The sequence below is a fragment of the Companilactobacillus kimchiensis genome (assembly GCF_001438805.1).
Taxonomy (GTDB): Bacteria; Bacillota; Bacilli; order Lactobacillales; family Lactobacillaceae; genus Companilactobacillus; species Companilactobacillus kimchiensis.
This window is the reverse complement of sequence record NZ_JQCF01000011.1, coordinates 1-57,671: the sequence shown is the minus strand read 5'-3', so window position 1 is coordinate 57,671 and position 57,671 is coordinate 1. Positions and strand designations below refer to the sequence as shown.

At 35.7% G+C, this 57,671-nt stretch carries 56 protein-coding genes, 1 other RNA gene, 1 riboswitch and 1 other annotated feature (1 of these 59 running past the window's edge); of the genes, 47 read left to right on the top strand and 10 right to left on the bottom strand.

Translation table 11 applies throughout. The features are described from left to right. Nucleotides 1–508, top strand: the 3' portion of a protein-coding gene (locus tag IV57_RS07090) for a hypothetical protein (protein ID WP_057880815.1). It extends 17 nt beyond the left edge of the window; only the last 508 of its 525 coding nucleotides appear in the window; the start codon falls outside the window, past its left edge; its stop codon occupies nt 506–508. A 61-nt stretch (nt 509–569) separates the two neighbouring features. On the opposite strand, the gene IV57_RS07085 is transcribed toward IV57_RS07090, so the two are convergent. From IV57_RS07085 to IV57_RS07065, 5 genes are all read right to left on the bottom strand, one after another. Then, nucleotides 570–2,645 (bottom strand): KUP/HAK/KT family potassium transporter, encoded by a 2,076-nt coding sequence (locus IV57_RS07085; protein WP_057880840.1) that lies wholly within the window; start codon nt 2,643–2,645, stop codon nt 570–572. 133 nt (nt 2,646–2,778) lie between these two features. After that, nucleotides 2,779–5,202 carry a Xaa-Pro dipeptidyl-peptidase gene (locus IV57_RS07080; RefSeq protein WP_057880814.1) on the bottom strand — a complete coding sequence of 808 codons (2,424 nt, stop codon included), beginning with the start codon at nt 5,200–5,202 and terminating at the stop codon, nt 2,779–2,781. A 926-nt stretch (nt 5,203–6,128) separates the two neighbouring features. Next, entirely contained in the window at nt 6,129–7,472 is a 1,344-nt protein-coding gene (locus IV57_RS07075; protein WP_057880813.1) for a C1 family peptidase, read from the bottom strand. 13 nt (nt 7,473–7,485) lie between these two features. Continuing rightward, nucleotides 7,486–8,175 (bottom strand): ribose-5-phosphate isomerase RpiA, encoded by a 690-nt coding sequence (rpiA, locus tag IV57_RS07070; RefSeq protein ID WP_057880812.1) that lies wholly within the window; start codon nt 8,173–8,175, stop codon nt 7,486–7,488. Continuing rightward, on the bottom strand, nt 8,176–8,478 hold the full coding sequence (locus IV57_RS07065) for a GNAT family N-acetyltransferase (RefSeq protein WP_057880811.1): 303 nt from the start codon (nt 8,476–8,478) through the stop codon (nt 8,176–8,178). A gap of 131 nt (nt 8,479–8,609) precedes the next feature. On the opposite strand from IV57_RS07065, the gene IV57_RS07060 reads away from it, so the two are divergent. The 34 genes from IV57_RS07060 (at nt 8,610) to IV57_RS06900 (ending at nt 33,210) form a co-directional block, all read left to right on the top strand. Further along, nucleotides 8,610–9,152: a dCTP deaminase/dUTPase family protein gene (locus IV57_RS07060; RefSeq protein WP_057880810.1), complete on the top strand. Its 543-nt coding sequence runs from the start codon at nt 8,610–8,612 to the stop codon at nt 9,150–9,152. An 18-nt stretch (nt 9,153–9,170) separates the two neighbouring features. Continuing rightward, the gene (gene radA / locus IV57_RS07055) at nt 9,171–10,544 is read left to right on the top strand and encodes a DNA repair protein RadA (RefSeq protein WP_057880809.1); all 1,374 of its coding nucleotides are present in this window, start codon (nt 9,171–9,173) and stop codon (nt 10,542–10,544) included. 13 nt (nt 10,545–10,557) lie between these two features. Next, nucleotides 10,558–11,850, top strand: coding sequence for a PIN/TRAM domain-containing protein (locus IV57_RS07050; protein WP_057880808.1), 1,293 nt, complete (start codon nt 10,558–10,560; stop codon nt 11,848–11,850). Further along, nucleotides 11,831–13,327 (top strand): glutamate--tRNA ligase, encoded by a 1,497-nt coding sequence (gltX, locus tag IV57_RS07045; RefSeq protein WP_057880807.1) that lies wholly within the window; start codon nt 11,831–11,833, stop codon nt 13,325–13,327. The genes IV57_RS07050 and gltX overlap by 20 nt, the downstream gene beginning before the upstream one ends. 240 nt (nt 13,328–13,567) lie before the next feature. After that, nucleotides 13,568–14,971 (top strand): cysteine--tRNA ligase, encoded by a 1,404-nt coding sequence (gene cysS, locus IV57_RS07040; RefSeq protein ID WP_057880806.1) that lies wholly within the window; start codon nt 13,568–13,570, stop codon nt 14,969–14,971. Beyond that, nucleotides 14,964–15,377 carry a Mini-ribonuclease 3 gene (locus tag IV57_RS07035; RefSeq protein WP_057880805.1) on the top strand — a complete coding sequence of 138 codons (414 nt, stop codon included), beginning with the start codon at nt 14,964–14,966 and terminating at the stop codon, nt 15,375–15,377. Before cysS ends, IV57_RS07035 begins: the two co-directional genes overlap by 8 nt. Further along, nucleotides 15,358–16,140 (top strand): 23S rRNA (guanosine(2251)-2'-O)-methyltransferase RlmB, encoded by a 783-nt coding sequence (gene rlmB / locus IV57_RS07030; RefSeq protein ID WP_057880804.1) that lies wholly within the window; start codon nt 15,358–15,360, stop codon nt 16,138–16,140. The genes IV57_RS07035 and rlmB overlap by 20 nt, the downstream gene beginning before the upstream one ends. Nucleotides 16,141–16,280: 140 nt before the next feature. Continuing rightward, nucleotides 16,281–16,844, top strand: a complete 564-nt coding sequence (locus tag IV57_RS07025; protein ID WP_162261216.1) for a sigma-70 family RNA polymerase sigma factor — start codon at nt 16,281–16,283, stop codon at nt 16,842–16,844. An 80-nt stretch (nt 16,845–16,924) separates the two neighbouring features. Further along, nucleotides 16,925–17,074 (top strand): 50S ribosomal protein L33, encoded by a 150-nt coding sequence (gene rpmG / locus IV57_RS07020; protein ID WP_057880839.1) that lies wholly within the window; start codon nt 16,925–16,927, stop codon nt 17,072–17,074. A gap of 13 nt (nt 17,075–17,087) precedes the next feature. Next, a complete protein-coding gene (secE, locus tag IV57_RS07015) occupies nt 17,088–17,273 on the top strand; it encodes a preprotein translocase subunit SecE (protein WP_057880802.1) in 186 nt (61 codons plus the stop codon). A gap of 95 nt (nt 17,274–17,368) precedes the next feature. Then, entirely contained in the window at nt 17,369–17,914 is a 546-nt protein-coding gene (nusG, locus tag IV57_RS07010) for a transcription termination/antitermination protein NusG (protein ID WP_057880801.1), read from the top strand. 125 nt (nt 17,915–18,039) lie between these two features. Beyond that, nucleotides 18,040–18,462 carry a 50S ribosomal protein L11 gene (gene rplK, locus IV57_RS07005; RefSeq protein ID WP_057880800.1) on the top strand — a complete coding sequence of 141 codons (423 nt, stop codon included), beginning with the start codon at nt 18,040–18,042 and terminating at the stop codon, nt 18,460–18,462. 101 nt (nt 18,463–18,563) lie between these two features. Further along, on the top strand, nt 18,564–19,244 hold the full coding sequence (gene rplA, locus IV57_RS07000; RefSeq protein ID WP_057880799.1) for a 50S ribosomal protein L1: 681 nt from the start codon (nt 18,564–18,566) through the stop codon (nt 19,242–19,244). Nucleotides 19,245–19,276: 32 nt separating this feature from the next. Beyond that, nucleotides 19,277–19,396 (top strand) — a sequence feature (ribosomal protein L10 leader region). A gap of 46 nt (nt 19,397–19,442) precedes the next feature. After that, nucleotides 19,443–19,949, top strand: coding sequence for a 50S ribosomal protein L10 (gene rplJ, locus IV57_RS06995; protein ID WP_057880798.1), 507 nt, complete (start codon nt 19,443–19,445; stop codon nt 19,947–19,949). A gap of 38 nt (nt 19,950–19,987) precedes the next feature. Beyond that, complete coding sequence (rplL, locus tag IV57_RS06990) at nt 19,988–20,356, top strand: 50S ribosomal protein L7/L12 (RefSeq protein WP_057880797.1); 369 nt, start codon at nt 19,988–19,990, stop codon at nt 20,354–20,356. Between the two features lie 75 nt (nt 20,357–20,431). Then, the gene (locus IV57_RS06985) at nt 20,432–21,034 is read left to right on the top strand and encodes a class I SAM-dependent methyltransferase (RefSeq protein ID WP_057880796.1); all 603 of its coding nucleotides are present in this window, start codon (nt 20,432–20,434) and stop codon (nt 21,032–21,034) included. Between the two features lie 42 nt (nt 21,035–21,076). Continuing rightward, on the top strand, nt 21,077–21,391 hold the full coding sequence (locus IV57_RS06980; RefSeq protein ID WP_057880795.1) for a hypothetical protein: 315 nt from the start codon (nt 21,077–21,079) through the stop codon (nt 21,389–21,391). A gap of 1 nt (nt 21,392) precedes the next feature. Continuing rightward, a complete protein-coding gene (locus tag IV57_RS06975) occupies nt 21,393–21,869 on the top strand; it encodes a nucleoside deaminase (RefSeq protein ID WP_057880794.1) in 477 nt (158 codons plus the stop codon). Between the two features lie 43 nt (nt 21,870–21,912). Beyond that, nucleotides 21,913–21,995, top strand: an RNA gene (ffs, locus tag IV57_RS12980) — signal recognition particle sRNA small type. Between the two features lie 84 nt (nt 21,996–22,079). Next, entirely contained in the window at nt 22,080–23,804 is a 1,725-nt protein-coding gene (gene dnaX, locus IV57_RS06970) for a DNA polymerase III subunit gamma/tau (RefSeq protein ID WP_057880793.1), read from the top strand. A 33-nt stretch (nt 23,805–23,837) separates the two neighbouring features. Continuing rightward, nucleotides 23,838–24,146 carry a YbaB/EbfC family nucleoid-associated protein gene (locus IV57_RS06965; protein ID WP_236704335.1) on the top strand — a complete coding sequence of 103 codons (309 nt, stop codon included), beginning with the start codon at nt 23,838–23,840 and terminating at the stop codon, nt 24,144–24,146. Next, entirely contained in the window at nt 24,146–24,745 is a 600-nt protein-coding gene (gene recR / locus IV57_RS06960) for a recombination mediator RecR (protein ID WP_057880791.1), read from the top strand. The genes IV57_RS06965 and recR overlap by 1 nt, the downstream gene beginning before the upstream one ends. 1 nt (nt 24,746) lies before the next feature. After that, complete coding sequence (locus IV57_RS06955; RefSeq protein ID WP_057880790.1) at nt 24,747–25,034, top strand: YaaL family protein; 288 nt, start codon at nt 24,747–24,749, stop codon at nt 25,032–25,034. A 282-nt stretch (nt 25,035–25,316) separates the two neighbouring features. Beyond that, nucleotides 25,317–25,967 (top strand): dTMP kinase, encoded by a 651-nt coding sequence (tmk, locus tag IV57_RS06950; protein WP_057880789.1) that lies wholly within the window; start codon nt 25,317–25,319, stop codon nt 25,965–25,967. A 2-nt stretch (nt 25,968–25,969) separates the two neighbouring features. Then, on the top strand, nt 25,970–26,296 hold the full coding sequence (locus IV57_RS06945; RefSeq protein ID WP_057880788.1) for a cyclic-di-AMP receptor: 327 nt from the start codon (nt 25,970–25,972) through the stop codon (nt 26,294–26,296). 2 nt (nt 26,297–26,298) lie between these two features. Beyond that, nucleotides 26,299–27,252: a DNA polymerase III subunit delta' gene (locus tag IV57_RS06940; RefSeq protein ID WP_057880787.1), complete on the top strand. Its 954-nt coding sequence runs from the start codon at nt 26,299–26,301 to the stop codon at nt 27,250–27,252. An 11-nt stretch (nt 27,253–27,263) separates the two neighbouring features. Next, nucleotides 27,264–27,623, top strand: coding sequence for an initiation control protein YabA (locus IV57_RS06935; RefSeq protein ID WP_057880786.1), 360 nt, complete (start codon nt 27,264–27,266; stop codon nt 27,621–27,623). An 18-nt stretch (nt 27,624–27,641) separates the two neighbouring features. Further along, nucleotides 27,642–28,517: a 16S rRNA (cytidine(1402)-2'-O)-methyltransferase gene (rsmI, locus tag IV57_RS06930; protein WP_057880785.1), complete on the top strand. Its 876-nt coding sequence runs from the start codon at nt 27,642–27,644 to the stop codon at nt 28,515–28,517. Beyond that, the gene (locus IV57_RS06925) at nt 28,517–29,260 is read left to right on the top strand and encodes an acyl-[acyl-carrier-protein] thioesterase (RefSeq protein WP_057880784.1); all 744 of its coding nucleotides are present in this window, start codon (nt 28,517–28,519) and stop codon (nt 29,258–29,260) included. The genes rsmI and IV57_RS06925 overlap by 1 nt, the downstream gene beginning before the upstream one ends. Nucleotides 29,261–29,320: 60 nt before the next feature. Beyond that, nucleotides 29,321–29,416: riboswitch (THF riboswitch) on the top strand. A gap of 56 nt (nt 29,417–29,472) precedes the next feature. Next, nucleotides 29,473–30,000, top strand: coding sequence for a folate family ECF transporter S component (locus IV57_RS06920; protein WP_057880783.1), 528 nt, complete (start codon nt 29,473–29,475; stop codon nt 29,998–30,000). A 63-nt stretch (nt 30,001–30,063) separates the two neighbouring features. Next, a complete protein-coding gene (tsaB, locus tag IV57_RS06915; RefSeq protein ID WP_057880782.1) occupies nt 30,064–30,786 on the top strand; it encodes a tRNA (adenosine(37)-N6)-threonylcarbamoyltransferase complex dimerization subunit type 1 TsaB in 723 nt (240 codons plus the stop codon). Then, nucleotides 30,761–31,300 carry a ribosomal protein S18-alanine N-acetyltransferase gene (gene rimI, locus IV57_RS06910; protein WP_057880781.1) on the top strand — a complete coding sequence of 180 codons (540 nt, stop codon included), beginning with the start codon at nt 30,761–30,763 and terminating at the stop codon, nt 31,298–31,300. The genes tsaB and rimI overlap by 26 nt, the downstream gene beginning before the upstream one ends. A gap of 10 nt (nt 31,301–31,310) precedes the next feature. After that, entirely contained in the window at nt 31,311–32,333 is a 1,023-nt protein-coding gene (gene tsaD / locus IV57_RS06905; RefSeq protein ID WP_057880780.1) for a tRNA (adenosine(37)-N6)-threonylcarbamoyltransferase complex transferase subunit TsaD, read from the top strand. A gap of 166 nt (nt 32,334–32,499) precedes the next feature. Beyond that, nucleotides 32,500–33,210 carry a hypothetical protein gene (locus IV57_RS06900; protein WP_057880779.1) on the top strand — a complete coding sequence of 237 codons (711 nt, stop codon included), beginning with the start codon at nt 32,500–32,502 and terminating at the stop codon, nt 33,208–33,210. 22 nt (nt 33,211–33,232) lie between these two features. On the opposite strand, the gene IV57_RS06895 is transcribed toward IV57_RS06900, so the two are convergent. Both IV57_RS06895 and IV57_RS06890 read right to left on the bottom strand, forming a co-directional pair. Further along, a complete protein-coding gene (locus tag IV57_RS06895) occupies nt 33,233–34,084 on the bottom strand; it encodes a DUF368 domain-containing protein (RefSeq protein ID WP_057880778.1) in 852 nt (283 codons plus the stop codon). 89 nt (nt 34,085–34,173) lie between these two features. Then, on the bottom strand, nt 34,174–36,087 hold the full coding sequence (locus tag IV57_RS06890; RefSeq protein WP_057880777.1) for an ABC-F family ATP-binding cassette domain-containing protein: 1,914 nt from the start codon (nt 36,085–36,087) through the stop codon (nt 34,174–34,176). Between the two features lie 137 nt (nt 36,088–36,224). Between IV57_RS06890 and IV57_RS06885 the strand changes: the two genes are divergently transcribed. From IV57_RS06885 to IV57_RS06875, 3 genes are all read left to right on the top strand, one after another. Further along, nucleotides 36,225–36,875, top strand: a complete 651-nt coding sequence (locus IV57_RS06885; protein WP_057880776.1) for a redox-sensing transcriptional repressor Rex — start codon at nt 36,225–36,227, stop codon at nt 36,873–36,875. Nucleotides 36,876–36,893: 18 nt separating this feature from the next. After that, on the top strand, nt 36,894–37,862 hold the full coding sequence (manA, locus tag IV57_RS06880) for a mannose-6-phosphate isomerase, class I (RefSeq protein WP_057880775.1): 969 nt from the start codon (nt 36,894–36,896) through the stop codon (nt 37,860–37,862). 583 nt (nt 37,863–38,445) lie between these two features. Next, nucleotides 38,446–39,726 carry a cation:dicarboxylate symporter family transporter gene (locus tag IV57_RS06875; RefSeq protein ID WP_057880774.1) on the top strand — a complete coding sequence of 427 codons (1,281 nt, stop codon included), beginning with the start codon at nt 38,446–38,448 and terminating at the stop codon, nt 39,724–39,726. A gap of 85 nt (nt 39,727–39,811) precedes the next feature. Here the strand turns inward: IV57_RS06875 and IV57_RS06870 are convergent, their stop codons facing one another. Continuing rightward, nucleotides 39,812–40,438 carry a CPBP family intramembrane glutamic endopeptidase gene (locus IV57_RS06870; RefSeq protein WP_236704333.1) on the bottom strand — a complete coding sequence of 209 codons (627 nt, stop codon included), beginning with the start codon at nt 40,436–40,438 and terminating at the stop codon, nt 39,812–39,814. 142 nt (nt 40,439–40,580) lie between these two features. Between IV57_RS06870 and groES the strand changes: the two genes are divergently transcribed. The 3 genes from groES to IV57_RS06855 all read left to right on the top strand — a co-directional run bounded on the left by groES (nt 40,581) and on the right by IV57_RS06855 (nt 43,528). Next, complete coding sequence (gene groES / locus IV57_RS06865) at nt 40,581–40,865, top strand: co-chaperone GroES (protein ID WP_057880773.1); 285 nt, start codon at nt 40,581–40,583, stop codon at nt 40,863–40,865. A gap of 54 nt (nt 40,866–40,919) precedes the next feature. Beyond that, on the top strand, nt 40,920–42,551 hold the full coding sequence (gene groL, locus IV57_RS06860) for a chaperonin GroEL (RefSeq protein WP_057880772.1): 1,632 nt from the start codon (nt 40,920–40,922) through the stop codon (nt 42,549–42,551). A 413-nt stretch (nt 42,552–42,964) separates the two neighbouring features. Next, nucleotides 42,965–43,528 carry a hypothetical protein gene (locus IV57_RS06855; RefSeq protein ID WP_057880771.1) on the top strand — a complete coding sequence of 188 codons (564 nt, stop codon included), beginning with the start codon at nt 42,965–42,967 and terminating at the stop codon, nt 43,526–43,528. 185 nt (nt 43,529–43,713) lie between these two features. Here IV57_RS06855 and IV57_RS06850 read toward each other — a convergent pair whose 3' ends face one another. Next, nucleotides 43,714–46,227, bottom strand: coding sequence for a DUF11 domain-containing protein (locus IV57_RS06850; RefSeq protein ID WP_057880770.1), 2,514 nt, complete (start codon nt 46,225–46,227; stop codon nt 43,714–43,716). 261 nt (nt 46,228–46,488) lie between these two features. Further along, a complete protein-coding gene (locus IV57_RS06845) occupies nt 46,489–49,083 on the bottom strand; it encodes a hypothetical protein (protein ID WP_057880769.1) in 2,595 nt (864 codons plus the stop codon). 147 nt (nt 49,084–49,230) lie between these two features. Between IV57_RS06845 and IV57_RS06840 the strand changes: the two genes are divergently transcribed. The 6 genes from IV57_RS06840 to pglX form a co-directional block, all read left to right on the top strand. Beyond that, the gene (locus IV57_RS06840; protein ID WP_057880768.1) at nt 49,231–50,046 is read left to right on the top strand and encodes a MerR family transcriptional regulator; all 816 of its coding nucleotides are present in this window, start codon (nt 49,231–49,233) and stop codon (nt 50,044–50,046) included. A gap of 70 nt (nt 50,047–50,116) precedes the next feature. Next, entirely contained in the window at nt 50,117–50,812 is a 696-nt protein-coding gene (locus tag IV57_RS06835; RefSeq protein ID WP_057880767.1) for a DUF554 domain-containing protein, read from the top strand. Between the two features lie 118 nt (nt 50,813–50,930). After that, the gene (locus IV57_RS06830; RefSeq protein WP_057880766.1) at nt 50,931–51,527 is read left to right on the top strand and encodes a DUF1819 family protein; all 597 of its coding nucleotides are present in this window, start codon (nt 50,931–50,933) and stop codon (nt 51,525–51,527) included. A gap of 3 nt (nt 51,528–51,530) precedes the next feature. After that, entirely contained in the window at nt 51,531–52,106 is a 576-nt protein-coding gene (locus tag IV57_RS06825) for a DUF1788 domain-containing protein (protein WP_057880765.1), read from the top strand. A 12-nt stretch (nt 52,107–52,118) separates the two neighbouring features. Further along, nucleotides 52,119–55,739 carry a BREX system P-loop protein BrxC gene (gene brxC, locus IV57_RS06820; protein WP_057880764.1) on the top strand — a complete coding sequence of 1,207 codons (3,621 nt, stop codon included), beginning with the start codon at nt 52,119–52,121 and terminating at the stop codon, nt 55,737–55,739. A 16-nt stretch (nt 55,740–55,755) separates the two neighbouring features. Then, on the top strand, nt 55,756–57,671 hold a 1,916-nt coding region (pglX, locus tag IV57_RS06815; RefSeq protein WP_157051930.1), incomplete at its 3' end, for a BREX-1 system adenine-specific DNA-methyltransferase PglX.

Sequence of the window (57,671 nt, the reverse complement as noted above, 5' to 3'; positions counted from 1 at the left end):
AAGAAAGCTTAATTGGAAACCATTATTTAATAGTTTGATCTTTGGAGCAGCAATTGGTACTTTTATTTTTATTCTAACTGGGCAAAAGCTAGATGCCGGTATCGTTTTTGGAATCGTAGCCTTTTTCATTCAAAGCAGTATTATTTATCCGCGTAGTTTACCGACTCTGTATGGTTTTTGGAGAATTACTGAGAAAGACGTCTATTATTATGACTACAGTACGTGGAGAAAACGGATTGTAGGTATCTTTCTACCTTTGATTAAGAAGCAAGATGTCGTTTCTTTTGATAATATTGAATCATATTCGTTGGTAGTTAATAAGAATAATTCATCCAATAAAGTGACACCACATTATATTGTTCTGAGATTGGATAATGGTCATAATGTAGCTTTGGATTTATCTTGGAACTTAAAAAAATCTGGTGCACCTGAAAAAGATGTTGAGTGGGTGGTAGATTTTATTAATGATAAATTGAATCAAAAAACAGTTGAGATATTTCAGGTTTGAAAATTATGCAAACTAAAAGGGACACTCCATTTAATTGGAATGTCCCTTATTTTATTTAATATTATTCGTCGTCATCGTCATCAATTTCGCCATCAACTTCAATATCTTTTAAAGCTGAACGATCTTTTCTAACTAGGCGCAAACGATTAAGTGATACTTTACCAAGAACTAATGGTACTCGTTCTTCCACAACATCACTGTATGAAAGACCGAACCAAGTAGCTGGTGAAATGAATTTTTGAAGAACCAAGCGCATGTGAATGACACTCTTCTTGACGCTACTGATCTTCGTATCAGGTGAGAGGACCTCTTTGATAATAACAAAGGAGAAGTCCCCAACATCACGATCAGGAATTGTGGTGTATTTCTGTGGCTGTGGTCTGATCTCGCCATTAGACATCATGTCGTTAACAACTTGACGGAGATAGACATTAACCTTCTGATCGACTCTGAAACCTAGGTAGAGCTGAACACTGACCATATAATCAGTATCAAAGGTTTCAACACTATAAGCAGCTGTATATGGTTCATCAGTAACATTAACTGTTACGAACCAATAAACTTGGGCACGCTTAGGACGTTTATCAAGAATTGAATAAAGGATATTCTTCTTGATTCGATAGCCGTCATGAATCTTAGTTAAGTAAACCAAGTTAGTTGTATATAGTGGGTAACTAGGATCTTTTCTCAAATCATTTAATTGATGTTTGAAAGCTAATAGAGAAACAAAGTGACTCCGATAAGTATTGTCGTCCTTAAGACGTTCCCCATATCTCCAGATAAACATAACTGCAATCAATAAAGCAGCAATTGTCATTGTGATGTAAGCACCATGAATGAATTTACTACTGTTGGTTACAAAGAAAATACTTTCAATGATAAAGAAGAAACTAATGATAATTGTCGTAAAGAAACGATTAGCACGTTTCATCAATAACCATTGATGGAGCAAGATAGTTGTCATCAACATCGTGATCGTAATTTCTAGACCATAGGCGTTTGACATGTTTTCAGATGTTTTGAAGAACAAAACAATGAACAAACAAACGACCCAGATGATTGAATTAACAGTTGGGATGTAAAGCTGTCCCTTAAAGTTAGTTGGATAATAAGTTTTTAATCTTGGGAAAATTCTTAATTTAGTAGCTTCAGATACCAAAGTATATGAACCAGAAATCAAGGCTTGAGAAGCGATGATAGCAGCCATAGCTGAAAGGAAGATTCCAAAGAGTCTAAAATCAGCGGGGATAGATTGATAGAACGGATTCATAGCTGAACCCATGTTTTGAAGCGAAGCGTTATCTTTAACGCCAATTATCCAAGCAGCTTGACCTAGATAACTTAGTAATAAACAAATTTTAACGAAAGGCCAACTGGTATAAATATTAGGTCGACCAACATGTCCCATGTCAGAATAAAGGGCTTCAGCACCAGTAGTAGCAAGGAAGATACTGCCTAGGATGAAGACACCACGAATATTCATGGGACTTCTTAATAGAGCAATTGCATAGTAAGGATTCAAGGCTCTGATAATAGTCCAGTCAGAAGAAAGATTGATGATTCCAATCAAACCAAGAAAAGCAAACCAGACCAACATGATGGGACCAAAGGCTCGTCCAATCAGTTGTGTCCCAAATCTTTGAATGAAGAATAAAGTTGACAAGATAATCAAAGTAACGATGATTACTTGATTCTGTGTATTGATCAGGATGGTATTGTTGATTGCAATACCCTTTAAACCTTCAATCGCAGCTGTAACGGTAACAGCTGGCGTCATCATACCATCAGCAAGGAAGGTTGCCCCACCAATCATTGCTGGGATGATCAACCACTTAGCACGCTTTCTAACCAAAGTGTAAAGGGCAAAAATACCACCTTCACCACGGTTATCAGCTCTCAAAGCGATTAACACGTATTTAATTGTTGTTACTAAGGTCAGTGTCCAAAATATTAATGAAACACTACCTAGAATAAAATCGGTGGACATTTTTCCAAGTCCACCATTCCCAACCATCAAAGAGTGCATAACATATAGGGGAGAGGTACCAATATCCCCGTATACGATTCCTAAAGCAATAAGGAATCCTGCGACACTTTTCTTGGAATGGGGGTTATTCTTCAACGAGTTTAGTTGCATCTTTTCCATATAAATAATCTCCAAAAATAAACAGTTCAACGGCAATTGTAACATTAGATTTGATAGTATGAAACCACTTAATTTTAGTCGCGTTAGTTTCGATATATATCAAAGCATTTAGCCGATTTGGGTTTTAATTCAAGTGGACAGGGACAAGTAATGATGAATTATCCAATTGAACTGTATATTTGATATTTTGATTACCGCGAACCGTCATGCCAAAGTCTGTTGCGTAAACAATCAGACCTAGTTGATGGCCCTGAAGTAATTTATAAAATGTTGGTTGTAGTTCAACATTAATATTATAAAAGACATTGGGTTTTAGTTCATCAACTTTATAGTTGTTTTCGCGGTTTTGTAAATTAAGATGTCCTTTAGTGATCATTTTGAAAGGAGTAGCTGGACCAGAAGTGAATTCACGTAAATTATCTTCACGCCAGTCATAAGTCTCCGCTAAATTATTTTTGCCCAAAATAGAAGGTGAAACATTCAGACGTTTGGCAGTTCCATAATCAATTAGTTGGAAACTTAAGAGGCCAATGTCTTCATTAGAGGAAACACTTAGATTGATTTTAGTTTTACCGTCAATAATTAAATCTTTATCTAAAATATCAGTTTTGAAGGTAAGGTGGTTTTTGCTTAGCTTATCGTCAGAAGCAATTAGATCATGTTCCCAAGCATCGTTATGATCACGATAGAGTGCAAAGGTGTCATCAGCTAACTTGTCGGCGAATGATTTGGTAAGGGTGGGAGTTGTTTCAGTAACTAATTTATCAGCTGATAAATTATATTTAATTTGCTTATTTTCGTCGCTAGACCAGTCTTTATAGGCCGTCCAATTCTCGGGTTTAGTATTATCCTGAATAATGACATTAGGAATTATTTCCTTAGCCTGATTTTCAATGCCAAGTAATTCATGGGTTAACCAGAGGTTAATAATATCGTTATAGTCAATAGATCTGAAAGCGTTGATATAAATATGTTGTCCTTGATGGAGAATAATCTTTTGCGTAACGCCGTTATGTTTAATGCCATTCCAGAGACGCTCAACGTTTCTAGGTTTAACGTTCCAGTCGTTCAAACCATGGACCATGAAGACGTCAGCAGTGATATTCTTGAAGTCTTTATGGTAGTTACGAGCGTCCCAGAAGGTATTGTAATCACCAGTGTTACGATCTTCACCCTGATAAATAGATTTAATCTGTTCATTCCAATCATCTTTTACTTTATTAAAATCGCCTGGTTGCAAACGGCGACTAAAGGTCTCTTCAGCTAAAACATCAGCATCTTCACCTGGGAAACCACCAGGGGCAATTACTAGGCCACCATCACGATAATAGTCATACCAGTTGGAGATAGCAGCTTCACTGATGACAGTTTTTAGTCCCGTAACACCGGTAGTTGCTGCGGCAGTGGCCATAGTACCTAAATATGATCGCCCAGTCATAGCAACTTTTTGATTAGTCCACCAGGCTTTAATTTGAATATTATCGGTACGATTAGTAAAGGCGGGGACTTGACCGGTTAGCCATTTGATGATTGAAACGGTTGAAGTGGTTTCTTCTGAGTCACCAGTGGTTCTTAAACCGTCGGAATCTTTGGTACCAATACCAGCCATGTAGATGACGGCAAATCCACGAGCTAAGAAGTAATCATTAAGGGTGTATGAACTTTCTCTGGAGAAAGTTTCTTCAGCTTGTTTGGTTTGTCCATTAATTGTACGGGGTCTGGGTAGTGGAGTTTCAGAATCGTGATATTCAATGTCGGAATATTTTAAATTATTTGGTTGTTTATGTGCCAAAGGTACATTGACATTATGAGTTAATTTTTCACCAGTTTCGTCATTAGTTCCTTGATTATAAGGACTGGCTGTATAAAGAACTGGGACTTTTAAGCCTTGTTCAGTTTCTCTGGGACGTAAGATTTCCGCCTTGAGTAGGTCACGCTTACCGTCATGGTCACTATCTTGGGGTGATTCGACATAAACGACCTCACGGATCAATTGATGTGGATCAAAGACAGGTAAGGTTTTACCATTAAATAATAAAGGTTTAGTTACTTTGCCATAGAATTGTGTGAAATATCCCTTAGTTGCCAAGGAGTCGACAAAAGTTTGCCCAATCTTATTGTGAGTAGCTAGGAGCCAGTACCAAGCAGATTTCAATTCATCAGTTGAAAAAATAGCTGCCTGATGATCAGCGACGAATAATTGAATCTTTTTCATGGCTGCCAATGGGTTATCAAATGAAAAGTCGACATCAGGATTGAATTTGAGGAGTTGTAAAGCAACATTGTAGAATGCTTCAACGGTAACATTGGTGGCGGAGTCCAAATATTCATCCAAATTCATGTCACTAGTTGCCATATAAGTCTGCAATTTTTCTTCAAGAACAGATGATGTTTGAGCTTCTAGAAAGCTCTTGCTTAGAAAACTTTTCCAAAGCTTGATCGTATCAGTTTCGGATTCATTATCCCTATCCAGAAACTTGATTTCCTTTAATTCGGTTAATTGATCTTTAAAATCTGTGGGACGAATTGCAAATTGATTATTTTTCATTATGACAACTCCTTTTAGATATTAAATTCCTTATATAATGCACTCTATATTAAATCAGTAGAAACTTCAAACTTCAGTTGAAACTGTAAGGATTTTTTATGAATACTAGCTGTATTATCAGTGATAATAACCTAATTATTTTAAAATGACTAATTAATTGATGTTATTGATAATTTTCCTTAGAGTGTAAGTTAACAGAATCATTATTATGATGCCGCTCTCCACAAGGAAGAAAAAGATGGCTGGAACATATCGGGCACAACTTGGAGCCTATCATCAATGCGATAGGCATTGACAATAGTCTTCAAGCTTGGCCTTTTACTAATCCGGCAAGGTTCGCTGAATAAGTAAAATGTCGCTATTGAACCATTTTTTCTTCCTTGCTCCGAGCTAGTTGGTTGATTTCTATACTATGTAATTGAAAAACGCTTTTATATTACTGACTTTAAATAGATTTTTGTCACTAGTGTATCTTTCTAGGAATTAGCAATAGCCTGTATTGACTATTAACTAATATAGGTTTTTCGAATTAAAAATATATATTTTCATTAACAGAAACAAACAATCAAAGAGTTAATTAGTCTGGAATAAAAATCGGCAATAGGGTCAGCCGTGAAATTCTACTAGGTCAGCCTCCGTCCTTTGCTGGCCTAGTAGAAGGCTCGATTTCAAACCAACTCCGAACTTGAGTTGGTTCGAAACGATGCCCACCGCGTTCGACCCTATTGCCGATTTTTATGGAAGACGGGAAGCTAAGTTAACTTATGATCTAATCGAACTTTAGAAATAGTTTTTAGTTTTACTAAAACTTATATCAACGATAAAAGAGAGCCCATATTAGCTGACATTACATCAGTTAATATGGGCCCTCTTTGTGAAAAACGGGAAGTTAAATACATTCTCGTTCTATTAATGTAGAAATTAGATTAAGCTAAAGCACCCATTGGATCCCATGGTGCTAGAACTTTAGGCTCTTTAGATTCTGTTTCAAAGGTATTCTTTAAATCATCTGATAAGTATTTCTTGTTGATAACTAGTTGATAAACGTATTCATCAAACCATGAGTCACTCATCACGAAGTAACCCTTGTTACCGACTTTTTCACCCCATGAATTTTCAACTTTCCACTTGAGTGGATTGCCGTTTTCATCAAGATCAACACCAGTAATAACCATGGCATGGGTCATCATACTTTCGATGTAATCAAGACGTTCTGCTTTAGTCATCTTGAGATCAGTGTTCAAAAGCCCTTCAAGATCATAGATATTTGTGTCCATGATACCGATCTTACGATCAGAGCTTTGACCAACATCACTACCGAACCAAACTGTTTCGCCAGCTTGGAGTTGTTTAACAGCTAACTTTTTGAAGTCATTGATTTCAAGGTTCAAGTGACGAACTTGGCGACCGCCGATAACGTTACCTAACATTTCAACAGTATAGACGTGGTTGTAAGGTTTATCAGCAGTGGGTGCGTTGATTGTTGAAATATAACTGTCTAAATCCCAGCCAACATATTTCTTGAAGAACTCTTGAGGTGTGATGCCTGTTTCTTTGTGATAGTTCTTGTCGTCATCACGATATGACCAGTCAAACTTAGTAGGTGGAACGCCGACTGTATAAACTAGAATCTTGTAAATTTCACTTAATAATTCATTCTTTTTACGGTTAATATCTTCTTCAGATTTGTTGTCATTAACAAGGTTACGTAAAATGATGGCATCTTTACGTAATTTCTTGTTAAGAACCGTGTTTAATTCAGAAGAGTTTGTTCGACTGAATGTATCAGGCATTACAGCCTTAGGAACGACACCATATTTTTGAACAAGTGCCATGACCATATCCCATTGACCACCATCTTGTTGAGGGGTTGTCATTAAGAAGTCGACTTTACGGTCGCCAACTGGAAGGGCAGCAGTGTTGATAACGTTTTGGAAGAAGTAGTTAGATTTTTCTAATTTGTCCCAGAACAACATGTAACCTTGTGATAATTCAAAACCCTTGATCTTGAAGTTATCTTGAAGAGGGTGTCTCATAGTGTTCAAGGCAGCGAATACCCAGCAAAGGCCAGATTGTTTTTGGTCAGCAACTTTACCAGTATCAAGTTCAACTGAGAAAGTTGGGTCCATGGCTACTTTAGAAGCAATAGTTTCACTTGATTTGTATAAACCGTTGTTAGCAACCGCGTTTTTTATTGCTGAAGAACCGGGTGTCTTTTCAAAAGCAGTTTGAAATTTAGTTAAATCTGTTGATGTAATTTCTTTAGTCATACAATATTCTCCTCTATCTGATATTATCGATTACTTTTGGTCCATCATCATAACCGACGATAATAGTATTAACTATATCAAGAAATAGTCCGTGTGCAACTATTCCCACTTGGTGATCTAACCATTCAGCCAACAAATGTGGGTGTGTGATTGAACCCATTTTTAAATCAATAACATAATTTTTATTGTGAGTTAAAACACGTTTGCCATTTTCATCTAAACGAAATTCAGGATGTAATTCTTCTCTTTGTAGGTCAGAGAAAGTTTTTTCACAACCGAAAGGAATAACTTCTAGTGGCAATGGGAAACTACCTAAAGTATCAGCCAACTTTGATTGGTCAACAATCCAGATATTCTTAGTTGAGTTAGTCGCAACCATTTTTTCAAGTAAGTGAGCAGCACCGCCACCCTTGATACCTTGATAATTTCTATCAATTTGGTCAGCACCATCAATGGTTAAGTCGATATGATCGACATCATTGAGGTCCTTAGTAGGGATGCCTAGAGATTTAGCTTGCTTCTCAGAACGTGAAGAAGTGGTAACAGCAACGATGTTTTTAATTTCACCAGCTTGATATCTGCGACCAAGTTCTTCAATCATAAAGTAAACAGTTGAGCCAGTACCAAGACCAACGACTGTATCACTCTTAATAAAATCAACGGATTTAACACCAACGGCCTTTTTCAATTCATTTTGATCCAACTAATTTTCCCCCTTTAGTAACTTTTGGTAATTTTCAGTTAATAAAAATCTGATTTCTGGTTTTCTTTCAAAAGCAGCTTTAGCATATTCACAAACAGGTACGATCTTCAAACTTTTTAAGTCTGCATAATCTAAGGCTGCATTGAGCAATTTTCCGGCGAGACCTTGTCCACGATAACTATCATTAACATAGGTATGATCAAGTGAAATAACCCCATCTTTGACTGTCGAATAGGTAATTTCACCAATCATGTCATCATTATCTTCGAGATAGAAACGACCATCTTCATGTTTCATTTCCATATAACTACCTCCTGCTTGATTAATTTAGTTTAATTTTACTCTATTATAAGAAGAAAGTCAGTGTTATGAATAGTCTTATAGCGGTTAAAATGCTATTATTTTAGATATCTAATGCGTAAGGAGTTTTCAATTTGACAAAAAAACGTGGATTTGAAATTGTAAAAAAATATGAGGATCAGGGTATTAATTTACCAATTCGTCAAACTAAAAATGCTGCCGGTTATGATATTGAAAGTGCTGCTGATTTCGTAGTACCTTCAATTTGGAAATTCGGTGTATTAAATGTTTTTAAATTTTTACTTAATAAAGGCAAAATGGATGATGAAAAAATCACTGAGGTTCAAAAAGCAATCAAACCGGTCTTAGTCCCAACGGGGATCAAGGCTTTTATGCAGGAGGATGAAGTGTTACTTATTGCTAGTCGTTCCAGCAATCCATTAAAACGTGGTTTATCGATTCCTAATGGAATTGGTGTTGTCGATGCTGATTATTACAATAATGAAGCCAACGAGGGTGAATTATTCGTACAATTGATTAACTTTTTTCCAGTGGATTATAAAGTCAAGAAGGGCGAACGTTTGGCCCAAGGTATCTTTATTAATTATCTGACTACAGATGATGATGAAGGTGGTTTAACACAACGTCATGGAGGATTTGGTTCTTCAGGAATATAATAGAAAGGAACTATTTTATTGGCTAAAGCTAAAACAAAATTTGTTTGTCAGAATTGTGGTTATGTTTCACCTAAATACTTAGGACGTTGTCCTAACTGTGGCGTTTGGAATCAAATGGTTGAGGAAGTTGAACGGTCTGAAACTGCCAAAGCAAGTGCTACACCAAGTCGTCGAGTTAGTGACTTAACATCGAAGCCAGTTAAAATTGGTGATGTTTCTTTTGAAAAGGAACCTAGAGTTAAGACACAAATGGGTGAATTGAATCGGGTACTTGGTGGAGGAATCGTTCCAGGATCATTGATTTTAATCGGAGGCGATCCCGGAATCGGTAAATCAACCTTGTTAACGCAAGTTTCTGGTCAATTGGCCAATACTGGCGGTAAGGTTTTATACGTTTCAGGTGAAGAGAGTGCTTCTCAAATCAAGATGCGAGCTGATCGTTTAGGTATTACTGGGGATGATTTATATCTTTATCCTCAAACGGATATGAGCTATATTCGTCAGACTATCGATGACATGCATCCAGATTATTTGATCATTGATTCTGTCCAGACGATGGATGAACCCGAGATAACTTCAGCGGTTGGTAGTATTTCTCAGATTAGAGAAGTCACAGCCGAATTGATGAATATTGCCAAGCAACAAAATATCACCATTTTTGTGGTGGGACATGTTACCAAAGGTGGTGCCATTGCTGGACCTAAAATATTGGAACACATGGTGGATACTGTTCTATACTTTGAGGGGGACACGAACCACAGTTACCGTATTTTGCGTTCAGTTAAGAACCGATTTGGTTCGACTAATGAAATTGGTATTTTTGAAATGCAAACTAAAGGTTTGATCGAAGTTGCCAATCCATCAGAAATCTTCTTGGAAGAACGACTTGTTGATGCCAATGGTTCTGCAGTTGTTGTTTCAATGGAAGGTACAAGACCAATTTTGGTTGAAATCCAATCATTGATTACACCAACGGTTTTTGGTAATGCTAAACGAACGGCCACTGGTTTGGATCATAATCGTGTTTCAGTTATCATGGCAGTTTTAGAAAAACGTGGTAATTTAATGCTTCAGAACCAAGATGCTTATTTGAAATCAACTGGTGGAGTTAAATTGGACGAACCAGCAATCGATTTGGCCCTAGCAATGTCAATTGTTTCCAGCTATAAAAATATGGGAATTTCGGGTACAGATTGTTTTGTTGGCGAGGTTGGTTTGACTGGTGAAGTTCGTCGGGTCAACCGAATCGACCAGCGGGTCAATGAAGCTGAAAAGTTAGGCTTTAAACGTATTTTTATTCCTAAGAATAATCTTGGTGATTGGTCGAAAAAGAATAAAATACAAATAATTGGCGTTAGCACCGTAGCGGATGCAATGCACAAGATTTTTTAATGAGGAGGTTTTTATGCGAAAAATTGTAGTGAATATAATTTTTGCATTATTAGGTATTGCTGTTGGTATTACAGTATTACCTAGTTTGTGGGAAGTATCAGGTTTAGCAGGAATTGCTTTTGTCAATAACGGCTATTTTGACGGACTTATTGGATGTATTATATTTTATTTTGTGTCGTTCTTGTTTGTTAAACCAATTTTGGATTTGAATCAACAAATCGAAAGATATCTAAATTCAAGATCACCAGGTTGGATCATTTATGGATCTGGATTTTTGATTGGTGGGTTAGTTTTAGCTAATATCATCTCAATTCCGTTCTATTTAATGCACAATATGTTTTCAAATGTGATCCCAGTAATTTTGATGATTGTCTTTGGTTGGATCGGATTTAGAATGGGAACTAGTCGTCGTAACGATTGGAGCAACTTCTCCATTTCGAAACGTAATACAAATAGTAATAACAACACTAGTAACAATAGTAAGGTGGCTGATAAGAGTGAAACAATAGCTCCTGAGGGTGAAGTAACTCGTCGTTCAGCTAAAAAGGATTACTATCCTTATAAAATCCTGGATACTTCAGTTGTGATCGATGGTCGAATCCATCAAATAGCACAGACCGGATTTTTGGAAGGTAAGTTGATGATTCCGGATTTTGTGGTTCATGAATTACAACTTATTTCCGATTCAAGTGATAATCAAAAACGTGAACGTGGTCGTCGTGGTTTGGATATTTTGAATGAAATCAAGATGGATCAAACTATCAATTATGAAACGACAACACGTGATTATGATAATATTCCAGAAGTTGATATGAAATTACTTAAATTGGCTAAAGAAATCGGTGGTGCTGTCATCACAAATGATTATAATTTAAGTAAGGTCAGTGAATTTCAGGGTGTTCAAGTACTTAACATTAATGAACTAGCCAAAGTTTTGAAACCCATGGTTTTGCCAGGAGAAACAATGACTGTTAAAGTTATAAAAGAGGGTACTGAAAGAGAACAAGGTGTTGCATATCTAGAAGACGGTACAATGGTAGTTGTTGAAGAAGGTAAATACTTTATCAATAAACAAGTTGATGTCGTTGTAACTAGTGCATTGCAAACTGACGCTGGTAAAATGATTTTTGCAAAGCCTAAACATTCAATGCATGGTATCCAGGAAAAGAGTAGTGCCAAGGAGAGTCCTAACAGCCATCCTAATAGTAGTAGCAACAATACTAATAGTAATGGTAATAAGAATTCGACTAAAAACAACTCGAGAAATAAAAGGGGAGAACAAAGAAATGGCAAAAAAGTCAGATAATAAAATTCGTGTAAGATATGCTCCAAGTCCAACAGGTCACTTACATATTGGGAATGCTAGAACCGCTATCTTTAACTACTTGTTCGCACGTAGTCATAAAGGAACTTTCATTATCCGTATCGAAGATACAGATACAAAGCGTAACGTTGAAGGTGGAACAAAGAGTCAACTAGAAAACCTTAAATGGCTTGGAATTGACTGGGATGAAGGTCCTGATGTCGGTGGTGACTATGGTCCTTATCGTCAATCAGAAAGAAAAGATATTTATCAAAAGTATATTGATGAATTACTTGAAAAGGGCTTAGCTTACAAATCATATCTGACTGAAGAACAACTAACAAAAATGCGTGAAGACCAAGAAGCACATGGTCAAATGCCTCATTACGAATACGAATTTGAAGGCATGTCTGATGATCAAAAGGCTGCTAAGATCAAAGAAGCAGAAGATGCTGGTTTACAACCTGTTGTTAGATTCCACGTACCAGTTGGTAAGAACTACGAATGGGATGATATCGTAAAAGGTAATGTTTCAATCGGTTCAGATACTATCGGTGGCGATTGGGTTATCCAAAAACGTGACGGTATGCCTACATACAATTTTGCCGTTGTTGTTGATGACCATTTGATGGAAATTTCTCATGTTCTTCGTGGTGATGATCACGTTGCTAATACACCAAAACAATTGATGATTTATGAAGCCCTTGGCTGGGAAGCACCTAAGTTTGGTCACATGACACTTATCATCAATACTGAAACTGGTAAGAAGTTAAGTAAACGTGATGAATCAGTTCTCCAATTCATCGAACAATATCGTGAACTAGGTTACCTACCAGAAGCTATGTTTAACTTCATTACTTTATTAGGTTGGTCACCAGTTGGTGAGGATGAATTATTCACACGTAAGCAATTTATCAAGATCTTTGATGAAAACCGTTTGAGTAGATCACCTGCTAAATTTGATCAAAAGAAACTTGAATGGGTCAACAACCAATATGTTAAGGGTGCTGATGTCAGTGAGATTACTGACTTAGTTATCGCTAACTTAGTTGAAGCTAAACATATTTCAGCCGATCCAACTACTGATGAAATTCAATGGGTCAGACATCTAACTGAACTTTACATGCCACAAATGTCATACACACAAGAAATTGTTGAATTATCAGATGTCTTCTTTAATCAACCAGAACATCTAACAGATGATGAACAACAAGAACTTGCTAATGATGACGCTAAGAAGGCCATTGAAGATTTGAAAGGAAAACTAGAAAACTTGAGCCGTTTCACAGCTACTCAAATTATGAATGCCATTCAATCAGTTAGAGCCGATACTGGTGTTAAAGGTAGACAACTATACATGCCAGCAAGAATTGCTACTACAAGAACAATGCATGGTCCAGCAATTGCTGAAACTATCGAATTGTTTGGTAAGAAACAAGCACTTGCTAACATTGATAAAACATTAGCTGAAATGAAATAAAGAGAGTGGAGCAAGGGTGGTCAGCTTCCGAGGATTAGCACTACAAACTCAGTTGAATGCGAAGCAGGCGACAGAGTTTGTTGAGTTAACCGGAAGAAGTTACCCTTGTGTAACTCGTTTCAAAAAGAGAGTGGAGCAAGATATTCCACGCTTTCGTTTAAATAAAATAAAAAAATAAAAGAGAGGTTGAAGGAAAACTTAGTTTTGCCTCAACTTCTCTTTTTTATATAGGTGAAGATTATGTTGAAAATTTTCAATACCATGACCCGCGAAAAAGAAGAATTTAAACCATTAACACCTAATGAAGTAAAAATGTATGTCTGTGGTCCAACAGTCTATAACTACATTCATATTGGGAATGCTCGTTCGATCGTAGCTTTTGATACTGTTCGTCGTTATTTGGAGTTTTTAGGTTATAAAGTTAACTTTGTCTCAAACTTTACTGATGTTGATGACAAGATGATCAAAGAAGCTAACAAGGAAGGTATCACAGTTCCCGAAGTAGCTGATCGTTTTATCAAAGCTTTTTATGAAGATATTGCGGCAATCAATGTCAAGAAGGCCACGAAAAATCCCCGAGCAACTGAGAATATCCCAGAAATCATCGCTTTTGTGCAAGATCTGATTGATAAAGATTATGCTTATGAATCACAAGGTGATGTTTTCTACCGTGCCAGGAAATTCCAACATTATGGTGAATTGTCTGGTCAAGATATTGATCAATTGGTTGAAGGTGCCAGTGAACATATTGGTGATGCTGAATTTGACAAAAAACAAGATCCAATCGATTTTGTTCTCTGGAAGAAGGCTAAACCAAATGAAATCAGTTGGGACTCTCCATGGGGTGCAGGTCGTCCGGGTTGGCATATTGAATGTTCTGTAATGTCGACGAAGTACTTAGGCGATACTTTTGATATTCATGGTGGTGGCCAAGATTTGGAATTTCCTCATCATGAGAATGAAATCGCTCAAAGTGAAGCTAAGACAGGCAAGAAGTTTGTTAACTATTGGATGCACAATGGTTTTGTAACGGTTGAAGATAATGAAAAAATGAGTAAGTCACTTGGTAACTTTGTCACAGTTCATGATTTAGTTAAGACAACTGATCCTCAAGTTTTGAGATTCTTCTTATCATCAACGCACTATCGTCGTCCCCTTGAATATTCTCAATCTAATTTGCAAAAAGCCGCTGATAATTTGTATAAAATTAAAACAGCTTATAATAATTTGAAGTTTAGATTAAAAGATGCAACTGATGATAAAATTGATATTCAAACTCAAGTTGCAAAAGTTGAAGAAGACTTTAAGACAGCCATGAATGATGACTTTAATGTCCAAAATGGTTTGACAGAGATTTTCAATTTGGTCAGTTTAGCAAATAGCTACAGCGCTCAAGCTACGGTTGCTAAAAATGATGTAAATGTTATTCTAAAAGCTATGGTCGATTTGACAAGTATTTTAGGAATCGAATTGGATAATCAAAAAGATTTATCAGATGAGATTCAAAAGATGGTTGATAAGCGTGATGAAGCTCGAGCAAACAAAGACTTTGCTACCAGCGATAAATTACGTGATCATTTAAAAGAAATGGGTGTGATCTTAGAAGACACACCACAAGGAACACGGTGGCATATTAATGACTGATGTTAAGCAATTCAATGGAGTAACTTTGGCATATTTAGGGGATGCAGTTTATGAAATTTATATTCGTGAACATCTCCTCGGTAAAAATATCACTAAAGTAAATGAACTACAGCGCCAGGCGAAACACTACGTTTCAGCTAAGGCTCAGGCCTCTTTGATAACTTTGATGCTCGATAAGGATGTTTTGTCCGATGAAGAGATCAGGATTTATAAGAATGGTCGTAATGCAAAAAAATATACTAAAGCTAAGAATACGAGTGTCGTCACTTATCATATGTCAACTGGGTTTGAAGCACTTTTTGGTTATTTAGATATTACGGAAAATAAAGACCGGGTAAAAGAATTAGCACAATGGTGCATAAATGAAGTGGAGATAGGTGAAGCAGATGACAGACAATTCGAATAGAAATGATAATAATGAAGAAGAACCAAGAGAACTAGTTTACGGACTACATTCAGTTGTGGAATTATTAAAATCCCCAACTGCTGGTCAACGAGTTAATAAAGTTTTGGTTCAAAAAGGACTTTCTAGTGAACATATCGGTGAAGTTATCTCATTAGCTAAAAGAGATCGTTTGATTGTTCAAGAAGTACCTAAGAGCAAATTGGATGATATTAGTAACAATGGTAATCATCAAGGAATGGCCGCTTATATTGCTCCTTACGAATACGCAGAATTAGACGATATTTTTAAGTCAGCTGAGAAGAAAGGGACTGATCCTTTCATTTTGATCTTAGATAAAATCGAAGATCCTCATAACTTAGGTTCAATCATGCGGACAGCCGATGCCGTTGGTGTTGATGGAATCATCGTGCCTAAGCATCGTTCAACCGGTTTAACTTCCGTTGTTGCCAAGACTTCAACTGGTGCGATTGAACATGTGCCCGTTGTTCGTGTAACTAACTTAGTTAATACAATCAACGACTTGAAGAAACGTAATGTTTGGGTCTTTGGAACTGCTATGGAAGGTGACAACTACCGGACTTGGAATGCTAAAGGTGCAATTGCTCTTATCATTGGTAACGAAGGTAAAGGTATTTCACCACTTGTTTTGAAGCAAGCTGATCAAACCTTGAATATTCCAATGATTGGACATGTCCAAAGTTTAAACGCTTCTGTTGCAACTGGTGTTTTGTTATATCAAGCTTTTGCTTCACGTAATGCCTAAATAAGTGAATGTATATAATCTAAATGATTATATTTCATTCGCTTTTTTTGTAAACAAATGTTCCCTTATAATTGGTCTGGACAGATGTTATCTTATAGATATAAAATTATTGTCCGTAAAAGATCTAGATGACTATTGATATGGAGAAACTATGGATCAACTGTGTTAAAGAAAATAAAGATTCAATAGCTTTAGTTAATTTAGTTAGAAGATATCAGCCGATGATCAATAATATGCGTTCGCAATATTATATTAATGGTTATGACATTAATGATTGGTATCAAGATGCTCTCTTAGTCTGCTATCAAACTTGTAATGTGTTTGATGGAAATAGTGGATCCAAATTCGGAAGTTTTTTTAAACTTAAATTTAAAAATTATATTATAGATAATATCAGGCATGAAAATGCTCAAAAAAGAAAAGCTAATATTGGTGCACAATCGTTAGATTTAATGCCCATTGAAGAACAGCGAGATATTGGAGCAGTTGAGAATTGTGGCCGATTGGTGATTCAATATCAAATTCAAGAAATAGTGTCCGACTTTAGCGATATTGAACTAGTCTCATTTCAATTTTTATTGGGGAAGATATCTAAAAAAGATGCCTGTAAAAAAGCCAAATGTGACTTGCAAAGAATTGAATTAGCAATTAATCGAGCAAAAACAAAACTTAAAAGTAGAAGGGCGCTTTTTGATTTGTCATGATAATGCAATGGACAAATAAAACTCTAACGTATACAATTGATAAGATTAAGATAGATATAAATTGGATTTTGGAGAATATAATGGGATTAAGAAAAGTAGCATTAGCTTGTGAAGTGTGTGGTTCAAGAAACTATACCATCACAGAAAACCCTAACCGAACAGAACGTCTAGAAGTTAAGAAGTTCTGTAAACATTGTGGTAAACATACATTACATAAAGAAACAAGATAAGCTGGAGGAACAAATGAAACTATTTAAATTTTTTGGTAGTGTCAATAAAGAAATGAAATTAGTTGTTTGGCCTACATTTAAAGAAAACAGACGTGATACATGGATCGTTATCGCTACATCATTGATGTACGCAATCTTCTTCTCACTTGTTGACTGGGGATTGGTTACTTTATTACAGACATTTGTAATGAGTAAATAGATTGTAAGAGCAAAGAAAATTTGCTATTATGAAATTAACGAGAAAAACTTCGACCTTGGTTCGGAGTTTTTTTATTTTGAATTTTGGAGGAAATTATGGCTGAAGCTGGCGCAAAACAATGGTATGTTCTACATACCTATTCAGGATATGAAAACAAAGTTAAGGAAAATCTAGAATCACGTGCCCAATCAATGGGTATGGAGGATTATATTTTCCGTGCAGTTGTTCCTGAAGAAGAAGAAACAGAAGTAAAAAACGGTAAACAAAAAACCGAGATGAAAAAAACTTTCCCTGGTTATGTATTGGTAGAAATGGTTATGTCTGATGAATCATGGTTCATCGTTCGTAATACACCTGGTGTTACCGGATTTGTCGGCAGTCATGGTTCTGGTAGTAAGCCAGCACCTCTATTACCTGAAGAAATTGATCACATTCTTAATGATCTTGGTATTAACTTGAAACAAAAGGGTACAGATTACGAGATTGGTGAAACTGTTAAGATCACTGATGGTGCCTTTGCAGATACAACTGGTAAGATCACTGAAATCGATGAAGAACACAGAAAACTTAAGGTTGATGTTGATATGTTCGGTCGTATGACTTCAGCTGAAGTTGATTTTGAAGCAGTTGAAAAACAATAATAATACTTATTGATAATATTAGTAGGCCGTGCTACTATATAACGGTATGTTTTCGAGACATACATGTGGGAGAGAAAATTTAAATTCTCATCATGACCACATCACGGAACAAGGAGGTATGCACCGTGGCTAAACAAGTTGCTAACGTAGTAAAATTACAAATCCCTGCTGGACAGGCTACTCCAGCTCCCCCAGTTGGTCCTGCTTTAGGACAAGCTGGTATTAACATTGTTGCCTTTACAAAGGACTTCAATGCACGTACTCAAGATCAAAAGGGTATGATTATCCCGGTTGTTATCTCAGTATATGAAGATCGTTCATTCGATTTCGTTACTAAGACACCACCAGCTGCTGTTCTATTGAAGAAAGCTGCTGGCGTTGAAAAGGGCTCTGGCGAACCTAACACTAATAAGGTTGCCACTGTTACTGAAGACCAAGTTCGCGAAATTGCTGAAACCAAGATGAAAGACCTAAACGCTGCTAGTGTTGAAGCTGCAATGCGTATGGTTGCTGGTACTGCAAGAAGTATGGGCTTTGAAGTAAAGTAAAAGACTAGATTGAGCAGTTACAGGGATGTGAAAGCATTCTTAACAAGTGGGAGGGGAAAAATTAATTCCCCGAAAGACCACAAAGCAAGGAGGAACTTAGCATGGCTAAGCATGGAAAAAAATATACAGAAGCACTAAAACAAGTAGATAAAGACAAACGTTACACTGCAGAAGAAGCTGTTGAACTATTGAAGAAGGTTGACTTCGCTAAATTTGACGCAACTGTTGAAGTTGCTGTTAACTTGGACGTCGATCCTAAGCAAGCTGATCAACAAATTCGTGGTGCTATCGTACTACCTAATGGTACTGGTAAAACACAAAAGGTTATTGTGTTTGCTGAAGGACAACAAGCTAAAGATGCAGAAGCAGCTGGCGCTGATGTTGTTGGTTCAGACGACCTTGTTGAAAAAATTCAAGATGGCTGGTTAGACTTTGATGTTGCTGTTGCAACACCAGTTATGATGGCTAAAGTAGGTCGTTTAGGTCGTGTTCTTGGACCTAAAGGTTTGATGCCTAACCCTAAGACAGGTACTGTTACAATGGATGTTACTAAGGCTGTTAATGATATTAAAGCCGGACAAGTTACATACCGTGTTGACTCAAATGGTCTTATCCACGCACCAATCGGTAAGATTTCATTTGATACAAACAAGATCACAGAAAACTTTGATACATTCTTCGGTGCTATCTTGAAAGCACGCCCTGCATCACTTAAGGGTAACTATGTAACAAGTGTTAACATGACATCTACATTTGGACCTGGTCTAAGAATTAACGCTTAATGTGTTGACTATTAACCAAAATAATGATAGATTAATATAGTTGATTTCTACCGTAGACTCAGGTGATGAAAGTCTTAATATCCTGCCGAGGCCAGAAGATTATTTCACTTAATCTCTGTGTCCTTAGGACACAGAGATTTTATTTTTCCGCCGTATTTGTAGATAATTAACTAAAAAATTGTGGAGGTGAAATTACTAATGAAGCAAGATGTATTAGCTGAAAAACAAGCACAAGTTGACGCTATTGCTAAACAACTTGTAGGTGCTAAGTCAGTAATCGTTGTTGATTACCTTGGTCTTACTGTTGAACAAGCAACTGAAATGCGTGCCGAATTACGTGAACAAGGCGCTACAATGCAAGTTATCAAGAACACAATCTTGAGACGTGCTGCTGAAAAAGCTGGTGTTGAAGGACTCGAAGAATTCTTCGTAGGACCTACAGCTGTTGCTTACTCAGAAACAGATCCAGTTGGACCTGCTAAAGTAGCTGCTAAGTTTGCCAAAGATGTTGAAGCCGTTGAAATCAAGGGTGGAATCATCGAAGGTAAAGCAGCAACTCTTGAAGAAATTCAAGAACTTGCAACACTACCAGACAGAGATGGCTTGCTATCTATGTTGGCATCTGTATTACAAGCTCCAGTTCGCGACTTTGCTATGGTTGTTAAGGCCGTTGCAGAATCTAAAGACGACGAACCTGCCGCTTAATTAAATTAAAATTAAACACTCATTTGGAGGAAACTATCATGGCTTTAGATACACAAAAGATTATTGATGATTTAAAAGATGCTTCAATCCTAGAACTTAACGACCTTGTTAAGGCTATCGAAGAAGAATTTGACGTTAAGGCTGCTGCTCCAGTTGCTGCCGGTGCCGCTGCTGGTGCTGATGCTGCTGCTGAAAAGGATGCATTTGATGTTGAACTTACAGAAGCTGGACAAGAAAAGGTTAAGGTTATCAAGGAAGTTCGTGGTATCACTGGACTTGGCTTGAAAGACTCAAAAGACCTAGTTGATGGCGCTCCTAAGGTTATCAAGGAAGGCGTTGCTAAAGCTGACGCTGACGAAATGAAGACTAAGTTAGAAGCTGTTGGTGCAACAGTTACATTGAAGTAATTTCTTACTTTTATGTTAAAATTAATCCTCGTAAGAGGATTTTTTTTTGCCCTCAAATAGAGAAAGGGGAAATTTATGGCTAATCAATATTTTGAAAATACTCCCGATTTAGAACATGAATTAAAAAAGTTTGATTTCACTTTGAGAAATCACAATTTGAATTTTATTTCTGATAGTGGGGTATTCTCCAGACAGACAATTGATTTTGGATCAAGAGTTTTGATTGAAGCAATCGATTTTGCTAATATTCCAGCTGGAAACATCTTGGATGTTGGTTGTGGCTATGGACCAATTGGTTTGGCTTTGGCTAAAGAACAAACTGATCGTCAAGTTACAATGGTCGATGTTAATTTACGGGCATTGGATTTAGCAAAACAAAATGCAGAGGATAACAACGTGACTAACGTCGATATTTTTGAATCAGACGTTTATAAGAGCGTTGAAGACAAGTATGCCTTGATTGTTTCAAATCCACCAGTTCGTGCAGGTAAGGACGTTGTTACTGCAATTTTGGCGGAATCAAAGGATCATTTGACAGAAAATGGTGAGCTTTGGATCGTATTGCAAAAGAAACAAGGTGCCCCATCAGCTAAAAAGCTAATGGATAAAACTTTTGGCAATGTTGAAATTGTGACTCGTGATAAGGGATATTATATTTTAAAAAGTAAATTAATTTAAATTTGTTACCAATATGTTATATTCATATTGGAGGCGTTTTCTATGAAGAAAAAATTATTTATCAGTATAATCTTATCCGTTATTTCAGCAGGACTATTTTTAGCGGTATATTCAGTAATCAAATTGATGAAGAAGAGTGCGGTTAAAAAGGATCGTGAAAAACTAGAATCTTATGTTGAAAAATATCTTCACGGTAATGACAAATTAATGGAGTTTGTCGGTACTTTGTCCGATGCCCAAGTTAAAGAATTGATTGATGTCCTCGGGTCATTACAAAAAGAACAGAATGAACTAAAATTAAAGGCACCGATTTTTCCAAAATACTTAGAGAAGAAAGTAACCAATTTAATTAGTTAAAATGATATTTACAGAAGATAAAATAAATGAATATATGGAACTGGCCTTGGATGAAGCTAAAAAAGCTGAAACAAGAAGAGAAGTTCCTATTGGTTGCATCATCGTTGATAATATCACTGGTGAAGTAATTGCCGAAGGTTCAAACGAACGTGAAGAAACTCAGAATGCCATCAAGCACGCTGAAATTATTGCAATTGAGGCAGCTTGTGCCAAGGTTGGTAGTTGGCGTCTGGAACACACCAGTTTATTTGTGACTTTAGAACCATGTCCAATGTGTGCTGGAGCTATTATTAACAGTCGAATTGAAGAAGTTATTTTTGGTGCTAGTGATCCTAAAGCTGGCTCAGTTGGTTCGATCAATAATTTGTTGGCTGAAACCCGCTATAATCACCAACCTACCGTCTTGAGCAATGTGAAAGCAGATGAGTCAGCGGCACTACTTCGAAATTTCTTTCGAGAAATTCGGCGTAAAAAGTAGCAAAATCTGTCGATTTATAGTAATATAGTTATTGCCGCAAGGCCTTAGGGCAATGGTGCTCTTGTGAATCGTGTCAGATTCGGAAGAAAGCAGCACTAAGTGAGGTGCATCATGTGCCTTTTGTTATGTATATTAGCCTCCTAATCTGTTAAGATTAGGAGTTTTTTTGTGGTAAAATTTACATATTAGATTTTTTTTGAAGGAGAGAAAATGGCATATCAAGCACTTTATCGAGTTTGGCGTCCCCAAACTTTTTCTGATGTAATCGGCCAAGAAGTTATCACGCAGACCTTGCGAAATGCAGTTGCTAGTAATATGACTAGTCACGCGTATTTGTTCAGCGGACCACGTGGTACTGGGAAAACATCTTGTGCCAAAATTTTAGCCAAAGCGGTTAACTGCCTGAATCCACATGATGGTGAACCTTGTAATGAATGTGAAATCTGTGTGGCAGCGAATGAAAATCGTTTGAATGATGTGATTGAAATTGATGCAGCTTCCAACAATGGTGTTGAAGAAATCCGTGATATTCGTGATAAAGTAAAATATGCGCCCACCGAAGCTAAGTTCAAAGTATATATCATTGATGAAGTTCATATGCTTTCTCAAGGTGCTTTTAATGCTCTATTGAAGACGCTGGAGGAACCACCTGCAAATGTTATGTTTATTTTGGCCACGACTGAACCCCAGAAGATTCCAGCTACAATTATTTCGAGAACCCAGAGCTTTAATTTTAGAAGAATTTCTCGTCAAGATATTTTAAAAAGAATGCAATTTATCTTGGATGATAAAAAAATTAAATATGATAATGAAGCCTTAGAAATCATTGCTGCCTCGGCTGAAGGTGGAATGCGTGATGCTTTGAGTATCTTGGATCAAGCATTGTCATATGGTGATGATGAATTAAATCTCAAGAATGCCCAAGAAGTTACAGGTGCCTTGAGCAATGAACAAATTGTTTCATATATGACGGCGATTTCCGACAACAAACCCGCTGAGGCTTTGACGAGTTTATATCAAATTTTAGCAAGTGGTCGTTCGGCATTACGTTTTACAGAAATGATCATTCGAGTTTGCCGTAATTTAATTTTATATAATTCTAATTCGGATTTATCAAAACAAATGGATAACTCTGTTATGACCAAAGAATTGCTTGATATTGCTGATAACTTTGATAATGCACGCTTGTTTTACATTGTTGATCAGGTCAGTGCAACTCAAAAGAACCTCAAGAATTCGAACCAAACTGATATTTATATGGAAATATTAACCGTTAAAATTAGTGAGCCAAAAGTCGCACAACAAACAATTGTGGCCCCAACTGAATCAGACAATGATAAGGGTGTTGATAATGTAGAGTTTGATAAACTTCGTGATGAGATTTCACATCTACAAAATGAAGTAAAAGATTTATCCACCGGAGTCAGAATTGCCACTCCAACGGCTAAACCTAAGAGCCATCGTCGGGCTGCTAACACTAATGCTCGTTTGAATAAAACAGCAATCTATAAGGTGCTTAGTAATGCTACCAAAGATGACTTGGCAGCTGCCCGGGATATTTGGCCCGATTTAATGAGTATGCTTTCAATCACACAACGTGCTATGATGAAGGTCGCTGAACCTGTAGCTGCTTCGATAGATGGAATAGTTGTCGCATTTGATTATGCGATGTGGTTTGAACAAGTTCAAGATGATACTGATTTCTTAAAAGAACTCAGTGATAATACTAGTAGATTAATGAAGAAAGATTGTCAGATTGTTTTAGTACCGAAAGCTGATTGGCCTAAGATACGAAAAGAATATATTAATAATAATATTGATTTAAGCAACAAAGACAATGTAGAATCTAAGAAAGAAACTAAAAAAACTAATCCCACCGTTGATGAAGCGTTAAAATTATTTGGTGACGATATAGTTGATGTAAAAGACGACTAGGAGGAATTATTTATGAGTAAAGGTATGCCAAATATGGGCGGAATGGGCGGTAACATGGCTAACATGATGCGCCAAGCTCAAAAGATGCAAAAAGAAGTACAATCAGCAACAGAAGAATTAAACAAGACAGAATATACTGGTAGTTCAGTTGATGACTTTGTAACAGTTAAGGTTACTGGTGAAAAGAAGATTGCTGATCTTACAATTAGCGAAAAGATCATTGATCCAGATGATCCTGATACATTACAAGATATGTTGATCGATGCATTGAACAATGCTTTCGAAGCTGTTGATAAAGACAAACAAACTAGACTAGGTAAATACACAAACGGGTTGATGTAATGAAATATCCAGAACCAATTTCCAAATTAATTGATAGTTATATGATGTTACCAGGTATCGGTCGCAAGACTGCTACCAGAATGGCCTTTTACACACTGGGAATGGATAAAGACCAAGTGCAAGAATTTGCCGACAATTTAATTTCTGCAAAGACTGATCTTAAGTCATGTAAAATTTGTGGGAACATTACAACGGAGGACATCTGTCCAATTTGTAGTGATAAAAATCGTGATCAGTCAATCATTCTAGTAGTTGAACAAGCCAAAGATATTATGTCACTTGATGATATGAACGGTTATAATGGCTTGTATCATGTATTAGGCGGAGTTCTATCACCAGTTGATGGAGTCGGACCAGAAGATTTAAATATTAAGTTGTTGTTGAATCGTTTGAAAGAGAATCAAAACGTTAAAGAATTGATCCTAGCCACAAACGCTACTCCAGAAGGGGAAGCAACTGCTCAATATTTAGCCAAATTAGTTAAGCCAGCAGGAATAAAAGTAACTAGATTAGCACATGGTTTAGCCGTCGGATCTGATATTGAATATGCAGATGAAATGACACTAAAGAGTGCCGTTCTAGGACGCAGGGAGATTTAACATGTTTGGTAGAAAAAAAGCAAACGTTCAGCAAATGGAAGATGATCGGTTATTGGATAATATTCACCAACTTCAACAAAGAATTGGTAATACCCAAAGAATGATCAATAATTCCGTGGACGTTGACGATACAACTAGAACTAACCTGAAATTAAATCAGTTGAAATATCAATTTTTATATTTAGAAGCCAGAAGAAGAAAAGCCACTGCTAAAGCAACAACAAATATTATCTTTGGTGACGAAGATACCTTTTTGAAACAACCAAGCAGAGCTGAGAAACACTGGTAGAGAGCAAGAGAGCGGAGAACAGCGCTTAGCTCCTGAGCATTTGTAGGGCTTCACGAATTGCCCGCTGAACTTTTAAATAACAAAATAGTAAAATCTCTGTATTCATTGGTAAAACAACGATGAATACAGAGATTTTTTTATTAAGTCAAACAAGCAAGGCGGAATATATATAATAACCAAAATAGTGACTTATCCACAGTTAACATCATTTTTAAGAGCATAAGTTTCATTTCTTTCCAATTTCAAGTAAAATAGTAGTAATCATCTAGGAGAGATTATTATATGTCAGGAATATTTATATCATTTGAAGGACCAGATGGAGCAGGGAAAACAACTGCTCTCAACAAATTAATGCCACTGTTACAAAAAAGAACGGACAAGGAAATTGTTCTTTCTCGAGAACCAGGTGGTAGTCCCATTTCTGAAAAAATCAGAAAAATCATTTTGGATATTGATGATGAAGAAATGGATCCAAGAACAGAAGCTTTGTTATATGCAGCCTCCAGACGCCAACATTTGATTGATGTGATTTTGCCAACTTTGCAAGCTGATAAAATTATGTTGAGTGATCGTTTCGTTGACAGTTCAATTGCCTATCAAGGTGGTGGACGTGAAATTGGAACTAAATCTGTGGCCGAGATAAATGACTTTGCTATTGATGGTCATTTACCTGATTTGACGATTTACTTTGATGTTTCACCAGAAGTGGGACTAGCAAGAATTCGCCAAGATCATGAAGGTGCTATGGATCGACTGGAAAAGGAAGCTATTAGTTTTCATAATCGTGTTTACGATTCATATTCTGAATTGGTTAAAAATAATCCTCAACGAATCAAAACTATCAATGCTGAACAAGCACCGGATCAAGTTGTTAGCGATGCTTTAGCAGTTATCATTAGTCGATTTCCTAATATATTTAATAAAGGAGAATAATTATGAAACTCATTGTAGCCATAGTTCAAGATAAAGATAGTCAACAATTGCAAACACACCTTGTTAAAGATGGATTCAGAGCTACTAAATTACCATCAACTGGTGGTTTTTTAAAGGCTGGTAACTGTACCTTTTTAATTGGGGTTGAAGAAGAAAAAATTGATGATGCCCTAACATTGATCAAAAAGACTTGTCACACGAGATCACAATACGTTACACCAACATTTTTGATGCCAGAAGCTGCTTCAAGTATGACTGATCCAGTTGAAGTTCAAGTTGGCGGAGCAACTTGTTTCATTCTACCTGTGGATAAATTTGTGAGATTTTAGGAATGGAAAGTTTACTAGAAGAGCAACCGCAAGTCGTTCATGAGTTTCAAAAAATTATTACCTCAAATATGTTGTCACATGCATATCTAATCGACAGTGCCTCATCAAAAATTAGACAGCAGATGGCTATTTGGCTTGCTCAAAGTCAATTTTGTGACAATTTAAAAGATGGTGCCCCCGATCAGACTTGTCAGAAATGTCAGACAATTTTCTTGGGAGATAATCCGGATGTTTTGGAAGTTAAAACTGAAAAACAGAGTATTGGTGTTGATGATATTAAGTTCTTTAAAAAAGAAGCTAATATGGCCGCCACTCAAGGAAAAAGAAGAATTTTGATTATTGATGCAGCTGAGAAGATGACTAATGCAGCCAGTAATAATCTTTTAAAAACAATCGAAGAGCCAGAGGGTAATCTGATGATTATTTTGCTGGCAGATTCAGCGAAACAACTTTTACCGACAATTCAATCGCGTGTTCAGATATTTCACCTTTCTAATAGAAGCAATGCAGATGAAATTAATAGCCTGGTTGAATTAGGTTTTAAGAAGGAACAAGCTGAGCGTGCTTTGAGAGTAACTGATATTAAATATTTAGAGGCTATTTCAGGTGATAAATACCAGATGTTGATAACCGCTATTACTAATTGGTTGAAAGAAGTTAATAAACAAAAAATAAATTGTTTTATCGACGTACAGACCGATATCATGCCATTGATTGAGAATAAAGATCAACAGCATTTGTTATTCGACATGTTGAATCAAATTTTTAGTGATATATTATCAATTAGGTACAATTTATCAAAATCAACATTAACATCTGTGGATATCTTAGAAAATAAGAGTATCAAAAAGGTTGTCGGAATGTCAGATGACTTATTCACAGCTGAACAAATGTGGAAAAGTAATGTATCTTTCCAAGCTATTTTAGAAGATTTGTCATTAAAATTTGTGGATTAGTAGGTGAAATCATGGCAGAGAAAGATTTATATGATGAATTTGAGACAATCACAAATCAGTTAAATGATATAAGTAAGAAGGTTTCTTTGCTTCAAGAGGAATTATCAAAAACTTTGGAAGAAAAAGAAGAGTTGAAGATGGAAAACCATAATCTTCGTAAGCATTTGGAAAAAGAAGGCTACGAAGATAAGGATTTTAAGGGGAATACATTATCTGACTCACGTTTAAATCTTGAGAATTTATATCTTAAAGGATTTCATGTTTGCCAACAATTCTATGGTACACACCGCAAGAATCAAGAAGAATGTATCTTCTGTATGAATGTTTTATATGGAAGCAACGGCAAGGGTAAGAATAATCAAGTTAATTAGATAAGGGGAGCTATTTGAATGAAGGAACAAAGGAGTTTTGTTGACAATTCGAAGGGCTGCCTTTTTTTAGTACCAACACCAATTGGTAATTTAGAAGACATGACTTTTCGAGCTGTTAACACTTTAAAGGAAGCAGATTTAGTTGCGGCTGAGGATACTCGTAATACTAAAAACTTATTAAATCATTTTGAAATACCAACTAATTTAATAAGCTTTCATGAACATAATACTGAACAACGTATTCCAGAATTAATAGAAAAAATGAATGCAGGTCTAAAAATTGCGCAAGTCAGTGATGCGGGTGCGCCTTCGATCAGTGATCCTGGTAAAGAGTTGGTTAAAGCAGCTATTAAAGCGGATATTCCAGTTGTACCGCTTCCTGGGGCTACGGCTTCAGTGACGGCTTTGATTGCTTCAGGAATTGCTCCACAGCCATTTTATTTCTTCGGTTTTTTACCACGTAAGGGTAAAGAAAGAACTGAGGCTTTGCATAATTTGTCTCAAAGAGCTGAGACAACGATCGTGTACGAATCCCCATATCGGGTCAAAAAGACGATCCAAGATTTGATCGACAACTTTGGTGAAGATCGTCAAATCACCTTGGCCAGAGAATTAACTAAGATCCATGAAGCTTTTTTACGTGGTAGTTTGGAACAAGTCGCTCAATTCTATGAAGAAAATGATCCCAAAGGTGAGTATGTCTTGATCATTGCAGGGAAGCCAGAAGAAGAGGTTACCCAAGTTGAATCAGATGCTGATTTAGTAACAGCGGTGGATAACTTGATCAAAGCTGGTCAAAAACCTAACAAAGCAATCAAAGAGATCGCCACTCAAAATGGATTAAAGAAACAGGATGTTTACAACCTTTATCACGGAATTGGAGAAGAAGAATAGTGTCAGAAAAAAGAACTTTTTCTATTGAAATGGAAGTACCATATTATTTTGTGAATTTTACAGGCGATATTCGTTTGTCCGCGCTTGTTGATATGATGTTATTAACTTCTGAGAAACAACTACATGAAGCTGCTGCCGATAGTAGTGAAATGGTTAAGAATAATGGTTTAGGCTGGGTCGTAGTTCAATATCACATGGATATCAAACAAATGCCTAAGCTTGGTCAAAAGCTGACAATCACTACTCAAGCAACCAGCTATAACAAGTATTTCTTCTACCGTGATTTCTGGGTCGACGATGAAGATGGTAACCGAATGGTGGATGCTACCAGTGCCTTTGTCTTAATCGATATTAAGGAACGTAAGATCGTTGGGGCGGCTGATCGATTGGATGATAAATTTGGGGCCGAGGAAACTAGCAAATTGGTTCGTTTCCCACGAGTTAAGGTACCCGCTGATTTTGATTTCCAACAAGCTCAACATATCGGTTACTACAATATTGATGTTAATAAACATGTTAATAATTCATATTATTTTGATTGGATGGTTGATACCTTAGATATGGACTTTATTGCCAATCATCAAATTTCCAGTATGGATATCAAATATGACAAAGAATTAAATACTGATAGTCAACCATTAGCGTTTGCTAAACTTGATAATACGAATAATAAATCTATTCATTGGATAAAGAACGGTGACGTCATGAACGTTATTGCTCAATTCAGCTGGAAAGATAAATAATTTACAAACAAACTACTTGCTCAGTGAAAAAATAGTGATATTATAGACGAGTACTTAAATTTTGGGGTAGGATACAAGGCGTTAAGTGCTGACGGAACGGAATGTGGACGTCGGACAAAGAGCTTTTCTCGCGGTCTTGTATTCGCATTCGCCACTTTATATACGTCTCTTTTGCCTATATTCGGTGGCAGCTCCTTTGGGAGATGTCGATTATGAACAGTAGTAGAAGTAAAGTAATTAGCGTACAAGAAGTTACTTGGATGGCATTGCTGATTGCAATGCAAATGGTTTTATCAAAATTATCATTTGGTAGTAATACCTTACAAGTAGGATTCAGCTTCATCGCTATAGGATTATTGGGTTATTATTTTGGACCATTTAAGGCTGCAATTGCAAATGTCATTGCTGATGTGATCAGCAATGTCGTTATGCCATCAGCTGGTGGATTCTTCATTGGATTTACCTTCTCTGCTTTAATAGCTGGAGTAATCTATGGTTTCATGTTATATAATCACAAAGTTACGATCTGGAGAAGTTTCCTAACGGTTCTTTTGATCACAGTTGTTGTTAACACCGGGTTGAACACCTTGTGGATTCATATGATGACCAACGTTCCTTATCCAGCTTTGTTGATTCCAAGACTTGCAAAAGAGGCATTTAGTTTAGTTTATCAAACAGGTCTTTTATATATCGTCCTACATTGGATCGATAATTCGAAGTTTAGTAAAATCGGCCGATAGGTCGGTTTTTTTTTGTACAAAATTCTGTGTTAAAATAGGTTTTATTAAGAATGAGGGATAACTATGAAAATATTAGCGTTTGATACATCTAATAAACCGCTATCTGTTGCTGTTGTAGTTGACGGCAAGGTTTTAGCACATACCGAGTCGACTGAAAAGAAAACTCACAGTATTTCAATTTTGCCAGATATTAAAGAAGCTTTAAAAAAATCTGACTTAACAATTGCTGACATTGATTTAATTGCTGTTGCTAAGGGCCCCGGCTCATACACTGGGGTTAGAATTGCCGTTACTGTTGCCAAGACTTTGGCTGATACCCTTTCTAAGAATTTGGTGGGAGTTTCTAGTTTGCAACTTTTGGCTGCTGATGGGGATCAAGAGCATATTTTAATTCCATTAATGGATGCTAGAAATGACAATGCTTTTGCCGGAGTATACAAGGCAGTTGGCAATAAATTGGAAAATGTTATTGAAGATCAACATACTTCAATGGAAAAATTATTTGAATTATTAAAAAATTATGATGAGAATAGTTTGGAGTTTATCAACGCTACACCAAGACTACAAGAATTAATTCAAAATCAATTTCCAAATGCGAAAGTTATTACAACTGAAAATTCATTGCCTGATGCTGCTAAATTGGCCAAATTAGCTGAAACTATCAAACCAGTTGAGGATGTCGATGATTTTATACCAACATATTTACGTTTGACACAAGCTGAACATGATTGGTATGCAAAAGGACATAAGGACGACGGCAATGTTTCCTATGTTGAAGAAGTTTAAGAGTTTATTTTTAAATAAGACGACGAAATTTGATTTTGAAGAAAAATTGGTAACGATTGAGGATCAAGATTTTACTTTAAGAAAAGCTTTACCCAGTGATGCAATTGAATTTATGCAGATTCAAGAAACTATTTATCCGATTCCAGTACCTTGGCCTATTGATATTGTCAGAATGGAAATCGATAATAAAAACGCTCTTTATTTGTCATTGGTCGATGATGAAAAGGTGATTGCTTTTATTGGAATTTCTTTGGGAAGTCAGGCTGAATCACATATTACTAATTTGGCAGTCCATATTGATTATCAAAGTATGGGAATTGGCCATCTTTTATTGAACGAGGCTTTTAAATATTGTCGTGATAGAAAATACGCTAAGATGTCATTGGAAGTTGATGTGACAAATAAGTCGGCCTTGACGCTCTATGATGCGTTTGGGTTTAAAGTAAAAACTGTGCATAAAAAGTATTATTTTAGAAATCATCACGATGCGTTAGAAATGATTGTTGATCTGTAAGGAGAATATTGTGGAAAAAGATACATTAATAATGTCATTCGAAAGTAGCTGTGACGAAACATCTGTTGCAATTATCAAGAATGGTAAGGAAATCTTATCTAATATTATTGCAACACAAATAAAGAGTCATCAACGTTTTGGGGGAGTCGTACCGGAAGTTGCCAGTCGACATCACGTTGAAGAAGTTACTAAATGTATCAATTTAGCTTTGGATGAGGCTAAAGTTGGTTATGAAGATCTTGACGCTGTGGCGGTAACTTACGGTCCTGGATTAGTTGGCTCGCTTTTAATTGGAATCATGGCTGCTAAAACAGTGGCTTTCGCCCACAATTTACCTTTGATCAAAGTTAATCACTTAGCAGGACATATCTATTCGGCTAATTTTGTAACTGAACTACAATATCCATTTATGGCCTTATTAGTTTCTGGTGGACATACCGAACTTGTTTTAGTAACTGCACCGGGAGAGTTCCATACTCTAGGAGATACCCGCGATGATGCCGTTGGTGAGGCCTATGACAAGATTGGACGGGTACTAGGTATCAACTATCCAGCCGGTAAGAAAGTCGATCAGATGGCTGCTATTGGGAATGATACCTTTGATTTTCCAAGAGCTATGGTTAAGGAAGATAATTTGGACTTTAGTTTCAGTGGCTTAAAGAGTGCTTTTATTAATCGAGTCCATCATGCTGATCAAATCGATGAGGAACTTAATAAGGATGATTTGGCTGCCAGTTTCCAGGGAGCAGTTTTGGATATTTTAGTTAACAAAACATTTAAGGCTTTAAAACAACATCCAGTTAAACAATTGATCGTGGCTGGTGGAGTTTCAGCTAACCAGGGCTTACGTCAACGATTAGCTGCTGAAATGAAGAAACGTAATATGGATATGGAATTAGTTTTCCCTCCATTGAGATTATGTGGTGATAATGCAGCAATGATTGGGGCCATGGCTCAGATCCAATATGATAAAAAGGATTTTGCTGACTTGGATTTGAATGCTGATCCTAGTTTGGATTTTGATATGGAATAATTAAACTTGCTATCGATAAAATTCGATGGCTTTTTTATTGCCATAATAAAAATTATTTTTTTCACTTTTAATAATCTAAAGAATTATAATGAGTTAAATAGAATTATTTAACGAAAACTGTTAAATAACCATTCGAGTTGTGGTAAAAATAGTGAGGGGTGTTTTTATGAAAACCAAAACTAAAATTTCATATGTCATTTTGAAGTACGATGATCAAACTGATAATATTTTTACAAAGACTTTAAACAATGAAAACCATGTTTATGAGGTACCCTCATTTCAATATGTTCAAAAAAGGGATGCAGATTTTGATGATGTGCGGACTTATATATTGGAAAAGGTGATTGACTTTAATACTTATATTGATGAAAATCATATCTTTATTCCCTTTGTAAATGTAACTTTTGAAAAGGGAACAGTCGTGTATGATTATGTTGCAGTTATTTTTGAATCAAACCAAAACACGTTCTCATCAATGAATTATGAAGCTTGGCATCGAGTTAAATATAATCGTCAGACGCTAACTTGGGATTTACCTTGGGGTAGTGGACTAAATGATCCAGTTGATTTTAAATTTAGGAATACAGCAATCTCTCAATATCGTGCCAATCCAAAAAATAATAATGAAGTTACTTTTTCAAATGTTATGCGTTTTGTAACTGAACAGATCAACGATTTTCCAATCTTGGGTTTAATGTCAGGCAATCAATTTACGATGAAGCAGGTATTGCATTATCAAGATTTATTGGGAATTGATGTTTTAAAGGCTGGGAATAATGCTACTTTTGAAAATCAATATTCTAATTCGATCAGAACTATTGAAGATGATCATATGACCACTTCATATCAAATAAAAAGTGAATATCTACAAAAATAGCGTTGAGAATTTAATCTCAACGCTATTTATATTGGTCCTCTAATTTACTCATCCAAAGGGCCAGAATACAGCCAAGAATGAAAAAGATAATACTCAGTAACATATCTATTGGCGTGATACCGCGATAGGAGATACTGTCTGCAAGGTGGGGATTAGGTACTAATATCAAGATAGTACTAGCTAAAACAATTCCCAGGATAAAGTGATAAACCCGCGAGTGATGATATTTGATTAAACTCTCCATAGCTTTGGAAAAAGTTAAAATCGAAATAATTCCACCAAGAGCAATTGGTAGAAAAACCATGAGATCAAAATCTTTAAATCCTTGAAGCATCGGTGAGTACAGACCTAAAATTATCAAAAGGTTGGAAGGACTGAGTCCAGGAACAAGAACTCCTAGGGCAATCAAGATGCCAGCAATCACGAAACCTAAGAAATTAGCAGGAATGGTACCGAAGATTTGATTCATGAAGAAGAGGAACAAACCGCCGCCAATCAACATACCAAAGAACCAGAATAAATCGATTTTATCTCGTTTAGTTCTAGAAGTTGATTCACGAATTAGGGTCGGTAAAGTGCCCAGAATAGTTCCCGCAAATCCCCAAAGAACGATGACTTGATAATGTTCCAAGAGAAAATCAAGTGGCTGTGATAATAATCCGATGCCGACAATCCCACCAATACCAACTGGTAAAAAATAGAGCAAGTTGGCTTTGAAATTGGTTCTGATGTGAGCCATAAAACTCAGCAGCCGTTCATAGATACCCAAGATGGCAGCTAATACTCCACCAGAAACCCCTGGCAGAATAAAGCCTAATGCGATGATGATTCCTTTAATGAATCTGCTTAAAATACTATCTTTTTTTGTTTTCATTGGACCTCTTTTACAAAAGTCATTTTATTCAAGTTATCAAATTAGTTAATCCATGGCAAGAAAAAAGTAGACCTGTAGTCTACTTAGTCTTAGTTGTTATTAAAATCCTCTAGTTCAATTGATTTTTCAGTCCATTCTTCTTCAATCTTATCTTGTTGAGTTTTATTTTCCTCAAGTTCTTTTTGAAGGTCACCTAATTTACTGTAAGAAGTTAGATTTTCATCTTTAGTCATTTCTTTTTGAATGGCATTGTTCTTAGTTTCTAATTCGGCCAATTTATTTTCAAGGTCCTCAACTTGGCGACGTAATTTACGTTCTTGTTTTTGTTGTTCCTTGGATTGTTGATATTGAATCTTCTTTTCACTGACATTAGAAGTTTTGTGTTCTTCTTCAGTAGGTGCCACTGTAGTCTTTTCAACGTAGTAATCGTAATCGCCAAGATAAATGGTACTACCGTGGTCACCAATATCAACGATTCGGTCAGCTAAGGTGTTTAGAAGATAACGGTCATGGGAAACAAACAAAACAGTTCCCTCAAAACTCTTTAAGGCATCTTCTAAAACTTCCTTACTGTCGATATCCAAATGGTTAGTTGGTTCGTCCATGACTAAGAAGTTATCATTTTCCATTGATAGTTTAGTCAAAGTCAGACGAGCTTTTTCACCACCTGATAGACCGGCAACTGGTTTTAGAACATCATCACCACTGAACAGGAAAGCACCTAATTTGTTACGGATAACTTGTTCATCGAGTCGGGGATAACGATCCCAAATTTCATGAAGAACGTCTTTTTTCGGATCAAGATTCTTCAAATTCTGATCATAATAACCAACTTCAACATTGGCACCAAATTGGGAAGTTCCTTTGATCATTGGAATCATACCTAAAATTGATTTGAGGAAAGTTGATTTACCGATACCGTTAGGTCCAATAATACCCACTCGTTCACCTTTTTTGATATCAAGATTGATTGGCTCCGACATGATATGATCGTCATAACCGATGGCAGCGTCCTTAACTAGCAAAACGTCATTGCCGCTGGCTTTATCAATATCAAAGGAGAAGTGCACTGAACCTTGGTCGCTACCAGGGCGATCCAAAATATCCATGCTTTCCAACTTCTTACGACGACTTTGAGCCATTTTGGTAGTTGAAGCTCGTACAATATTCTTTTGAATATATTCCTCAGTTTTTTTGATCTCAGCTTGTTGTTCTTCGTAATGTTTCCAGGCAACATCCTGATTTTTCTTCTTTTCTTCAAGATAGAAAGTGTAGTTACCAGAATAGTGAGTTGAAGAGTGCTGGTTGATCTCAACAATTTCTGTGACGACTTTATCAAGGAAATATTGATCATGAGAAACGATGACTAAGGCTCCTCGGTAACCCTTGAGATAGTTTTCTAACCATTCAACAGTAGTGATATCCAAATGGTTAGTTGGTTCATCCAGCAAGAGAATGTCGTGATGTTCCAAGAGCATCTTTGACATCGCTAAACGAGATCTTTCACCACCGGAGAGAGTCGAGATCTTGGCATGCCAAACGTCCTCGTCAAAACCAAATCCTTTGAGGACACTTCGAATCTCTGATTGATAACCATAACCGTTTTCTTGGCGGAAGGTATTTTGAAGTTGATCATATTGTTTCAAGATCTCATCGTAATCATCGACCGTTGGATCAGCTAATTTTTCTTCAAGAGCATGCATCTTTTTCTCTTGAGCCTTTAGGTAGTCGAAAACCTTTTCCATTTCAGAAAAAATTTCATTATCACTATTTAGTCCAGAATCCTGAGCCAAATAACCGATATTAGTGTCCTTTTTGAGGGCAATATTACCATCGTTATAATTTTCTTGGTCAGAAATAATCTTCAAAAGGGTTGATTTACCAACTCCATTTCGACCGACTAAACCAATGCGGCTGTTGTCTTGAATCTCAAAACTGACGTTTGAGAAAAGTTTTTTGGTACCGAAATTTTTAGTAATGCTTTGTGCTTGTAATAAAATCAAGTTAATACTCCTTTATCATATTCACAATTTTATCATTAATTAATAATTTATGTCTTTATAGCATTAACGTATTGCGTTTTCAGTGATTTTTATTTACTATAAATGTTAGTGAAATGAAACACATATGGTGGTAAATTATGACAAAAACAACAGTTCCAAACGCAACGATAAAACGTTTACCGATTTATTATCGATACTTCCAATTCCTAAAGGATGAAGGAACAAAAAAAATCTCCTCTGGCGAACTATCAGAAGGGGTCAAAATAGATAGTGCTACAATTAGACGTGACTTTTCATATCTAGGAGCACTTGGAAAACGTGGATATGGCTACGATGTAAGCGATTTAGTGTCTTTCTTTAAAAAACTACTAAATCAGGATAAACGGACCAATGTAGCCTTAGTTGGTGTCGGTAATTTAGGTAACGCCTTACTAAATTATAACTTTTCTCGGACAAATAATGTTCGAATTGCCGCAGCTTTTGATATAAATAAAGAAATTGTTGGGACAGTTAAGAGTGGCGTACCCGTTTACAACATTAGTGAATTAAAAGAACAACTTAATTTACAACAAATTGATGTTTGTATTTTGACGGTTTCTTCAAATGCCGCTCAGACGACAGCTGACTTATTGGCTGAGGCTGGAGTTCGTGGAATTTTGAACTTTACACCAGTTATTATCAACGTTCCAAATAGTATCCGAGTTCATTATGTTGATTTAGCAAATGAATTGCAGACACTGATCTTCTTCTTAGACCGTGATAAGTCGACAACAGAAGAAACAAACTAAATTTTGGGGGAAATTTCTATGAGTGAGCCATTATTTTTGAAGCCAGTATTCCATGAAAAAATTTGGGGTGGCAGAAAATTAGAAACTAAGTTCGGTTATAATATTCCAGATGGTACTATTGGTGAATGTTGGGCTATTTCAGGACATCCACATGGCAGATCAGAAGTTGAGAATGGTGAATTTGCTGGTCAATATGTTGATGATCTATGGAAGAACCATAGTGAACTATTTGGTAATCCTAAAGGTAAAGTCTTTCCAATGTTAACTAAAATTTTGGATGCCAATGCCAGCCTTTCTGTTCAAGTTCACCCCGACAATGCTTATGCCGCTGAACATGAACACGAATTAGGTAAGACTGAATGCTGGTACATCATTGACGCTGAACCAGGTTCATATCTTATCTATGGTCACAATGCCAAGAATAAAGCTGAACTAGATCAAATGATCGAATCCGGCGACTGGGAACATCTTTTGAGAAAAGTACCAGTTAAGAAGGGTGAATTTTACTATGTACCAAGTGGAACCGTTCATGCCTTGAATAAAGGAATCATGGCTTTGGAAACACAACAAAGTAGTGATACAACTTATCGTTTGTATGATTATGATCGTGTCGAGAAGTCAACTGGTAAAAAACGTGAACTTCATATCAAACAATCAGAAGACACAATTACCGTTCCTCACCAAGATCCAAAGTTAGATATTGAATCAAAACAAGTTGGTAAGAATAAATTTACTACCTTCGTTCAACCACCAGTTTCACCATTTTTCTCAGTATATCATTGGGAAATTCAAGAACCAGTTCAACTACAACACCAAATTGGTAAATATACCTTGATCTCAGTTCTTGATGGAGAAGGTAAGATTACCGTTGATGGCAAAGACTATGATTTGAAGAAAGGAACACATTTGATTGTTCCTGCTACAGTCAACGAATGGACACTTGCTGGAGATCTGGATATCATCGCTTCAGAATCTGGAGAAGAGTAGAGAGCGGAAAACGACGTTTAGATTCTGAGCATTTGCCTAACTCCAAGAATTACACGCCGGTTTTGCGTGTAATTCTTGGAGCGTAGCAAAGCACAGGAATCTGTCGTTTGTAGTTCGTTTTAAAATGGAGAGCGGAGCACGGGCGGTCAGCTCCCGAGGGTTAGCAGGATATCACGAATTGCGCACGTACTTCGTGGGCGATTTGGGATATCCTGCTAACCGGAAGGAGTTGCTCCTGTGTAGCTCGTTTAGAAAAAGATACAACAGCAGGTAAGAATTTTCTGTTGATGAAATTATCTTTTGAACTGAAATTTCAAAATGTATCAAAAACAATAGACAAATAATCATTAAAAATAGTACAAAACGTCAAAAAGACAGAATATTGGAAAAATAAATCCGTATGTTCCGCCTTTTTTTGTGGCTGAAATCAGTAAATATAGAACAATAATGACGTTACATGTAATTATTGTTCGTAGTAACTAAGAAAATGAAAAATATTTTAATTTGGAATCGCTATCATTTTCCAATTTGATGAAAAATCTTCTATAATTAAAGATAAGTTAATTTCAAAGGGGACTTTAAATTGCAAAGACAACGTTATTTTCGACTCAGTCTTGGATGGCAAATTATTATTGGTTTAGTTCTGGGGATTCTACTCGGACAGTTATTTTACCAGAATAAGGTTGCTATTCAGGTAATGCAGAACATCGGTACTATGTTTATCTCCATGATTCAAATGATCGTTTTACCAATTGTTATCTCTTGTTTGACAGTTGGTATCGCCAATATGGGTGATATTAAAAAATTAGGTCGAATTGGATTAAAAACTTTAATTTATTTTGAAATTATGACTACATTAGCGATTATTATTGGTATTGTTGTCGCTAATGTTACACATCCCGGTACCTATATTGATATTCATAGCCTAAAAGGTTCGGATATTAGTCAATACGCAGCAACTGCTAAAACGGCCAAACATTCGGGTATTTGGTCAATTCTAATGAGTATTATTCCAACCAATATTTTTGCGGCCCTTGGTAAAGGTGATATGTTACCAATTATTTTCTTCTCAGTTCTATTTGGATTAGGAACAGCTTCAATTGGTAAACAAGGACAAGTTATTGTTGACGTTCTAAATGCGGTTGCCAATGTTATGTTCAAAGTAACTAATTGGGTTATGCGTTTAGCCCCAATCGGTGTCTGTGCCTTGATCGGTGTTACAGTTGGAGAGATGGGTTTTAACTCTCTAAAACCTCTGGCGTTATTCATTATCATTGCTTATGCGACAATGGCATTCTTTGTCTTTGTGGTTATGGCAATTGTTGGACATATTTTCCATGTTAAATTTTTTGAATTATTTAGAATCATTGAAAATGAAGTTGTTTTAGCTTTTACAACTGCTAGTTCTGAAGCTGCTTTACCTAAAATGATGGATAAAATGCAAAATTATGGAGCCTCAAAAGGTATCGTTTCGTTTGTTATCCCAACTGGCTATACCTTTAACCTTGATGGTTCTGCTATCTATCAATCACTAGCAGCTCTATTTTTGGCCCAAGCATATAATATTCATTTATCTTTAGGGCAACAAATTACCCTTGTGGTGGTATTGATGTTAACATCTAAAGGGATGGCTGGTGTACCAGGAGCGTCATTTGTTGTACTCCTAGCCACGGTATCAACAATTGGTGTACCAATGCAAGGTTTAACCTTCATTGCTGGGATCGACCGTCTTGTGGATATGGGACGTACTGCTGTTAATGTTGTTGGTAATTCACTAGCAACAGTTATTATCGCAAAGAGTGAAAATGAATTCGATGAGGACAAACGAAAGAAGTACGTTGCATCCTACACACGTGGGGACTGATGAAAGCACTCCATGTAGTACAAAAACAAACAATTTAAACACACACAGAAATAGCCTACCGATATTATTCGGCAGGCTATTTTTTTTACATTATTCCCATGGTCAAAACGATGGCGTTCATTAAAATATGACTACCAGCGCTGACATAGATGTTTTTTGACTTGTAGTAAACAAATGAGAACCACAATCCCATGGCTACATAAACTAAGAAACGAGTATCTTGATGCATGAAGGCAAACAGACAAGCCGAAATAATCGCAGCAATGTAAATATTAGTTGGTTTGACTAAGTTTGCAAAGAAGACTCGTCTGAAAATAATTTCTTCCATGATTGGTGCAGCAATCATCACATAGAGGAAATAGTAAGGATAGGCTTTGACCATTAATAATAATTGCATGGTGTTTTGTGAATCAGTACTTGCATGGAACAATAATTTATCAGCAAAACCGATTCCAAATTGGACGATAATAGCGCCGACGGTTCCCAAAATGATCCATTGTAGATCATGGTTTAAAGTGGTTTTTTCTTCAAATTCATTGGGTCCACTTAATTTAACTAAGTAAATCATGATACCAGCGGCTACTAAAGCTCCGATTGTCAAAACAACAAAATATGGTGATCCGGTTACGTTGAGCATTGATAAGACTGTTCCTAGACACAACAATAGGATGTAGGTCAGTAAGGTGAAAAATTGATTTCTTTGGTAAGACATAGTTTCCTCCATAATTTTTAAAGGTAAATGCTTGCATGTTCACGATTAAATGTTAATATAAAACTTGTGATTAGCACAAGAGAAGATTGAGTGCTAAATGATAAAAATAAAACTAAAAAATAATCAATCGGAGGAATTCAAATTGTTAAAACCACTTGGAGATAGAGTCATTGTAACAGTCGATAAAGAAGAAGAAAAGACAGTCGGTGGCATTGTTTTAGCAAACAACGCTAAAGAAAAACCACAAACAGCTGAAGTTATTGCCGTTGGTGATGGTTTAGTTGCTGATGATGGAAAGAAATTACCTATGAGTATCAAAAAGGGTGACAAGATTCTTTTCGACAAATATGCGGGCTCAACAGTTAAGTATGAAGATAACGAATATTTGATCCTTCATGAAAAAGATGTCATGGCAATCGTTGACTAATTTAAAAATTAACTAATTAAAAATTATAAATTAACTATGGAGTGTGAAAATTAAATGGCTAAAGAAATTAAATTTTCAGAAGATGCACGTTCAAAGATGTTGGATGGTGTTAACAAACTAGCTGATACAGTTAAGACAACTATCGGACCTAAGGGTAGAAACGTTGTTCTTGAAAAGAGTTATGGCGCACCTGAGATCACAAATGATGGTGTTACTATTGCTAAGAGTATTGAACTAGAAGACCACTTCGAAAACATGGGTGCTAAACTTGTTTCTGAAGTTGCTTCAAAGACTAACGATATTGCCGGTGATGGTACTACTACAGCTACTGTCCTTGCTCAAGCAATCGTTAAAGAAGGTATGAAGAACGTTACTGCTGGTGCTAACCCTGTTGGTATCAGAACTGGTATCGAAGAAGCTACTAAGGTTGCTGTTGATGAACTTCACAAGATTTCACACAAAGTATCTGGTAAGAAAGATATCGCTCAAGTAGCTTCAGTTTCTTCAGCTAATGAAGAAGTCGGTGATTTGATTGCTGATGCCATGGAAAAAGTTGGTAACGATGGTGTTATCACAATTGAAGAATCAAAGGGTATCGATACAACTTTAGACGTTGTGGAAGGTATGCAATTTGACCGTGGATACATTTCACAATACATGGTTACTGATAATGACAAGATGGAAGCTGATCTTGATAATCCTTACATCTTGATCACTGACAAGAAGATCTCAAACATCCAAGATGTTTTACCACTATTACAAAAGATCGTTCAACAAGGTAAGTCATTGTTGATCATCGCTGATGATATTGATGGTGAAGCATTACCAACACTTGTTTTGAACAAGATTCGTGGAACATTCAACGTTGTAGCTGTTAAGGCTCCTGGCTTTGGTGACCGTCGTAAGGCTCAACTAGAAGATATCGCTACATTAACTGGTGGTACTGTAATTACTTCAGATCTTGGCTTAGAGCTAAAAGACACAACTATGGATCAATTAGGTCAAGCTGGTAAGATTACCGTTACAAAGGACAATACAACTATTGTTGAAGGTTCTGGTGACAAAGATAAGATTGCTGAACGTGTTGAACTTATCAAGAAACAATTGGCTGAAACAACTTCAGACTTTGACAAAGAGAAGTTACAAGAACGTTTAGCTAAATTAGCTGGTGGTGTTGCCGTCGTTAAAGTCGGTGCTGCTACTGAAACAGAATTGAAAGAAAAGAAATACAGAATTGAAGATGCTCTAAATGCCACACGTGCCGCTGTTGAAGAAGGTTACGTTGCTGGTGGTGGTACAGCTTTGATGAACGTATTAGGCAAAGTAACAGCTCTTAAAGAAACAGGCGACGTTCAAACAGGTATCAACATCGTTGCACGTGCACTTGAAGAACCATTACGTCAAATTGCTGAAAATGCTGGTATGGAAGGTTCAGTTATCGTTGCCCACATCAAGAACGAAAAGAACGAAGTTGGATACAATGCTGCAACTGATAAGTGGGAAAACATGGTTGACGCCGGAATCATCGACCCAACTAAAGTTACCCGTTCAGCTCTACAAAATGCAGCCAGTGTTGCCGCTCTATTGTTGACAACTGAAGCTGTTGTAGCTGACAAACCAGATAAGAATGCACCTGCTGCTCCAGCTGCTAATCCAGCTGCCGGTGGTATGGGCGGTATGATGTAGAGAGCGAATAAACCTAGGTTTACTTGTTTCAATTAGAGTGTTAAAAACCTCGCTGCATGTTTAAATTATAAATTTCAAAAGCGTTAGTAGAAAGCAAAATTTACTAGCGCTTTTTTTAGTACCTTAAAAATTGAGGGTGGTTTTAAACTTTGGAAACACAAAAAACTGAGAGAAGTTTCCTACGCACAGTTGATTTTATTCATAAAAATCAATTGAATAAAGACATTCGTAATTATATGAAGGACGATATTGTCGGTGGAAATTTATTTGTTAGATGGAAAAAGTTTTTTTTACTTTTCCAATAGTCTCAAATTAATTTAAATTTCATATCTCAACTTTAAAAGTATAGAATAAAGAATATTGTGTAAATACATAACGCATCTAAAAAGTAAAAAGCAGAAGAGAGAATCAGAATGAACAATATTGAATTTGGTCAAAGAATCAATTACACACCAATGATAGTGAGTTTGGTTGTAGGGATAATAGTTGGTGCAATAATACAAATAGTTACGCATCAATTCATGTTGGCGATTATTTTAGGAATCGCAGCATTGGTTATTTGTGGATTACTTTTTGCCAGAAGTATGACAGATTTTTACGGTTATTGGTCAATTGATGATCAGGGCATCAAATCTCACAATTACCAAAATATGAGTGTGAGATTTCAGTCCGTACTTTTTCCATTCAGTGATGATAAAGATGAGTTCAAGTTTACAGACATTAAATCCTTAGAAGTTGTTGTTGGGAAAGAAATGAACGCACCGGCTAACGTCTTGGGTGGTTCATTCAAAGCTCCGAAGAAAATAATGTTCCATTTGCCAACACCGTATTATTTGGATTTGAAATTAAACGATGGTCGTGAAGTCAACTTGGATCTCTCAGCTGATTGGGATGATACGGAAACCATCGCCTACGTTATTGCGCTAATTTGTGATAAGGCTAATATTGAAGTGGGAATTATTAAACAACAGGCTTAGTAAAAAAACCTCTAGTGAATTAAATTTGGTTCTTCCTTAAGTTCGGTTATTAGAGGACTTCATATCTTACAAAATCACACCATGTTATTATGAATCCCTTATTCGGAATTTATAATAATATGGTGTGATTTTTGATTTAGAATTCATAACAATATGCGACTAACGCTTTTCGGTATAGTTAAACTTTAACTTTGAGGAGTATCTTCAATTGCCCAGGTAACTACTCCGTGATATTGGCCACTCTTGGCACCAGCAGGAATCCGCAGCCTCCATTTTTTAGGACCAATATATTTTGTCAGACTATAGTCATTGTAAACACCACTGAAACCATCACTTTTGATTGGTGTCGGCTCGGTTGAAAGTACCTTCCAAGTATCTGTACTGTCCCCATTATTTTGACTTAAGAACATGGCAGAATCGTTATCTTGAATAAGCTTGGTATCGCCATTAGAAATGGCTTTGTCACTATCATTATTATCGTAACTGACCCTTACTTGAAATGGCGTATTGTTGGAATGGTCGATACTTAGTTCACCATTTGTTTTGACATTAGGAATTATTTTTTCAATGCCGGCTGTATTGACACTACCAAAGTCAATTGAAGTAGGAACTTCTTTAAAATCGGTTGTAGGTAAGGTTTCTTGAATATCAACATCAGCAGGTTCCTCAGATGGGATACTAGCTGTTGTTTTACCATCACTTGATTTGACATTCTTTAAATAGGCTGTATTTGAGGCAGTTGTTTTTGTTACACCGGTAACGGTAGCCGTGAAATCAACTGTATTAGTAGTGTTGTTGTTAAGTGCTCCAGTTGAGAAGTTTAAACTTGGCTTTGCTACACCATTCAAGGTTACACTACCCGGAACTAATTCAAGGCCAATTGGTAAAGTATCAGAAAAATCAGCACTATTTAGATGGGCCGAACCATCACTGATGAACGTAACTTGATATTTAATCGTGTCGCCTTTTTTGGCAGTTACTTCATTCTTGAAAACACCAGTAGGATTATCAGTATAATTCAGAACTTGCTTTTTGAAGTGGGTATTAAACTTAGGTGTTACAACAGGAATTTTAACGCTATCAGAATAAGTTTGATCTTCGGTTTGATCTTTGTTGTGACCAGTAAACTTGACTGTATTGGTTAGATTTCCATTAGCCAGATTGTAAGGGGCTTGATTGTTGATAGTAGCCTTGAATGAAGTGGAATATTTCCTACCATGAACAGTAGGACTAGTTTGAGAAGAAATATAATCACCAGGATCAAAATCAATATTATTTCCCTTAACAGAGGCGCTGGTAATCGAATTAGGGTCAAGTGTTAATCCAGTGGGTAATTCATCTAGAATTCTCGATATATCCCAGTGAGATTTATATCCATCATCCTGAGCAGATAGAGTAAATTGGAGGGTATCTCCAACATTATTTGTGCCATTCGTGGTTGTTAAGTTAGTATAAGTTTTCTTGATATTAGGAAGTGCGTAATTAGCAATTGTTGCACCGATATTTGACGCAAATCCTTGGACTCCTTGTGATGGAAGAGATGTTTGATTCCATCTGAGAGTGTATGCTGTATCTTGAAGACCGTTACCATCAACGACTTTATATGATGTTCCAGAAGGAAGAGTACCAACTAATAAATTAGAGTCAGCTGCGGCATTGGTATCACCATCTTGTGAGCTCGTAGGATTTGCACTCCAAGGAAGTGTTGGTGAAGTCATATTGGAACCGTTAGCCTGGTTTACTTTACCTTTGATAGACCAACTAGAAGGGTTAGAAAAAATACGTCCCATAAAATCGTTGAAACCATAAGCGGTATTATTAGTAACATACAATTTTGAAGCAGGATTATATGTTGCGCCACTTAAGAGATATAATCCTTGACCACCACCTATGGCATACATAGGGACGTTATCAACATTGGTGTCCATATCTGGACTTAAAGCAGTATCTTCACCATAGAAAGTTTGAAATTGCCTTTTTGCTGCACTTGAATTATAGACAAATAGTTCACGCTGAACAATTGGCGCACCATTGGGTGCTGCTCGTAGGACTATCTCAACATAAATGCCCCCCAATTTAGTATATGAACCCACCAGTTTATAAGCAGGGTGACCATTATCGTCTGTCCCGGTATAAAATAATTTATCAGCCTTGGAGCCTGCGATTGTGTTTAAATTAGTAAGGACATTCATTGCACTACTGAAATTGGCCTCAGAACTACCAGTGAGAAGGGCAAAATCGATTGAAGTGTCAGATGTCGTTCCGGGGTCACCATTGAGATATGAATTTTTACCTTGATGTAAGATACCATAATATTTTTTATTATTGTTTAAGAAAATATTGATTTTGGAATTATTGATCGTAGGACTACCATTGACAGTAGCCTTTGTACTTGGATCAGTAATGGTAGTGTCACCACCTGTTATGACATTGTTATTAGAGTCACGAGCAGTTCCAAAAGCGTATCCGAGTGAAATGTTGCCACCAATTCGAATATTTCCAACAGCATTGCCTGGTCTATTGGGTTGTAAAGTCCAATTATTGATACCATCGTATTTTCCCATGGTAGTTGCGGCATTTTGTAAATCGTTTTGAGAAACTGCTTTAACTGTTGTCGGATGATTTCCAAAGGTAAAGATTAATAATAAGGACATAAAGAATATGAATAACGTTCTTGAGATATATTCATTGTATTTCATAAATTTATTCCTCCACAAAAAATGCTTTGATATAACTCTTTGGTTCCTATCGATATGGAGTGAGTTAATATGCTTTATATAAGGATAATTATACTTCAAATTATTGCTATTGTACTTTAATGGATAAGAATCTTTTTACATGGTATGAGGAAAGTTATTTATTTAATATTCAAATAAAAAAAGTGCGATATAAGATTTTTTGCAAAATCTATATCGCACTTTTTGTTTGTAGACCATTTTGTCATAGTTTCTTATTCGTATTTATTGAGGAGTATCAGAGATTCCCCAAGTAACCAGCCCATTATATTTACCGGCTTTAGTATTGGATGGAATCAATAGCTTCCATTTATCTAAACCGATATATTTAGAAAAATCACCACTAGTGTATGAACCGGAGAACCCATCAATTTTAATAGGAATGCCACTAGCTGAAATTGGTTGCCAATTTGCTAAATCATTGTTGGTATTTTGATTGAAGTAGATGACATCATCGTTATTTTGCATTAGTTTATTGGCAATAGTACCATTAGCATTTTTCGTGGAAATGGGACTATCTTCATTATTATAGCTAACAGTAACTTGAAATGGTGTGTTATCAGTATGAGTGATTAGTAATTTGCCATCAGTTCTAACACTTGGTAATAATTTTTCAGAACCATCAGTATTGATACTACCAAAGTCTATTAACGATGGTACCTCATCAAATGAGATTGTTGGTGCTGTTTCAGTAATAGCGAGAATGGCACTACTTGACTCAATATTTTTATAGGGAGTATTAGCGGCGGTTTTAACATTGTTCAATTCAGCGATGTTAGTAGCCGTCATTGCTTTAGGACTAGTAACTTTTGCCTGGAAATCAACGGTAAGTGGGATATTATTATTAGGATAAGCACCTACATTAAATGATAATCCGTTTTGAATGACGTTGTTTAGTTTAACTGTACCGGGTACCAATTCAATACCAGCAGGTAAATCATCACTGAAAGTACCACTTTTGAGGGTGTCAGTACCAATGTTTTTGAGTTGAGCTTGATATTCGATGATATCACCCTTTTCACCGGTAGCGTTATCTGCAAAAACACCGCCCTTAGAAACATTGCGTATTTGTTTAGTGAAAGTGGGTCTGAATTTTGGCGTTTCAATTGGAATGTCGACATTATCCGTATAATCTTTGTTGTTATCAAGATTAGATCCATTACTGTTGCGATTGTTACCGGTGAAGGTAGCAGTATTATTTAATACACCATTATTTAAATTATTGAGAGAATTAAAAGTAACGGTTGCATCGAAGGTAACAGTATAAGTAGATTTATCCTTTAAAATTGTATTAGGGGTAAAGTTCAATTGGTTATTTGTAGTAGCGGTCAGAGGAACATCACCACGGCCACCGATGTGTTCAGTATCTTCAGATGTTGAGGTATTGCTGCTTGGGGAGGTCATATAGGTCCAAACGTACTTAGCTGAATTTTGATCAATTTGCAATCCGGCAGGTAGTTTATCTACTAAGTTATTAAAGGACCAGTTTGAGTTTAAACCTTGATTTGAAACCTTCAAAGTGAAGTGAAGTGTGTCACCAACATGATTTAAACCATCAGTACTTTTATTACTATTGGTATAGGTTTTACTTACTGTAGGGACAGCATATGGAGATATGGTTGCACCAATTGTGGAAGCATAGTGTGCAACGGAATTTGCATCTTGACCAAGAGAACTCCATCTTAAAGTATAAGCTGAATTACTATGGCCGTTTCTGTCCACAACTGGGAAAACAGTTCCATTATCGTTTGAACCATACAGAAGGGAAGAACCAGCGTTACGTTTGGTATCACCAGTATCATTTTTGCCTTGAGTTAAACTAGGATTTCTTATATCCCCTGAACCAGGGGTATTGCTTTTACCCTTAATAGTTATATTGTATGGACTAGAATAAGCAATACCCATGAAATCATTGAAGCCACCAGGAACATTGTTGGTAACAAATAATTTGGCTTTACTACTTGTGGCATTTTTATCACTAGTAATATAAAGTCCTTGTCCTCCACCAATGGCATAAAGAGGAACATCATCACCGTTATCTTCTGGATTCGAACTTGTTGTGGAATCATAGATAGTACTGTCATCATTTAATGAAGTATCTTCACCAAAATAGGTCTGATATTGTTTAGTACTAGTTGAAGGATTATAAACATAGAGTTCTCGTTGAACTATAGGAGCACCAGTAGCTGATGGTCGTAAAACTACTTCAGCATAAGTACCAGTACCTGGGCCACTGTCTAAGTGACCCGCAATTTTTAATACTAAACGTTGTTTATCATCATGTCCGATGAGGAAAACTTTTGAACTCATTTTTCCCATGACAGAATAAGAACCATAGTATTGGTTTAATAGACCTTGGGCAAGATCGAAGTCAGCAGAAGTATCCGAAGTTTTTCCAGGATCGCCATTGTCATTATAAGAATTTTTTCCTTGATGGACGATACTATTATATTTACCGTGATTATTTATAAAAACATTTATTTTAGAAAAATAGTTAGTTCCAGCTGTAGTTGATACAGTAGGATTTGTAATAGTACTGTCACCACCAACAACTTTCCCGGTACGATTACGAGCTGATCCAAAGGTATAATCTAACGAAACGCCATTACTAATAGGAATGGATCCGATGTAGCCAAGATTGGATGTTTTTTGTGACCAGTCCTTGACGCCATCATCAATATGTCTATTAGTTTGATCTATGACATCTTGTTCAGATACGGCTTTGACGTTTAACGTATCGTTATTAAAAAGTACAAAACAAAAAAGAGCAATAAGAAAAATGCTCAAGAAATATTTAATACATTTATATGCATTATTCATCGATATTCCCCCCAAAATACAATAATAATTTGACAATCATTTCATTAATAATATTGTACATTTTAATAAATATATAAATTGTTCAATTACTGAAGATAGTATTATTCTAGATTGAATTAAATTTCACAATTATAGGTAGGTAAAAATTTGGAAAGTCTATTCACGATTGGACAATTATCAAAATTATTTAAAGTTAAAATATCGACCTTACGCTATTATGATGAGGTTGGTTTATTAAAACCAGCTAGAATAAATCCAGAAACTCATTACCGTTTTTATTCAACGGAACAATTTGAACGGTTAAATGTAATTGGATATTTACGAGCTTTGGATTTGTCGATTGATTCAATCAAAGAATTTTTTGAGGCTAGAGATATTTCTAAACTTGAGGAAATGTTACAAGAACAAAAGCAACAAATTCAACGACAAATTAGTTCTTTAAAAAATATTGAACAGCGAATTGATGCTCGAATTTCTCAAGTTGGAGATGCGATACACAGCAATTTGAATCAAATTGAATTAATATCTTTGAAAAATATTCCAATTATTTATTTAAATGAAGATTATCGTCCAAACCAGGATATTGAAATGCCAATTACAACTTTGCGTCAAAAGTATGGTGTTGATAAAAACATTTTTTTGGGTAAAATTGCATTAATTCTTACCTCGGATAAATTGCAACAAAGGTGTTTTGATGATTATAGTGGTTTATTGCTGATTCTAGAACCAGGGGATGACAAAGATGCTACAGGAGTATTACCTGCTGGTAAGTATTTGCGATTAAGATTCCATGGGACACATGATACGGCAACTACCCAATATCAAAAGATGATTGATTATTGTCAGAAGCATAATTATCAAATCACTGGGGATGCAGTTGAAACGGCCTTGATCGATTATGGTATTACTGATGATCTATCCAAATATGTCACTGAAATAAGAATTCCAATTAGTGAAGATTAAAAAAATATTGACCCTCTAGTAACTAGAGAGTTTATAATTAATAACTAACATCTTAACTAGGGGGGATCTTATGATAGGGACATTTTTTAACGTCTGCATGATTTTAGTCGGAAGTTTTGTCGGCAGTTATTTCAAAAAAGGAATTAAACCTGCGTATAATGAGATCCTGACACAGGCCTTGGGCTTGGCTGCCATGTTGATTGGTATCAATGCCGTGGTGCAAAACATGCCCAAGAGCCATTATCCAGTTTTGTTCATTGTCAGTTTGTCCATTGGTGGCTTGTTTGGACAATGGATCAACTTAGAAAAACATTTTGATAATGTGGTTGGTAAATTTTCCAAACCTAATCCAGACGGTGGTAGCAATTTAGCCGAAGGATTAGCAACCGCCGTGTTATTGTACTGTATTGGTTCATTATCGATTCTGGGACCAATTCAGGCTGCTTTGAACAAGGACTACACCTTCTTATTTACCAATGGAATGCTTGATGGAATTACTTCGACCGTTTTGGCATCAACCTTTGGGATTGGAATGGCTTTAGCAGCCGTAGCTGTTTTGGTTTGGCAGGGTAGTATTTACTTGATTGCCATGTTATTGCAGAATTCGATCAATAATAATATGATTACCGAATTAACCATTGTTGGGGGAATTTTGATTTTTGCCTCTGGCTTGGGATTGTTGAATATTAAGAAAATCAAAGTATTGAATTTATTGCCTTCATTGGCTGTACCTATTATTGTGATTGCTATTATGCAGTTGTTTTAGGGATAGTAAAAAAGATCAGACATTTGTCTGGTCTTTTTTGATCTGCTTAGATTAATGTTACGTAATTTATAATATACTAGAAATATATGGCTGCAGAATTTGTTTGGGAAAGCGGTAAATGATGAAAAAATACAGTGCAGGGATGGTATCGCATGCCTTCTGGCAAGATGAATTTTCTCAGTATATTGATTTAGTAAACAAGGGATTAAATGCTGAAGAAATTAAGCAAAAAAGTATCGAAGATAATTATTTTCAACAAATTAGTAAAAGAAGATCCGAGAATTTATCTCGTACTCTTAGAAGAAGAATAGCATCTTTAGATAAAAGTTATGTGGAGACTTATCCAAAATTACCATTAAGTGACAAAAAAATTGTTAATCTAATGTCCATCACTAAAATAGATGATTTGTTTTCAGATTTTATGTATGAGACATATCGAGATGAATTAATAGTTGGAGATGCCAAACTTTATGATTATGAGGTTGAAGGATTTTTTAATCGAAAGCAGCAGGAAAGTAAGCAAGTTGCAGGTTGGACTGATCAGACTATCAGGCGCTTAACGCTGACATTTAAAACATTTATCAGAGAAGCTGGTTTGATGAAGGATAAAGGTGAATATGATGAAATTATTCGACCTTTTATGGGATATCAGTTAGAAGATTTAATGAATGCTAATAAAGATAACAAAATATTAGCCATTTTTTTAGGGAGATAAATAATGAGTTCAACAGAAACTAAGTTAGATCATTTAAAAGAAAAAATTCAAAACAGTGAGTTTCAGAATAATCAAGGGCTATCAAATGAAGTTTCCTATTATATTTTGGCCTATAATCCTAAGGATTACTTAATAGTTAGAAAAGAATTAAATAATATTGAACACGTTTATACCAAAGACACAATTGGTTATGAGATAAAGGAATTTAATGTTTATCAAATAATGTGGCGGCTTTTGGAAGAACGTGGCATTAAAGATGCGGTTATTGAGATGGAAAAAAGGGATGGAATTGATTATTTGTCGGAACAAATCAATAATGTTTTACGAATGACAAATTCTGACAATGAGTTAGTGCAGTATATAGAAGAACGAATAAATCCTGACACAATAGTCTTTTTAACTGGTATAGGACAAATTTATCCGTTAATAAGAGCACATAAAATATTAAATACCATGCATCAAATTATTTCGAACGTGCCAGTGGTATTATTTTATCCAGGCAAATACGACAGTCTTAGTCTAAGTATGTTTGGAGAACTAAAAGAGGATAATTACTATCGAGCATTTCAAATAAATTAGGGGATATTAATCATGATTATTAAAGATGTTTTTGCTAAGCCAATTGATCGAAACATTAAGGGTGTTATCACGATTGGTGATGAAAGAGATCAGAACGTTAAACAAGAACTGGAAGAATATGTTGTTACCAGAGAATTGAAACGACATTTTAATGATTTCTTCAAGGCATATGTGGATAGTATTGGTCATAACACTACTAATATGGGAGTTTGGATTTCCGGTTTCTTTGGTTCTGGTAAATCTCACTTTCTAAAAATCTTGGCATATTTATTGGAAAATAGAGAAGTTCAAGGTAAACCAGCTTTAGATTATTTTACAGACGACAATAAAATAACTGATTCTGAAACAATTGCAGATATGAAAAAGTCTACACAGATTAAAAATGAAGTAATGCTTTTCAATATTGATTCGAAGGCTAGGGATGGTAATAAATCACAAAAGGATGCTATTCTAAATGTTTTTTTACAGGTCTTTAATGAACAATTGGGTCTATCAGGTGAAAACTTTTGGTTGGCCGATCTTGAAAGAAGATTGATCAAAGAGAATCGCTATGAAGATTTCAAAAATGAATTTACTAAAGTTGATTCAAAGCATCGTGATTGGATTGAATTTAGAAATGAATATGCCTTTATGACGGGAACTATTAGGGATACTTTGGTAAATATTGGCTTTATGTCGGAAGATGATGCTCAAGGATTTGTTGATAATCTTTCAGCTGGTTATGGTTTCAATGTTCAAGATTTTGCGCATCTAGTAAATGATTATATTAAAAAACAATCGAATGACTATCATATGGTCTTTCTGATTGATGAGATCGGTCAATATATTGGTGATTCACAACAAAGAATGCTCAACTTGCAAAGTATTGTTGAAGATTTGGGAACATATACTAATGGTAAAGCTTGGGTAATTGTTACAAGTCAACAGGCAATCGATCAAGTAACAGATAATATTAATGGTCAAGATTTTTCTAAAATTCAAGGTCGATTCCATACACGAATTTCGATGTCGTCGGCTAACGTTGATGAGGTTATTAAAAAACGTCTGTTAACTAAAACTGATAATGCTAAAAAATTATTGGAAGATACTTACAATAACGAGCAACATTCGATTAATAATCTGATTGATTTTGATGGGGATGTTGAACGAAAGAAATATGACGATGCTCAAGCCTTCTCAGAAGTATATCCATTCGTTCCATATCAGTTTGTATTGTTACAAGAGACGTTAACCGCTATTCGTGAGAATGGATCCGATGGGAAACATTTAGCTGAAGGTGAACGTTCGATGTTGGCCGTTTTCCAAGAATCAGCACAATATCTTGAACAAAAAGATACCAGATCATTAATTCCATATAGTGTTTTCTTTAGAGGCTTGGAACAATTTCTTGATCATACCCATGCAATTGTTATCCAGCATGCAATTGACAATGAAAAAATCAATCCCAATAAAGAGGTAAAACCATTTGCCGTGGAAGTTCTCGAAACATTATTCATGGTTAAATATGTGAAAAATTTCGATGCTACATTAAATAATGTGACAACACTGATGATTGATTCGATTGATACTGATCGAATTGAATTGGAAAACAAAATTAAAGATGCTTTGGCTATTTTGATTAACCAAGAATTAATTGAAAAGACAACTCATGGTTATGAATTCTTAACTGATGCTGAACAAGACATTAGTAAACAAATTAATAAGCAAAATGTTGATGAAAGTGAAATTTCTAAAAGTATTGGTGATCAATTGTTTGCCACTACTAATATCTCGAGAAAATTTACTTATCCTAAGTTGAATAATCAATATACGTTCATGTTTAATGCATACGTCGATGATTCTCCAATTGCCTCGATTAATAATGAAATGAATATTAAAGTTAATACTCCTGAGAGTGACTACCATCGGGATGAAGCTGAATTATCAAGAATCTCAATTAATCCAGAACAACCACCAATTATTATTGATATGCCTGAAGAAGATTCTTATATTGATGATTTTAGACAATCACTCAAAATTAGAAAATTTGCTTATGATGTTAATAATCAACCAACTGATGAACGTTCAAGACAAATTATTGAAATAAAAAAGGTAGAGCGTGGAACTTTAGAAGCGAATGCTTCTAAGGAGTTAATGGCCGCTTTGCAGGATGCTGATATTTATATTTCTGGTAGTAAATTAGAAAATAATGGTAAAGATTTCTTCAAGCGTTTAGCAGATGCCGAGATTCAATTAATCGATGAAGTATACCGTAATTTGGCATATATTGAAGTAACCAATAGTGATAAAGATATAACCGCTTTGTTTAAAAATGATGGTTTAAATGTCAAAACTAATGAAAATCAACAAGCAATACAAGCCTTATTAGATAATATTAATAGATCATTTGATGGTCGAAATAAAATTTCTTATAAATCTATTTTGGATAAGTTCAGTAAGATCCCATATGGCTATAAGGATATGGATATTAGATGGCTAGCGGCTAAATTATTCGCTGATGCTAAATTGAAACTTTATGTTAATAACACTTCAGTTAGTTTTAATAATGAATCTGATCCATTAATAATTTCTCAGTATTTTACTAAAAAATCATATGTTGATAAGGTTCAATTTGAACCTAGACATGAAATATCCATGGCAAAGAAAAAAGACTTATTAGAAGTGGCCGATGAAGTCTTTAATAAGCGAAGCTTTTCTAATGATGAAGACGATACTGTCATGAATGAGCTTAAAGATAAGATTTCAATGAATCTGAGAAATTTGAAAAGAAATCAAGCGTCACCTTCATATTATCCAGGTTTGAATTTGATTGAAACTGGTGTCGACATGTTACAAAGATTGCTTAATATTAATGATACTGATATGTTCTATGATCAATTAGGGAAAGATAAAAATGACCTACTTGATTGGCATGATGATATGGATGATGGAGGAATCTCTGAATTCTATAATAGTGACAGTCAAAAAGAAATCTGGGAAAACTCACAACGCAAATTAGAAATTTATAGTAATTCGGAATCCTTTATTGAGGGAGAAGAATTACCTAGAATCATTACTGATATTAAGAAAATTATGATTTCTAATAAACCTCAGGGGCAGGTTAACAAACTAAAAGATTATAATACTGATTTTAATGTTGAATATAGCAAGTCATTTGATAAGAGTTTAGAAAGTATCAAGGGTGATATTAAGGCTGAAGAGGATAGTGTCCTTGATTATGCTCGTGATAAAGAAGTATTAGATGAAATGCAACAAAGAATTGAAAGTGAATTTGAATTATTAGATAGGAATGCTGAAAATTCCGTTGATTTGGACAAGTTGATGGTCACATCAAATAAGGTCACAGTATTGGGTACTAGGTTTAAGGATCAAATTGATAGTATTGCTGAATCTAAAAAAATTGTTGAACCTACACTATCAGATATTCCGATTGGACCAAGTAGACTAACTCCTCCAAGACCTGTAACCCCCAAACCTGTAACCATTCCTAAGCACATCAGTATTAAATCATTACAAATATCTAAATCATGGCGGATTGATGATGAAAACGATATTGATAAAGAATTAAACCAATTGAGAAGAGTCTTGGTAGAACAATTGAAAAACAATGACAGTATCAATTTGGATCTGTAATTAGAAGAGGAATTTAATGGATAAGAATGCGATAAAAAAGTTTGCCATTAATGCAAGAAATGAATTATTACAAATGGTAAAACAAAAAGCTGGTTCAATTGGTATTACCGAAGATGGCATTATTGATAAGCTCGAAATCTCAACTAGTGAAATAGAATATTACATAGATGATAGTTTGCCATTGACTGGTAAGGACATTCAAAAGAGAAAGAAATTAGTTAATGAATTAAAGGCTCGTGCCAAAAAGAGTGATTATCAAACTGCCTTTACAGATTTGATGGAAGAGATTGCTTACACTTGGTTCAACCGAATCGTTGCTATTCGATTTATGGAAGTTAATGATTATTTACCAAGTAGAACTAGGGTATTATCTAGTACGCAGAATCGTAATGAACCTGATATTATGATGAATCCATTGGACTTAGAAGCCGAATTAGGGGCTTTCTCAGATGACGAAAGACGCTTAATTAGTGATGCTTGGGATACAGAAGATCCAACTAAAATGGATGATTTATACAAGATGCTGTTTATTAAGCAAGTTAATGCTTTGAACAAGAACCTTCCATATCTATTTGAGAAGACTAATGATTATGCAGAATTATTGTTCACTCCAAACTATAATCGTGGTGTGATTAGAGAAATTGTTACTGACATTGATGAGAATGATTTTGATATTTCTCAAGGTGGTCAGGTTGAAATTCTAGGATGGATCTATCAATATTACAATACAGAATTGCATGATCAAGTAGTTAATATAACTGGTGGTGCAGTTAAGAAAAGTGATATTCCCGCAGCCACTCAGTTATTTACTACTGACTGGGTTGTTAGATACATGGTCGACAACTCATTAGGAAAATATTGGATGGAAAGGCATCCTGACAGTAAACTAAAAGATGATTTAAAATTTCTATTACCTGAAAAATTGAATACTGTGCCAAATAACGAAGACATTCAAGATATTAAATTAATGGATAACGCTATGGGATCAGGACATATTTTGATTTATGCGTTTGATATTCTTATGAAGATCTATCAAGAAGAAGGCTATTCTGCTAGAGATGCCGCAATAAATATTATTACGAAGAATCTTTACGGTTTAGAAATCGACCAACGTGCATATCAACTGGCATACTTCTCATTGATGATGAAAGCTAGACAGTACAATCGTCGGATATTGCAGAAAGATGATGTTAAGCCTAATTTGTATGTCTTTGTAGAGAGTACAGAAATCACTCCTGAATTTATTGAGCATATTCCAGAACCTATACAAGATGATTTAAAAGAACTTACTGATCTGTTTAAAAACGCTAAGGAGTTAGGATCAATCATCAAAATTGAAAAACAATATAATTTTGATGATTTAAGGGATGCAGTTAATAATGTTACCGTCACAGGTATTGATTTATACGGTATTCAAAAAACCAAAGAACTTATGCTTGAAATATTGGATTTAGCAGAAACTATGAGTATCAAATACACTGCTGTAACCACTAATCCGCCATATTTAAACAAAATGGATAGTAACTTAAAGAAATACGTTAAGAAAAATTATTCTAATTATTCTGGTGATTTATTCTCAGTCTTTATTTACAACAATATAACCTGGTTAAAACCTAATGGTTATTCTGCATATATGACACCATTCGTTTGGATGTTTATTAAAACATATGAAAAACTGAGATCCTATATAGTTCAAAACAAAAAAATATCTAGTTTGATTCAAATGGAATACTCAGCATTTGAAGAAGCAACTGTGCCAATTAATACATTTGTTATTAAAAATATTGAATCGAATAATAGTGATGGCGTTTATATCAAATTATCTGATTTTAAAGGCGGTATGGAGGTCCAAAAAGATAAAGTTCTTGAAGCAATTGATAATCCTGATTGTGGCTATCTTTATCGAACTAACCAAGCGAACTTTTCTAAGAT

Bases quoted from the DNA above. Each gene is read 5' to 3' on its own strand.
- IV57_RS06850 (WP_057880770.1), bottom strand. From the start codon at position 46,227: ATGAAATACAATGAATATATCTCAAGAACGTTATTCATATTCTTTATG.
- IV57_RS06935 (WP_057880786.1), top strand. From the start codon at position 27,264: ATGGCAGAGAAAGATTTATATGATGAATTTGAGACAATCACAAATCAG.
- IV57_RS06900 (WP_057880779.1), top strand. From the start codon at position 32,500: ATGAAAACCAAAACTAAAATTTCATATGTCATTTTGAAGTACGATGAT.
- IV57_RS06945 (WP_057880788.1), top strand. From the start codon at position 25,970: ATGAAACTCATTGTAGCCATAGTTCAAGATAAAGATAGTCAACAATTG.
- groL (WP_057880772.1), top strand. From the start codon at position 40,920: ATGGCTAAAGAAATTAAATTTTCAGAAGATGCACGTTCAAAGATGTTG.
- IV57_RS06965 (WP_236704335.1), top strand. From the start codon at position 23,838: ATGGGCGGAATGGGCGGTAACATGGCTAACATGATGCGCCAAGCTCAA.
- IV57_RS07035 (WP_057880805.1), top strand. From the start codon at position 14,964: ATGACTGATGTTAAGCAATTCAATGGAGTAACTTTGGCATATTTAGGG.
- IV57_RS06830 (WP_057880766.1), top strand. From the start codon at position 50,931: ATGATGAAAAAATACAGTGCAGGGATGGTATCGCATGCCTTCTGGCAA.
- cysS (WP_057880806.1), top strand. From the start codon at position 13,568: ATGTTGAAAATTTTCAATACCATGACCCGCGAAAAAGAAGAATTTAAA.
- dnaX (WP_057880793.1), top strand. From the start codon at position 22,080: ATGGCATATCAAGCACTTTATCGAGTTTGGCGTCCCCAAACTTTTTCT.
- IV57_RS07065 (WP_057880811.1), bottom strand. From the start codon at position 8,478: ATGGAAATGAAACATGAAGATGGTCGTTTCTATCTCGAAGATAATGAT.
- tmk (WP_057880789.1), top strand. From the start codon at position 25,317: ATGTCAGGAATATTTATATCATTTGAAGGACCAGATGGAGCAGGGAAA.
- IV57_RS07025 (WP_162261216.1), top strand. From the start codon at position 16,281: ATGGAGAAACTATGGATCAACTGTGTTAAAGAAAATAAAGATTCAATA.
- secE (WP_057880802.1), top strand. From the start codon at position 17,088: ATGAAACTATTTAAATTTTTTGGTAGTGTCAATAAAGAAATGAAATTA.
- rimI (WP_057880781.1), top strand. From the start codon at position 30,761: ATGTTTCCTATGTTGAAGAAGTTTAAGAGTTTATTTTTAAATAAGACG.
- rplA (WP_057880799.1), top strand. From the start codon at position 18,564: ATGGCTAAGCATGGAAAAAAATATACAGAAGCACTAAAACAAGTAGAT.
- rpmG (WP_057880839.1), top strand. From the start codon at position 16,925: ATGGGATTAAGAAAAGTAGCATTAGCTTGTGAAGTGTGTGGTTCAAGA.
- gltX (WP_057880807.1), top strand. From the start codon at position 11,831: ATGGCAAAAAAGTCAGATAATAAAATTCGTGTAAGATATGCTCCAAGT.
- IV57_RS06885 (WP_057880776.1), top strand. From the start codon at position 36,225: ATGACAAAAACAACAGTTCCAAACGCAACGATAAAACGTTTACCGATT.
- IV57_RS06940 (WP_057880787.1), top strand. From the start codon at position 26,299: ATGGAAAGTTTACTAGAAGAGCAACCGCAAGTCGTTCATGAGTTTCAA.
- IV57_RS07050 (WP_057880808.1), top strand. From the start codon at position 10,558: ATGCGAAAAATTGTAGTGAATATAATTTTTGCATTATTAGGTATTGCT.
- rlmB (WP_057880804.1), top strand. From the start codon at position 15,358: ATGACAGACAATTCGAATAGAAATGATAATAATGAAGAAGAACCAAGA.
- IV57_RS06845 (WP_057880769.1), bottom strand. From the start codon at position 49,083: ATGAATAATGCATATAAATGTATTAAATATTTCTTGAGCATTTTTCTT.
- IV57_RS06980 (WP_057880795.1), top strand. From the start codon at position 21,077: ATGAAGAAAAAATTATTTATCAGTATAATCTTATCCGTTATTTCAGCA.
- recR (WP_057880791.1), top strand. From the start codon at position 24,146: ATGAAATATCCAGAACCAATTTCCAAATTAATTGATAGTTATATGATG.
- IV57_RS07075 (WP_057880813.1), bottom strand. From the start codon at position 7,472: ATGACTAAAGAAATTACATCAACAGATTTAACTAAATTTCAAACTGCT.
- brxC (WP_057880764.1), top strand. From the start codon at position 52,119: ATGATTATTAAAGATGTTTTTGCTAAGCCAATTGATCGAAACATTAAG.
- IV57_RS06955 (WP_057880790.1), top strand. From the start codon at position 24,747: ATGTTTGGTAGAAAAAAAGCAAACGTTCAGCAAATGGAAGATGATCGG.
- tsaB (WP_057880782.1), top strand. From the start codon at position 30,064: ATGAAAATATTAGCGTTTGATACATCTAATAAACCGCTATCTGTTGCT.
- IV57_RS06835 (WP_057880767.1), top strand. From the start codon at position 50,117: ATGATAGGGACATTTTTTAACGTCTGCATGATTTTAGTCGGAAGTTTT.
- IV57_RS06975 (WP_057880794.1), top strand. From the start codon at position 21,393: ATGATATTTACAGAAGATAAAATAAATGAATATATGGAACTGGCCTTG.
- rsmI (WP_057880785.1), top strand. From the start codon at position 27,642: ATGAAGGAACAAAGGAGTTTTGTTGACAATTCGAAGGGCTGCCTTTTT.
- IV57_RS07085 (WP_057880840.1), bottom strand. From the start codon at position 2,645: ATGCAACTAAACTCGTTGAAGAATAACCCCCATTCCAAGAAAAGTGTC.
- IV57_RS06870 (WP_236704333.1), bottom strand. From the start codon at position 40,438: ATGTCTTACCAAAGAAATCAATTTTTCACCTTACTGACCTACATCCTA.
- IV57_RS06895 (WP_057880778.1), bottom strand. From the start codon at position 34,084: ATGAAAACAAAAAAAGATAGTATTTTAAGCAGATTCATTAAAGGAATC.
- IV57_RS07080 (WP_057880814.1), bottom strand. From the start codon at position 5,202: ATGAAAAATAATCAATTTGCAATTCGTCCCACAGATTTTAAAGATCAA.
- IV57_RS06825 (WP_057880765.1), top strand. From the start codon at position 51,531: ATGAGTTCAACAGAAACTAAGTTAGATCATTTAAAAGAAAAAATTCAA.
- IV57_RS06920 (WP_057880783.1), top strand. From the start codon at position 29,473: ATGAACAGTAGTAGAAGTAAAGTAATTAGCGTACAAGAAGTTACTTGG.
- IV57_RS06985 (WP_057880796.1), top strand. From the start codon at position 20,432: ATGGCTAATCAATATTTTGAAAATACTCCCGATTTAGAACATGAATTA.
- rplJ (WP_057880798.1), top strand. From the start codon at position 19,443: ATGAAGCAAGATGTATTAGCTGAAAAACAAGCACAAGTTGACGCTATT.
- rplL (WP_057880797.1), top strand. From the start codon at position 19,988: ATGGCTTTAGATACACAAAAGATTATTGATGATTTAAAAGATGCTTCA.
- IV57_RS06855 (WP_057880771.1), top strand. From the start codon at position 42,965: ATGAACAATATTGAATTTGGTCAAAGAATCAATTACACACCAATGATA.
- manA (WP_057880775.1), top strand. From the start codon at position 36,894: ATGAGTGAGCCATTATTTTTGAAGCCAGTATTCCATGAAAAAATTTGG.
- nusG (WP_057880801.1), top strand. From the start codon at position 17,369: ATGGCTGAAGCTGGCGCAAAACAATGGTATGTTCTACATACCTATTCA.